This window comes from Paraburkholderia sp. BCC1876 (assembly GCF_902833695.1).
Taxonomy (GTDB): Bacteria; Pseudomonadota; Gammaproteobacteria; order Burkholderiales; family Burkholderiaceae; genus Paraburkholderia.
On sequence record NZ_CADFGI010000012.1, the window covers coordinates 57,672 to 114,355 of the forward strand.

At 63.5% G+C, this 56,684-nt stretch carries 57 protein-coding genes (2 of these 57 cut by a window edge); 43 read left to right on the forward strand and 14 right to left on the reverse strand.

Features of this window, described 5'->3' with window-relative positions; translation table 11 throughout:
* Positions 1-546 carry the start of a substrate-binding domain-containing protein gene (locus HWY05_RS31690; protein ID WP_176060811.1) on the reverse strand. The gene continues 762 nt to the left of window position 1, outside the view, so the window shows 546 of its 1,308 coding nt (coding positions 1-546); the start codon lies at positions 544-546; the stop codon falls past the left edge of the window.
* Positions 547-889: 343 nt separating this feature from the next.
* On the opposite strand from HWY05_RS31690, the gene gspF reads away from it, so the two are divergent.
* The 5 genes from gspF (at position 890) to HWY05_RS31715 (ending at position 5,145) form a co-directional block, all read left to right on the forward strand.
* Entirely contained in the window at positions 890-2,107 is a 1,218-nt protein-coding gene (gspF, locus tag HWY05_RS31695) for a type II secretion system inner membrane protein GspF (protein WP_176060812.1), read from the forward strand.
* 9 nt (positions 2,108-2,116) lie between these two features.
* Positions 2,117-2,647 carry a type II secretion system minor pseudopilin GspH gene (gspH, locus tag HWY05_RS31700; RefSeq protein ID WP_176060813.1) on the forward strand — a complete coding sequence of 177 codons (531 nt, stop codon included), beginning with the start codon at positions 2,117-2,119 and terminating at the stop codon, positions 2,645-2,647.
* Between the two features lie 174 nt (positions 2,648-2,821).
* A complete protein-coding gene (locus tag HWY05_RS31705; protein ID WP_035546026.1) occupies positions 2,822-3,577 on the forward strand; it encodes a secretin and TonB N-terminal domain-containing protein in 756 nt (251 codons plus the stop codon).
* 6 nt (positions 3,578-3,583) lie between these two features.
* Positions 3,584-4,132, forward strand: coding sequence for an RNA polymerase sigma factor (locus tag HWY05_RS31710; protein WP_035546023.1), 549 nt, complete (start codon positions 3,584-3,586; stop codon positions 4,130-4,132).
* An 11-nt stretch (positions 4,133-4,143) separates the two neighbouring features.
* Positions 4,144-5,145, forward strand: a complete 1,002-nt coding sequence (locus tag HWY05_RS31715; RefSeq protein ID WP_035546020.1) for a FecR domain-containing protein — start codon at positions 4,144-4,146, stop codon at positions 5,143-5,145.
* Positions 5,146-5,377: 232 nt separating this feature from the next.
* Here the strand turns inward: HWY05_RS31715 and HWY05_RS31720 are convergent, their stop codons facing one another.
* Entirely contained in the window at positions 5,378-6,217 is an 840-nt protein-coding gene (locus tag HWY05_RS31720) for a hypothetical protein (protein WP_176060814.1), read from the reverse strand.
* A 222-nt stretch (positions 6,218-6,439) separates the two neighbouring features.
* On the opposite strand from HWY05_RS31720, the gene HWY05_RS31725 reads away from it, so the two are divergent.
* The gene (locus HWY05_RS31725) at positions 6,440-8,095 is read left to right on the forward strand and encodes a type II toxin-antitoxin system Phd/YefM family antitoxin (protein ID WP_176060815.1); all 1,656 of its coding nucleotides are present in this window, start codon (positions 6,440-6,442) and stop codon (positions 8,093-8,095) included.
* A gap of 39 nt (positions 8,096-8,134) precedes the next feature.
* Here HWY05_RS31725 and gspK read toward each other — a convergent pair whose 3' ends face one another.
* Entirely contained in the window at positions 8,135-9,133 is a 999-nt protein-coding gene (gene gspK / locus HWY05_RS31730) for a type II secretion system minor pseudopilin GspK (protein WP_176060816.1), read from the reverse strand.
* Positions 9,134-9,219: 86 nt separating this feature from the next.
* Positions 9,220-9,804 (reverse strand): hypothetical protein, encoded by a 585-nt coding sequence (locus HWY05_RS31735; RefSeq protein ID WP_035546016.1) that lies wholly within the window; start codon positions 9,802-9,804, stop codon positions 9,220-9,222.
* Between the two features lie 410 nt (positions 9,805-10,214).
* Between HWY05_RS31735 and HWY05_RS31740 the strand changes: the two genes are divergently transcribed.
* The 17 genes from HWY05_RS31740 to HWY05_RS31820 all read left to right on the forward strand — a co-directional run bounded on the left by HWY05_RS31740 (position 10,215) and on the right by HWY05_RS31820 (position 25,152).
* On the forward strand, positions 10,215-11,378 hold the full coding sequence (locus HWY05_RS31740; protein ID WP_176060817.1) for a TIGR03032 family protein: 1,164 nt from the start codon (positions 10,215-10,217) through the stop codon (positions 11,376-11,378).
* Positions 11,379-11,755: 377 nt separating this feature from the next.
* Positions 11,756-13,342 carry a ShlB/FhaC/HecB family hemolysin secretion/activation protein gene (locus HWY05_RS31745; protein WP_244146749.1) on the forward strand — a complete coding sequence of 529 codons (1,587 nt, stop codon included), beginning with the start codon at positions 11,756-11,758 and terminating at the stop codon, positions 13,340-13,342.
* 60 nt (positions 13,343-13,402) lie between these two features.
* A complete protein-coding gene (locus HWY05_RS31750) occupies positions 13,403-15,199 on the forward strand; it encodes a MotA/TolQ/ExbB proton channel family protein (protein WP_176060819.1) in 1,797 nt (598 codons plus the stop codon).
* Between the two features lie 19 nt (positions 15,200-15,218).
* Positions 15,219-15,629: a biopolymer transporter ExbD gene (locus HWY05_RS31755; protein ID WP_035546011.1), complete on the forward strand. Its 411-nt coding sequence runs from the start codon at positions 15,219-15,221 to the stop codon at positions 15,627-15,629.
* A 9-nt stretch (positions 15,630-15,638) separates the two neighbouring features.
* A complete protein-coding gene (locus HWY05_RS31760) occupies positions 15,639-16,337 on the forward strand; it encodes a TonB C-terminal domain-containing protein (protein ID WP_176060820.1) in 699 nt (232 codons plus the stop codon).
* Between the two features lie 177 nt (positions 16,338-16,514).
* The gene (locus HWY05_RS31765) at positions 16,515-18,332 is read left to right on the forward strand and encodes a putative porin (RefSeq protein ID WP_244146750.1); all 1,818 of its coding nucleotides are present in this window, start codon (positions 16,515-16,517) and stop codon (positions 18,330-18,332) included.
* A gap of 11 nt (positions 18,333-18,343) precedes the next feature.
* Positions 18,344-19,042 (forward strand): hypothetical protein, encoded by a 699-nt coding sequence (locus tag HWY05_RS31770; RefSeq protein ID WP_176060822.1) that lies wholly within the window; start codon positions 18,344-18,346, stop codon positions 19,040-19,042.
* A gap of 77 nt (positions 19,043-19,119) precedes the next feature.
* On the forward strand, positions 19,120-19,716 hold the full coding sequence (locus HWY05_RS31775) for a YbjN domain-containing protein (protein ID WP_081935624.1): 597 nt from the start codon (positions 19,120-19,122) through the stop codon (positions 19,714-19,716).
* On the forward strand, positions 19,713-20,159 hold the full coding sequence (locus HWY05_RS31780) for a hypothetical protein (RefSeq protein WP_176060823.1): 447 nt from the start codon (positions 19,713-19,715) through the stop codon (positions 20,157-20,159). The genes HWY05_RS31775 and HWY05_RS31780 overlap by 4 nt, the downstream gene beginning before the upstream one ends.
* An 85-nt stretch (positions 20,160-20,244) precedes the next feature.
* Positions 20,245-21,123: a peptidylprolyl isomerase gene (locus HWY05_RS31785; RefSeq protein ID WP_035546007.1), complete on the forward strand. Its 879-nt coding sequence runs from the start codon at positions 20,245-20,247 to the stop codon at positions 21,121-21,123.
* Positions 21,124-21,235: 112 nt separating this feature from the next.
* Positions 21,236-21,619 carry a hypothetical protein gene (locus HWY05_RS31790; RefSeq protein WP_176060824.1) on the forward strand — a complete coding sequence of 128 codons (384 nt, stop codon included), beginning with the start codon at positions 21,236-21,238 and terminating at the stop codon, positions 21,617-21,619.
* Positions 21,616-21,810, forward strand: a complete 195-nt coding sequence (locus HWY05_RS31795) for a hypothetical protein (protein ID WP_176060825.1) — start codon at positions 21,616-21,618, stop codon at positions 21,808-21,810. Before HWY05_RS31790 ends, HWY05_RS31795 begins: the two co-directional genes overlap by 4 nt.
* A gap of 85 nt (positions 21,811-21,895) precedes the next feature.
* On the forward strand, positions 21,896-22,111 hold the full coding sequence (locus tag HWY05_RS31800; protein ID WP_244146751.1) for a hypothetical protein: 216 nt from the start codon (positions 21,896-21,898) through the stop codon (positions 22,109-22,111).
* A 51-nt stretch (positions 22,112-22,162) separates the two neighbouring features.
* Entirely contained in the window at positions 22,163-23,536 is a 1,374-nt protein-coding gene (locus tag HWY05_RS31805; protein WP_244146759.1) for a Do family serine endopeptidase, read from the forward strand.
* Between the two features lie 12 nt (positions 23,537-23,548).
* Positions 23,549-24,034, forward strand: a complete 486-nt coding sequence (locus HWY05_RS31810; protein WP_244146752.1) for a YbaB/EbfC family DNA-binding protein — start codon at positions 23,549-23,551, stop codon at positions 24,032-24,034.
* 84 nt (positions 24,035-24,118) lie between these two features.
* The gene (locus tag HWY05_RS31815; RefSeq protein ID WP_035545999.1) at positions 24,119-24,589 is read left to right on the forward strand and encodes a hypothetical protein; all 471 of its coding nucleotides are present in this window, start codon (positions 24,119-24,121) and stop codon (positions 24,587-24,589) included.
* Between the two features lie 11 nt (positions 24,590-24,600).
* Positions 24,601-25,152, forward strand: a complete 552-nt coding sequence (locus HWY05_RS31820; RefSeq protein ID WP_156126477.1) for a hypothetical protein — start codon at positions 24,601-24,603, stop codon at positions 25,150-25,152.
* A 51-nt stretch (positions 25,153-25,203) separates the two neighbouring features.
* On the opposite strand, the gene HWY05_RS31825 is transcribed toward HWY05_RS31820, so the two are convergent.
* Together HWY05_RS31825 and HWY05_RS31830 are read right to left on the reverse strand one after the other, a co-directional pair.
* Positions 25,204-26,685, reverse strand: a complete 1,482-nt coding sequence (locus HWY05_RS31825; protein ID WP_176060827.1) for a UdgX family uracil-DNA binding protein — start codon at positions 26,683-26,685, stop codon at positions 25,204-25,206.
* Between the two features lie 9 nt (positions 26,686-26,694).
* Positions 26,695-27,906 (reverse strand): putative DNA modification/repair radical SAM protein, encoded by a 1,212-nt coding sequence (locus tag HWY05_RS31830; RefSeq protein WP_176060828.1) that lies wholly within the window; start codon positions 27,904-27,906, stop codon positions 26,695-26,697.
* A gap of 173 nt (positions 27,907-28,079) precedes the next feature.
* Between HWY05_RS31830 and HWY05_RS31835 the strand changes: the two genes are divergently transcribed.
* The 11 genes from HWY05_RS31835 (at position 28,080) to HWY05_RS31885 (ending at position 37,945) form a co-directional block, all read left to right on the forward strand.
* Positions 28,080-28,682, forward strand: a complete 603-nt coding sequence (locus HWY05_RS31835) for a 2'-5' RNA ligase family protein (protein ID WP_176060829.1) — start codon at positions 28,080-28,082, stop codon at positions 28,680-28,682.
* A gap of 160 nt (positions 28,683-28,842) precedes the next feature.
* Entirely contained in the window at positions 28,843-29,244 is a 402-nt protein-coding gene (locus tag HWY05_RS31840; RefSeq protein ID WP_035545992.1) for a DnaJ family domain-containing protein, read from the forward strand.
* A 74-nt stretch (positions 29,245-29,318) separates the two neighbouring features.
* Positions 29,319-29,879 (forward strand): tRNA adenosine(34) deaminase TadA, encoded by a 561-nt coding sequence (gene tadA / locus HWY05_RS31845; RefSeq protein ID WP_279614190.1) that lies wholly within the window; start codon positions 29,319-29,321, stop codon positions 29,877-29,879.
* Positions 29,880-29,906: 27 nt separating this feature from the next.
* Positions 29,907-30,833: a muramoyltetrapeptide carboxypeptidase gene (gene ldcA, locus HWY05_RS31850; protein ID WP_035545989.1), complete on the forward strand. Its 927-nt coding sequence runs from the start codon at positions 29,907-29,909 to the stop codon at positions 30,831-30,833.
* A 319-nt stretch (positions 30,834-31,152) separates the two neighbouring features.
* The gene (locus tag HWY05_RS31855; RefSeq protein WP_176060830.1) at positions 31,153-31,905 is read left to right on the forward strand and encodes a GntR family transcriptional regulator; all 753 of its coding nucleotides are present in this window, start codon (positions 31,153-31,155) and stop codon (positions 31,903-31,905) included.
* Between the two features lie 336 nt (positions 31,906-32,241).
* Positions 32,242-33,723, forward strand: coding sequence for an NCS1 family nucleobase:cation symporter-1 (locus HWY05_RS31860; protein ID WP_176060831.1), 1,482 nt, complete (start codon positions 32,242-32,244; stop codon positions 33,721-33,723).
* A gap of 30 nt (positions 33,724-33,753) precedes the next feature.
* Complete coding sequence (locus tag HWY05_RS31865; protein WP_176060832.1) at positions 33,754-34,620, forward strand: aspartate/glutamate racemase family protein; 867 nt, start codon at positions 33,754-33,756, stop codon at positions 34,618-34,620.
* Between the two features lie 260 nt (positions 34,621-34,880).
* Positions 34,881-35,831 carry an allantoinase PuuE gene (gene puuE / locus HWY05_RS31870; RefSeq protein WP_035545981.1) on the forward strand — a complete coding sequence of 317 codons (951 nt, stop codon included), beginning with the start codon at positions 34,881-34,883 and terminating at the stop codon, positions 35,829-35,831.
* The gene (gene uraD / locus HWY05_RS31875; RefSeq protein ID WP_176060833.1) at positions 35,828-36,349 is read left to right on the forward strand and encodes a 2-oxo-4-hydroxy-4-carboxy-5-ureidoimidazoline decarboxylase; all 522 of its coding nucleotides are present in this window, start codon (positions 35,828-35,830) and stop codon (positions 36,347-36,349) included. The genes puuE and uraD overlap by 4 nt, the downstream gene beginning before the upstream one ends.
* Before the next feature lie 73 nt (positions 36,350-36,422).
* A complete protein-coding gene (alc, locus tag HWY05_RS31880) occupies positions 36,423-37,436 on the forward strand; it encodes an allantoicase (RefSeq protein ID WP_035545977.1) in 1,014 nt (337 codons plus the stop codon).
* Positions 37,433-37,945, forward strand: coding sequence for an ureidoglycolate lyase (locus tag HWY05_RS31885; protein ID WP_176060834.1), 513 nt, complete (start codon positions 37,433-37,435; stop codon positions 37,943-37,945). The genes alc and HWY05_RS31885 overlap by 4 nt, the downstream gene beginning before the upstream one ends.
* Before the next feature lie 111 nt (positions 37,946-38,056).
* Here the strand turns inward: HWY05_RS31885 and HWY05_RS31890 are convergent, their stop codons facing one another.
* From HWY05_RS31890 to uraH, 4 genes are all read right to left on the reverse strand, one after another.
* The gene (locus HWY05_RS31890; protein ID WP_176060835.1) at positions 38,057-39,403 is read right to left on the reverse strand and encodes a type II toxin-antitoxin system HipA family toxin; all 1,347 of its coding nucleotides are present in this window, start codon (positions 39,401-39,403) and stop codon (positions 38,057-38,059) included.
* The gene (locus tag HWY05_RS31895) at positions 39,400-39,666 is read right to left on the reverse strand and encodes a helix-turn-helix transcriptional regulator (RefSeq protein ID WP_035545971.1); all 267 of its coding nucleotides are present in this window, start codon (positions 39,664-39,666) and stop codon (positions 39,400-39,402) included. The genes HWY05_RS31890 and HWY05_RS31895 overlap by 4 nt, the downstream gene beginning before the upstream one ends.
* A gap of 274 nt (positions 39,667-39,940) precedes the next feature.
* On the reverse strand, positions 39,941-41,134 hold the full coding sequence (locus HWY05_RS31900) for a urate hydroxylase PuuD (RefSeq protein ID WP_035545969.1): 1,194 nt from the start codon (positions 41,132-41,134) through the stop codon (positions 39,941-39,943).
* A 332-nt stretch (positions 41,135-41,466) separates the two neighbouring features.
* A complete protein-coding gene (gene uraH, locus HWY05_RS31905; protein ID WP_176060836.1) occupies positions 41,467-41,820 on the reverse strand; it encodes a hydroxyisourate hydrolase in 354 nt (117 codons plus the stop codon).
* 527 nt (positions 41,821-42,347) lie between these two features.
* On the opposite strand from uraH, the gene HWY05_RS31910 reads away from it, so the two are divergent.
* Entirely contained in the window at positions 42,348-43,736 is a 1,389-nt protein-coding gene (locus tag HWY05_RS31910; protein ID WP_035545967.1) for an 8-oxoguanine deaminase, read from the forward strand.
* Between the two features lie 99 nt (positions 43,737-43,835).
* Here HWY05_RS31910 and HWY05_RS31915 read toward each other — a convergent pair whose 3' ends face one another.
* Positions 43,836-44,768, reverse strand: coding sequence for a LysR substrate-binding domain-containing protein (locus HWY05_RS31915; RefSeq protein WP_035545966.1), 933 nt, complete (start codon positions 44,766-44,768; stop codon positions 43,836-43,838).
* A 251-nt stretch (positions 44,769-45,019) separates the two neighbouring features.
* Between HWY05_RS31915 and HWY05_RS31920 the strand changes: the two genes are divergently transcribed.
* From HWY05_RS31920 to HWY05_RS31935, 4 genes are all read left to right on the forward strand, one after another.
* Entirely contained in the window at positions 45,020-46,621 is a 1,602-nt protein-coding gene (locus HWY05_RS31920) for an ABC transporter ATP-binding protein (protein WP_176060837.1), read from the forward strand.
* Positions 46,622-46,712: 91 nt separating this feature from the next.
* Complete coding sequence (locus HWY05_RS31925; RefSeq protein ID WP_035545961.1) at positions 46,713-47,819, forward strand: ABC transporter permease; 1,107 nt, start codon at positions 46,713-46,715, stop codon at positions 47,817-47,819.
* Positions 47,820-47,859: 40 nt separating this feature from the next.
* Entirely contained in the window at positions 47,860-48,789 is a 930-nt protein-coding gene (locus HWY05_RS31930) for an ABC transporter permease (RefSeq protein ID WP_035545959.1), read from the forward strand.
* A 58-nt stretch (positions 48,790-48,847) separates the two neighbouring features.
* A complete protein-coding gene (locus HWY05_RS31935) occupies positions 48,848-49,942 on the forward strand; it encodes a BMP family ABC transporter substrate-binding protein (RefSeq protein ID WP_035545957.1) in 1,095 nt (364 codons plus the stop codon).
* Positions 49,943-50,145: 203 nt separating this feature from the next.
* On the opposite strand, the gene HWY05_RS31940 is transcribed toward HWY05_RS31935, so the two are convergent.
* Complete coding sequence (locus HWY05_RS31940; RefSeq protein WP_035545955.1) at positions 50,146-50,352, reverse strand: dodecin; 207 nt, start codon at positions 50,350-50,352, stop codon at positions 50,146-50,148.
* A gap of 173 nt (positions 50,353-50,525) precedes the next feature.
* On the opposite strand from HWY05_RS31940, the gene HWY05_RS31945 reads away from it, so the two are divergent.
* The 4 genes from HWY05_RS31945 to HWY05_RS31960 all read left to right on the forward strand — a co-directional run bounded on the left by HWY05_RS31945 (position 50,526) and on the right by HWY05_RS31960 (position 55,327).
* Positions 50,526-51,512: an NAD(P)-dependent oxidoreductase gene (locus tag HWY05_RS31945; RefSeq protein WP_244146753.1), complete on the forward strand. Its 987-nt coding sequence runs from the start codon at positions 50,526-50,528 to the stop codon at positions 51,510-51,512.
* A gap of 83 nt (positions 51,513-51,595) precedes the next feature.
* On the forward strand, positions 51,596-53,188 hold the full coding sequence (locus HWY05_RS31950; RefSeq protein ID WP_176060839.1) for an ABC-F family ATPase: 1,593 nt from the start codon (positions 51,596-51,598) through the stop codon (positions 53,186-53,188).
* A 222-nt stretch (positions 53,189-53,410) separates the two neighbouring features.
* Positions 53,411-54,601: a nitronate monooxygenase family protein gene (locus HWY05_RS31955; RefSeq protein WP_035545947.1), complete on the forward strand. Its 1,191-nt coding sequence runs from the start codon at positions 53,411-53,413 to the stop codon at positions 54,599-54,601.
* A 69-nt stretch (positions 54,602-54,670) separates the two neighbouring features.
* Positions 54,671-55,327: an OmpW family outer membrane protein gene (locus HWY05_RS31960; RefSeq protein ID WP_035545945.1), complete on the forward strand. Its 657-nt coding sequence runs from the start codon at positions 54,671-54,673 to the stop codon at positions 55,325-55,327.
* Between the two features lie 89 nt (positions 55,328-55,416).
* Here HWY05_RS31960 and HWY05_RS31965 read toward each other — a convergent pair whose 3' ends face one another.
* Positions 55,417-55,620 (reverse strand): DUF1289 domain-containing protein, encoded by a 204-nt coding sequence (locus HWY05_RS31965; RefSeq protein WP_035545942.1) that lies wholly within the window; start codon positions 55,618-55,620, stop codon positions 55,417-55,419.
* Positions 55,621-55,766: 146 nt separating this feature from the next.
* Positions 55,767-56,684 carry the 3' portion of a phospholipase A gene (locus HWY05_RS31970; protein WP_244146754.1) on the reverse strand. It continues 345 nt past the right edge of the window, so 918 of the gene's 1,263 nt are visible here — the last part of the coding sequence; its start codon lies beyond the right edge, outside the window — the gene reads right to left on this strand; its stop codon occupies positions 55,767-55,769.

A 56,684-nucleotide genomic window follows, 5' to 3' on the forward strand; every position in this document is an offset into this window, starting at 1 on the left:
TTTCTCCGGATCCGTGACCTGGCTCCAGTCGGTGAAATTGCCCGAGAAGATACCGCACAAATCGTCGTCGTTCAGCGCGATGCTGTGTGCCTGGCCCGGCGTGGTTTGCGGCGTCGTCGTGCTCGTCACGGCCGGTGCGTTGACCAGCGGAATCGTGATCGGCGTGACGATGTACGGAATCTGGATCAGCGGACCGCTGGTCCTGGCCAGCCCGGCCTGATACGAAGTGATCTGGGTGGTGTTCAGCGCTGCGTCGCTGTTGGCGAAGTCGACCGTGCCCGTCACGCCCGTGCCCAGGAACGTCGGTTGATTGCCGAGGAACGCGTTCTGACCGGCGCCCGAGCCGACCGAGTAATACGTGAACGAACCTTCGCTGGTGCCGAACAGACCGATTTCGGTGGTGCTCAGGCCAATTGCACCGATCGTCGGTGCCACGAGCGACGAGCCGCCGCCTTGAACCACGGGAACCGCCATTGCAGCCGATGCACCCACGCCCGACAGGACGAGAGCCAGAATTTGACAGATCTTGCGCTTGCTGGATTTCATGAGATTTCCTTGCACGAAGAAAAAGAGAGGGGCTGCCGATACGGCCGGACTATGTCGTTGACCGCGCAGCTACTTTAGGATGAACGTCGTGCTTATCTCGTGAATTTTTAATAACGAATGGTACGGAACATTTCGGCCTCCTTTAGGGAAACCAATACCCGTATGGAGAGATGACGTATAGGCGTTTTATGTGCGAAAAATCTAAAAACACCCACACCGCCGCAATAGCAGAAACGCTAAAAATGTTAGCCCACCATTCGTCACAATTCTGATCCTGTTCGCTGCTTACTCTTTGCCGGACCATCGCTTGAAGAAGTGCTGCGCGTAACCGGAGGAGAGTGTCATGTCGGCATTTCGCTATGAAGCCATCAACCTGGCAGGCAAGACGCTGAAGGGTGTACTCGAAGCGGACAGCGCGCGCGCCGGGCGCACCCAGTTGCGCGGTCTCGGGCTCACGCCGCTGGTCGTCGAACTGGCCACGTCGCGGCTGCAAGGCGAGCGCAGCCGGCGGCTCGGCGCGGGGCGCAAGCTGTCGCAGCGCGAGCAGGCCATCCTCACGCGGCAACTGGCGAGTCTGCTGATTGCGGGTCTGCCGCTCAACGAAACGCTCTCGGTGCTCAGCGAACAGGCCGAACGCGATTACATCCGCGAACTGATGGCGTCGATTCGCGGTGAAGTCATCGGCGGGCATTCGTTTGCGAATGCGCTGGAGCAGCATCCGCGCGATTTTCCGGACATCTATCGCGCGCTGGTCGCGGCGGGTGAACATACCGGCAAGCTCGGCATCGTGCTGTCGCGTCTCGCGGACTACATCGAGCAAAGCAATGCGCTCAAGCAGAAGATCCTGCTCGCGTTTACCTATCCGGCCGTCGTCACGTTCATCGCGTTCGGCATCGTCACGTTCCTGCTGAGTTACGTGGTGCCGCAAGTGGCGAACGTGTTCACCAGCACGAAGCAGGCGCTGCCGTTTCTGACGGTGGCGATGCTCGCTTTGTCGAACTACGTGCGGCATTGGTGGTGGGCGACGCTCATCGCGGTCGGCGTGCTCGTGTGGATCGTGCGCGGTGTGCTTGCGCGGCCAGGACCGCGTCTGTCGTTCGACCGTTGGCTGCTCACCGCGCCGCTCGCAGGACGGATCGTGCGCGGCTACAACACGGTGCGTTTCGCCAGCACGCTGGGTATTCTCACCGCAGCCGGCGTGCCGATTCTGCGAGCGTTGCAGGCGGCCGGCGAAACGCTCAGCAATCGCGCGATGCTCGCCAATATCCAGGACGCGATCGTGCGCGTGAGGGAAGGCACGTCGCTGTCGCGCGCGCTCGGCAATACGAAGACGTTTCCGCCGGTGCTGGTGCATCTGATCCGCTCGGGCGAAGCGACCGGCGACGTGACCACGATGCTCGACCGCGCGTCCGACGGCGAGTCGCGCGAACTCGAACGGCGCACGATGTTTCTGACCAGCTTGCTCGAACCGCTGCTGATTCTCGCGATGGGCGGTGTCGTGCTGGTGATCGTGCTGGCGGTGATGATGCCGATCATCGAGTTGAACAACATGGTGCAGTGAGCGATGCGAATGCGACGGCGGATCGAATCTGGCCACATTGCGCGGCCTCTCGCTACACGGCTCACGCGCCCGGCTCGTCACACGCAGCGCGGCTTCACGTTGCTCGAAATGATGGTGGTGCTGTTGATCGTCGGCCTGCTGGTTGCGGTCGTTACGCTGGCGCCTTCGCGTAACCGCCGCACCGATCTCGCCGAAGAAGCGCAGCGCCTCGCGAGCCTGCTCGAATCCGCCGGCGACGAAGCGCAGGTCCGCTCGTCGCCGATGGCGTGGCAACCCATCGCGGGCGGCTACAGGTTCTATCGGCGCACCGAAGACGGCGCCTGGAAACCCGTCGCGGACGACCTGTTCGGCCCGCATCGCTGGTCGACCGAAGTGACCGGCGTGTCGGTCCGCTACACCGGCAGCAACGAGCCGGTATCGCGCGTCGTGTTCGGCGATGAAAGCATCGGCGTCCCGGTGACGATCACGCTCTCGTCGGAGGGCGTGCGATTACTCGTGGTCGGCACGGGCATCGGCAACTTCGTCGTGCGACGCCCCTGAAATCGCCGGGTCCGACTCCGGACCCGCACGCATGGCACGTCGATCCAAACCGCACCCTTATGCGGATTCACCTAAGTGTCACAGTGATTCCCTACGATGCGATGTTCGCTTGCTTCGGGGCGGCTCTGGGCCGCTGCGCCGAAGTCCTGTGCAAAACATTTCCGGCATTGATAGATGACACGTTCACGGGCGCCGACCGGTGTCCTGGCGTTGACTGCATGTCTGCTGTTGCTGGCGTTCGTCATGCGTTGCGCCAAGGCCCAGGACGCGGGAGAGGCCAGCCGTCCGTCCGGCCGTGCGGCGCATTTCGAGCTGCCCGCCCAGCCGCTCGCGCAGGCCTTGCAGGCTTTTGCGCGGACTACCGAGCTGATCGTGCTGGCGCCCGCGCCGCTGCTCGACGGTCATACGAGCGCGCCGGTTGAGGGCGATTATTCGCCGCGCGAAGCACTTGAGAGGGTGCTCGCGGGAACCGGATTGAAGGCCGAGTTCACCGGTACGGACGAGGCGATCATCGTCGCGCAGCCTGTTGCGCCCGAGGCGTCGCCGGTCGCGGCGGAGGCGCCGGCGAACCCGGCATTACCGGTCGACGGACTCGGTGACGACGCCGACGCGCAAGCGTACGCCGCGCAGTTGCAGGCGCGCATGACCCAGGTCCTGTGCGCGCTGCCTGCCGCCATGCCGGGTGGCTACCGGCTGGCGGCACAGTTGCGTATCGACGATAAGGGGGCAGTGGTGGCGGTGAATATGGTCGCTTCAAGTGGACAGGCTTCGCGTGACGCGGCCATCGTGCGCGCGCTGCGTTCGCTGAGACTCGATTCGCCGCCGCCGGGCAGCTTGCCCGAGCCCGTCACGATTCTGCTGCGGCCCACCGGCAACGGTGTGCATCTGCATTGCCCGACGACAACAGCAACAACAGACGGTCGGAACTAGGCGCTTATGCCAGACACGAGCCGCACCCAACTCAAACAGATCCTGGCCACGCGCTACGCGTACCTCGTCAGGCGGCTGGAGCGCATCACAGGATCGAAAGAAGGGGCGACCGACGCATTGCATGAAACCTGGCTGCGTCTGGACAAGGCGAATGTGTCCACCCAGGTCGCCAATGCCGACGCGTATATTCTCGGCATGGCGAGCAACGTCGCGATCGACCAGCATCGCCACGAGCGCCGTCATGCGCATGAGGACGACGTCGACGTGCTGCTCGGCGTGCCCGACGAACTGGCCGATCCCGAGCGGATCCTGACGGCGCGCCGCAAGATCGATAGCCTGAAAGACGTGTTGCGCGGCCTGACGCCCAGGCGTCGGGCCATCCTGCTGGCCGCGCGGGTGGATGGCCAGTTGAATCGCGAAATCGCCGAACGTTTCGGGATTTCCCTGAGGCTGGTAGAGAGTGAATTGAGTGCGGCAATGAAGTATTGTCTCCAGCGTATGCAGGAAGCTGGCGACCCGTACACGGATTCACGCAGTGGGCCACGTAAATTTTGAACATCCCGACGATGAGGAAAGCTGAGGCCGTTACCGCGGACCACGCCCTGGAGGAAGCCCAGGCGTGGCTCGTGCGCTTGCGTTCGGGCAGCATGAGCCGTGCCGAAACGGAGTCCTTCCAGCGCTGGAGCGCCGAGCATCCGCAGACTGCGGCATTGCTGCGCGATACGTGGAACCTGCTGCGTACGGCCGCCGCCGAGCTGGCCGATGAAAGCCCGGCGGCGGCCAACGATGAATGGCTAGCCGAAGCGCGCCGCGATAAAACGGTGCGCACGGGGCGTCGCGCGTTCGTCGGCTTTGCGGTGGCGGCGGGGGCCTCGTGGCTCGCGTTGCGTCCGCCGCTGGAACTGTGGCCGTCGCTCACCGACCTCGCCGCCGACTATCGCACCGGCACCGGCGAACAACGTAGCGTGGTGCTGTCGGATCGCGTCGTGGTCGAAATGAACACGCAGACGCGGCTCGACGTGCTGCCGGTCCAGGCCGCCACGCGCGGGATCGATCTGCTGGCGGGCGAAGCGGAGATCGACGCGAAGGCGTCGACGGCGCTGGGCGACGCGCTGTTGCGGCAGGTCACTGTCGTCGCCGGGAAAGGGCGCATGCAGGCCGTCACCGCGCGCTTCAATGTGCGTCGCGGCGGCGGCTCGGTCTGCGTGACCTGTCTGTCGGGTTCGCTCGCGCTCGACCATCCCAGCGCACGGCTTACGTTGCGCGCCAACGACCAGGTGGTCTACGACGACCGCAAGGTCGAGCCGGTTTCGCGCGTCGATCCGAGTGGCTTCGTGGCGTGGCGGCGCGGTGTGCTGGTGTTTAACGGCGTGCCGCTCGCCGAGGTCGTCGACGAAATCAATCGCTACCGCCCGGGCAAAATTATTCTCAGAAATCCGGCGTTGGGGCAGAACCGGATGCAGGCACAATTCCCGATTACGCGGCTCGACGATGTGATCGATCTGCTTGGGCGCCTGTACGGGGCGCGCATCACGCGCTTGCCGGGGAATCTGGTTCTGTTGAGCTGAGCTTGGGCTGAACCCGCGCCGTAGAACGTAGAAGCGGGCCATTGCGCCCGCTTTTTATGCGTTACAGATCTATTCATTTCTCATAGCCTGCGTAACCACGACACGCACGCGTCGGCACGCTCGTGCGCGCGACCGATCTTCATCGACGCTTAAAAAGAAAATCTGCGGGTTAGCGCGGCTCGCTTCGACCTAGTTTAAGAAGGCCGCATTTTTCGGCATCGAGCCGCGGCGCTCACGAGGCTGCCGCATCGCCGCCGCCGTCGGCGCGCGCGCTTGCTCGCGCGGCATCCCAACTGGCATCGAGGGGATCGGCAACGTGGCGATAAGGCTCAAGCAGAAACGGACAACGCTCGACGAACGAGGCGGATTTTTGCAAGGCCACGATATGGTTGACCATCCATTGCAACAGATCGCTACCCTGCCGAATCTGCTCGGCGCGCCACGGCGGCATCGCGGCGAACAGCGCGGCAAAACGATCCCAGCGGGAGTCGCGGTCGCTCGTTGCGGGGCGGATATAGGTGTTCAGGCCGATGTCGTTGCTGTCGTTCAACGCGCCGACGAACAGACCCGCGGCCGTCGGCACGCCGACCTGCCGCCAGTTTTCGGCCAGCGCGAGCGGACGGATCACGCGGGCCAGCACGAACGCGGCGCTGGTTTCCGCTTCGATCTCCGCGAGCGACGTAACGCCGTTGCGCTGCATGCAGCGTGCGACCGCATGCGGGCGGATCGTGCCCGACGCAAAACTGCGCAACACCAGATCCGGCACGCTCAATTGCAACTGGAATTCACGCAGCCCGTGTTCGGCGCTCATGGTCGAGAAGTTGACGAACAGGCCTTCGGTTTGTCCGAGCGCGCCGACGTAGGGTTCGAGTCCGAGCCGCGCGAGTTTCGGCGCGACCTGGCGTTCGAGCAGCCGGAGCAGATTGCGCCGGTTGCGCAGGCCCGTGAAGTTGTCGAGGCTGGTCGTGACGACGTCGCTAATCTCCCAGCGGCGTTCTTCGGCGAACAGGCGCGGGGATCGGTTCAGATCGTATCTGGCTCGGCCGTGCGCTACGCGCGGGTCGACAAACATGGCGGGTCCTTGTGGATGCCGTCGGGGGAGCTGACGCGACGTTGCGACAGCCTGCCCCTTTCTCGTCACATTCGATGGTCCAACGTCGGAAAAAGTTCGTCAAGCGGTTCGACAGGAGCGGCACGGATTGCGCGTGAACGGCGAAGACCGTGAGTCTCTTTCCGCAAGCGACGCAAACCTGAACGCTGGACACGGTCTGTCAAAACGATAACGAGGTGGCCTTTGATACGCACAGTCATGGAACGCTTTGTCGAGCATAGCCCGATGGCGGTAATGGCGCGGCTGGTAATGCAGTGGGCGCTGCACGCGGAGTCGCTGGACGATCCGCTCGGCAAAGACGAGCCGGACAGCGATGGCGAACCGCTGCGCGAATTGCTGCTTTCCATGACCGTACAGGCGATGACGCAGATCGCCGCGCGCCAGCACCGCACGCGCGAAACGTTCCCCGAAGCGCCCGAAGAAACCGCCGCGCAATTGACCGCGTTGCATGACCGCATGAGTCGCGTACGCCAGCAATGGGGCCGTTCTCTGGTGCGCGACAGCGCGGGACTATTGCTGCCGGTCGCGCATCGGCGCACGGAGAAACGGTCGCAATCGCCCGGCGATTTGCGGGTGCGCGTGCTGGATGGTGTTTCGATGTCGGCCGGAATGCGCTGCATGCCGGGACCGGCGGGCTGCGTCCACGTAATCGCTCCGGCCGATACTCAGCCGGGCGCGGTGGACGGTCCTTGCGTGCTGCCGGTCTATGACCCGGATCTTGCGCTGATCGTCGATCTGTTGCCCTACGAACGCGGCTTTGTCCACGAGCGGGCGTTTGCCGCGCAACTGGTGGAGTCGGTTCGGCCGGGTGAGTTGTGGATTCTCGACGGGCATTTCAATCCGGCCGCCATTCTGTCCGGCTGGCCCTGCGACGGCAGTCTGTTCGTCGTGCAGGAACACGGCTGTACGCCCGCGTATCGCGCGCTCGACGAGCCGCGCGAAGCGGGCTGGCTCGACGGCGCGTCGGTCTGTGAGCAACCGATCGGTATGCCCACGGAGTGCGGCGCGTCGCCGGTGTTCCGGCGTATCGAATGGCATCGGATCGACGCGGAAAGCGGTACGCCGCAACGCGTCGCGATCCTGACGAACGCACCCGCAACGACACTCGACGCGCTGCAGATCGTCCAGCTCGCCACCCGTGCGTGGCGCGACACGCTGCCGTTGCCGCTCGACGCCGTCTGCGACGGCGCCGCGTTCGGCGTCATCGCGTCGCGGGCGACGCCGCTCGCGGCGGGCATCGTCGCGTTGGCGTACAACGTGTTCAGCGCGATGATCGGCGTCGTGAAAAATGCGCTCGATCTCGACGAGCGCGATAGCGAGCGTTTGCCGCTGCACATGGCGAGCGGCATAGAGGGCGCGTACGGCGGCATGATGATCGCGCTGCCGCCCGACAACTGGCGGCGCTACGACCGGCTTCCGGATGCGGCGCTGCGCGATATCGCCCGTCATCTTGCGGTGCATGTCGATCCGCGCAGCATGCGCAGAAAGCGCCGCGATCACAAGGTATCGGCGAAATCGCAGGCACGTTTGCTCGCGACGACACTCGAGCATCTGTTGCGCGAAGACGCGGAGCTGGCGGCGGCGGGATTTTCAAGGCTACGCACCATCGCGATGGCGACGCGCGACTTCAGCAGCAATCCGTCGCGCGCGCTACGTCATGCCAGCGATGCTCTCGTGATGGTGACGAAATACAACCGTCCGGTCGCGTTGCTGGTATCCATCGACGATTGGAACCGGTTAATCGGCCAGGTGCGCGAAACGAATTTCGACCGATTGTCGATCGACTATGCGTCGCTGGTGCCGATGAACGGCGAGACCGTGGTCAGCGATCTGCATTGAATTGAAACCGCTAGCCAGGTTAGGCCAGGTTAGCCCTGGTTAGCCGGTGATCCGATGCACCCAGATTACCGATGTCCAGCTGAAATTGCCGACTCCATAGCGTGCCACCAGCGTATCGATCCGGCTATTGATCCGGCCGGAATGAATCCGGCAATGAACAATGAAATACCCGCTGTTGACGCCGACCATCGCGCCATCGGGCAGGGTCGCGCTGCTTTGGGTCGGGGCCAGCACCTCGGCGATATCGCCGGTACTGACGAAGTACGCCGTGTTGCGTCGTTCGACGAGCCGGTGCGCGAGCACGCGCGTTAGCGTCGGAATCGCGGCGACCAGCACCGGCTCCGACGCGGTGTTCGCATTGACCGTGGTCAGATCGGGCAGGATCGTGACGTACGGCGCGAGCGCCGCGCTCGTGCTGTCGTCGTAGCCGGCCGCGCGCGACAGATCCGCCACCGTCACGAGTTGCAAGGGCCAGCCGTCTGGGCCATTGGTTTCGCGCAGCGATTTCAGCAGGTACGCGGCGGTTTGCTTCGCGAGCGCCGGATCGAGCGACAGTTCACCGAGCAGGCGGCGATAGGCGAGCAAGCCTTCGGCGTTGGTTTGCCAGGGCTGGCCGGGCGCGGCGCGCGACACCAGGTTCATCAGGTTGAAGCGGGCCTGCGCGTCTTCCACGCTACCCGAGATCGAGGCACGCGACAGCTCGCCATTGAGGGAGGCCGCGCTCGATCCCGGCGCGAGGAAGCTGACCAGTTGTACCTCGCTCACCGGCGCGGACCACGGCTGGCCCACGTAAGCCACGTTCGATATCGCAGCCTGAGCACGCAACGTGGCACGCGCCCATTCGACGGCGGCGCGCTCGGCCCACATCGTTTCCACCGCAAGGCGCTGGTTCTCCACGTCGCGCAGGGCAACCTGCTGACGCCACAACACGCTGGCCGCGAGCGTGGCCGCCAGCGCAACCACCAGCAGCACCATCACGATGGCAATGCCGCGTTGCCGCGAGGCGCCCGTGCGGCGGCCTGGTTTTCGAAGGCGCATAGAGTCGGTCCCGCGCGGAGCGTGAAGAGGGTTCAATGAAGAGGGTTCAATGAAGAGGGTTCAATGAAGAGGGTTCAAGCCAGGGTTCAGGCCAGGAAGGCAAGCCACACGTGCAGGATGCTCGCATGCAGAGATGACGATATGCCGAACGCGGCGACGAGGCCGGTCATCCACAGCGCGAGCGCGGCGGGGTGCGAGCCTGGCGTGGCGATGGCGAGCGGCGCGACGAGGTCGTCGATGGCATGCGTGCTCCACAGTAGAAGCAGCACGAGCAGGCAGCTCAACGCCATGCTGCGCTGAAAATAATAGAGCGCCGCGGCGCGATGACTGCGGAACGGCGCGCGGTAATGCTGCTGATTGGTCAGCACGATGGTGACGCCGCCGGCCAGCGGCACGATCGCCATCAGCGCATTCCAGAAGAACGGCTGGTCGCTGTGCGGATTGATTATCTGCAGGGCGCCGATCGCCCAGAACGGCGGCGCGAGCAGCGTCAGCGAAACCCACGACAGCGCTTGCCACGCGAGCCACGGCATGCGCCAGCGCAAACGCCGCGAGCCTGCGGTGTCGCTCCCGGCCTGCGGATCGCCCGGCGGACTGCGCTCCGCCGTCTCGCCGCGCGCGCCGGTCAGCCTGGCGACGAGCCGTCGCAGAAGCATGGTGGTGATCAACATGGATCTCCTCGCTGATGTCGTCCCTGTATTTGATAGGACGTTGCGACGCGGTCTATCCCGCACGTTGCGTCGTGTTTCTCGGGGCGTCGAGGATTCCTTCACACGAATGTTCTGCGTATGTCACAAAAAATTACGCATCCACGAGCGACGATGGACTGTGTTCAAGCATTAATATGCAGGCCGCATTTTTCTGCTGAACCCCGCTTGAATCCCGCTTGAATCCCACGTGCAAAAAATAGTTTGCGGGATTGGCCGGTTGTTTCCGTCTAGGAATAAGGAACGCTCGAATGGACCTGGACGCCGCTATCGACAGGTCACATGAAGCGATGAATCCGTGCGGGGCGCGATGCCTGCGCGCCTATCGCGACGGGTCTTTATAAAAAGCAGCGCGAGAGCTTGGGATAAATAACGTGGAACGCCTCGGGGAATATCAGTCGGAAGGTGAGCCGGATCCGGCGAGCGATCAATCGCCGCCCGCCGTGGCGACGGACGCCGACTCGCCATTCATCAATTTGCGCGACACGGGGCGCTTTCTCGATGTGCTCGCGTCGCTGCAATGTTCTCTCGCGATCAGCCGCCGGCCCTCGGGTGTTGCGTTGCTCGGCGTGGAAAACGGCGTGCCCACGTTGTCCGCGTGTCGGTTGCCGCGTTCGATGGGCATGACGGTGAGCGGCAACCGCCTCGCCGTGGCCACCATGCACGAGTTAATGGTGTTCGCCAATCTGCCGTCGCTCGCGCCGCTTTATCCGGCTCGTCCCGATTACTACGACGCGATCTTCGTGCCGCGCATGACGTATTACACGGGCGACCTCGACCTGCACGACATGGTGTTCGACAAGCAGATCGTGCTCGCGGTCAATACGCGCTACTCGTGCATTAGCGTGATCGACGGTTACTTCAATTTCACGCCGATCTGGCAGCCGCCGTTCGTCAAGGAGTTCCGCCCCGACGATCGCTGCCATCTGAACGGTATGGCCTATCACGACGGCAAGGTGCGCTATGCGACGGCGCTCGGCCACACCAGCACGCCGTTCGGTTGGCGCGCGGGCATGGCGAGCGGCGGCATCGTGATGGAAGTGCCGTCGGGGCGAATCGTCGCGTCGGGACTGTCCATGCCGCACTCGCCGCGTTTGATCGACGGTCGCCTTTATGTGCTCGAAGGCGGCCGGGGTCAAGTGCTTGAAATCGATGTGCACAACGGCGCGCGACGCGTCGTGGCGAGCTTGCCCGGCTTCGTGCACGGTCTGGCCGAATACCGCGGCGTGATGTTCGTGGGTCTGTCGAAACTGCGCGATAAGCGCGGGCCGCAGGGCTTGCCGATCGAGAGTGGGACGGATGAACTGGTGGCCGGTGTGGCGGCACTGGATAGCCGCAGCGGCGAAGTGTTGGGGATCGTGGAGTTCTACAACGGCGTGGACGAAGTATTCGATGTCCAGGTGCTGCCCAATATTCTGCGCGCCGAAATTCTGAGTCCACGGGAGTGGGCGGAAACGCCGTCCATCGCGACGATGAAGGGCGGCTTCTGGCAGACACGGCCACGCGAGGAAGACGAATCGCAGGCCCGGGAAGGCTAAATCGCAAAATTTTTAAATATGCCCTGCGGGTTAGGCGTGCTCGTTTCGTCTTGATGATAGGGACGCGCGATAAGGATTGATTTGCTGGATTGAAGAATCATCGCGACGGAGACCAGTAGTACCCGCCGTACGATTAGGATGGCCAACTAAAAGTAACATTTCTGAAATGAAACTGTGCTAGCGGGCTCGAAGAATTGGGGCTCGCCGATGCGGCAACGATCCGAATGAATAAAGGGGAATGGCGCATGCCGCCAAGAGTGAACGGGATAGGGATATCACCCGAGGGTTCGAGCGGGGAGTCCAACGGGGAATGGGCTCAACGCAGACGCGCCACGCGGCGGCGCTGCGTATCTGGCGCGATCGGCACGATGGGCGCGATGAGCGTGGTATTCGTCGGTGGCCTGGGTTTCGCGGCCGGTGCGCATGCGCAGAGCGCGGCGGTGGCAACGTCCGCGGTGGCTGCGCCGCAAACATTCGACCTGAACGAATTTATCGTGCGCGGAAATACGACCTTGCCGAGCCTCGACATTGAAAAAGCGGTCTATCCGTTCGAAGGACCCGGCAAGACACTGGCGGACGTCAACGCGGCGCGCGATGCGTTGCAGAAGGTCTATCAGGATCGCGGCTATCAATCGGTGGTCGTCGAGTTGCCGCAGCAGCAGGTCAAAAACGGCGTGATCGTGTTGCAGGTCGTGGAAGCGAAAGTGGGCCGGCTGCGCGTGGAAGGCGCGCAGTACTCCTCGCCGCAGAACATTCGCGACGCGGTGCCGGCGCTCGCGGAAGGCAGCGTGCCCGACTTCGGCGTCGCGCAGCAGCAGCTCACCGATCTGAACCGCACGGCCGACCGCCAGGTGATTCCGGTGCTGAAACCGGGCGCCATGCCGCAGACCGTGGACGTCGATCTGAAAGTGGACGATCACAGTCCGCTGCACGGCACGCTCGACCTGAACAACGACAACAGCCCGGGCACCTCGCTGCTGCGCACCAGCGCCACGCTGAGCTATTCGAACCTGTGGCAACTGGGCCACGTGGTGTCGGGCACCTACGTGATCGCGCCGCAGCATCCGGACGACGCGCGCGTGTACTCGTTTTCGTATCTGGCGCCGCTGAAGAATTCGAACTGGAGCCTGCTGGCCACGGTGGTTCATTCGGATAGCAACGTGGCGTCGATCGGCGGCACCAACGTGCTCGGCAAGGGAACAACCTACGGCTTCACGGCAATCTACGCATTGCCGGCGTCGGACACCTACGCGCAGTCGGTGAGCATCGAGATCGATCGCAAGCATTACGACGAGAACGTCAGCCTGGGCGGACAGATGTCCATGTCGCCGCTGACCTACGTGCCGGTCACGCTCTCATACACCGGCCAGCTCAGCCTGAAGAACTCGCAAACGGCGTTTTCCGCGTCGCTGACCACGAATATTCGCGGTATCGGCAGCGACGCCGGCGCGTGGGACAACAAGCGCTACAACGCGACGCCCGATTTTCTCTACGCCAAATTCGACGTCAATCACACGCAGCATTTTGCCAACGACATGCAGGCCAACGCGCACGTGACCGCGCAACTGGCGAACTCGCCGCTGGTGTCGAGCGAGCAGTTCGCGGCCGGCGGCATGAACAGCGTGCGCGGCTACATGCAGGCGGAAGACACGGCGGACAGCGGCGTGATCGGCTCACTCGAATTGCGCAGCCCGTCGCTGACGAAATACCTCGGCGGCGCGGCCGGCAGCCGCATCAACGAATGGCGTTTTCATGCGTTCGTCGACGCGGCGCACCTGTGGCTGCTCAGCCCGCTGCCGGAGCAGACGGCGAGCTTCAACCGGCTGAGCGTCGGCGTGGGGACACGCGTGCAACTGTTCAAGTACGCAAGCGCGGATTTCGAAGCGGGCTGGCCGCTGAAAGCCGGTATCTACACGAAGCAGTACAGCCCGCGCTTTGATTTCTATGTGCGCCTCGGTTTCTGAAGGATCTTTTCTGTTCGTGCCTTGCCGCGTTGCCGGCACGGTTCATTTGGGGAGTGGATTGTGAAGCGAGCCTTGTTTCTCCTGTTACTGACGCTGCTGGGCGTGATCCCCGGCGTCGCCAACGCGTGGTGGCAAAACGACTGGTCGTACCGCAAGGCGATCACGATCGACGCCGGTCCGAAAGGGGCCAACCTGACGGAGTCGGCCGGTCGCGTGCCGTTGCTGATCCGGCTGCACTCGGGCAATTTCCAGTTCGATGGACTGGCCGATAACGGCGCCGACATCCGTTTCGTCGCGGCCGACGACAAGACGCCGTTGAACTTCGACATCGAACAGTACGACGCGGTGCTGGGCGTCGCGCTCATCTGGGTCGATATCACGAAGATGCCGGCCGGCTCGGCGGAATCGATCTGGATGTACTACGGCAACAAGAAGGCGCCCGACGGCAGCAAGCCGTCGCAAACTTTCGATCCGGATTACACGCTGGTGTATCACTTCGACAGTCCGTCCGGCTCGCCGCCGAAAGACGCGACCGCGTACGCGAACCATGCGCAGAACGCGCCGCTGCGAACCGTCGAAGACGGCATCGTCGGCAAGGGCGCGCAGTTCGACGGCAGCACGGCGTTGAATCTGCCGGCCACGCCGTCGCTGAACGTGAGCGCGGGCGGCAGCTTCACGTTCAGCGTGTGGCTCAAGCCGTCGGCACTGGCGGCCAATACGCTGCTGTATAGCCGCCGCGACGGCGCGAACGCTTTGCTGATCGGCCTCGACAACGGCGTGCCGTTCGCCGAGATCGACGGCGCCGCGGCGCCGGTTCGCACATCCGCCGCCGCTGCATTGACGGTCAATCAATGGGCTCATCTCGCCGTCACCGCCGACGGCAAGAACCTCACCGTGTACGTGAACGGCAAACAGGCCGCGCAGATCGCCGCGGCATTGCCCGCACTGACCAGCGCGGCCGCGGTGGCCGGCGACGTGACCGGCGCGCCCGCCGGCTTCGCCAACTTAAAGGGTTCGCTCGACGAATTGCGTCTGTCGAAGATTGCCCGCTCACCGGAGCTGATCGCGCTCGACGCGCTGGCGCAAGGCTCGGAATCGAAGCTGATCAACTACGGCGCGGATGAAAAGCAGTCGGGTTTCGGCTTCGGCTACTTCGGCGTGATCGTCCAGTCGGTGACGGTCGATGCGTGGGTGGTGATCGGCATCCTGCTGGCCATGGCCGTCGTCTCGTGGGTCGTGATGTGGAACAAGGGGCGCTACGTCGGCCTTGTCGACCGTGCCAACAACTACTTCGTCGAACGCTTTCGCGAAGTGGCGGGCCGTCACCTGGTCGGCCTCGCGCACGTGAAGGAAACCAGCGAAGAGGGTCAACGCCTGCGCCAGTCGTCGCTGTACCGGCTGTACCGCGCGGGCGTCGCCGAGATTCATAGCCGCGTCGACGACAACGGCCGCACGGTGATCACCAGCGAGTCGATCGAGGCGATCCGCGCGTCGATGGACGCCACGCTCGTGCGCGAAAACCAGCGTCTGTCGAAGTCGATGGTGCTGCTGACCATCGCCATTTCCGGCGGGCCGTTTCTCGGTCTGCTCGGCACGGTGGTCGGCGTGATGATCACCTTCGCCGCGATCGCGGCCGCCGGCGACGTCAACGTCAACGCGATCGCACCGGGTATCGCCGCCGCGCTGCTGGCCACGGTCACCGGTCTGTTCGTCGCGATTCCGGCGCTGTTTGGCTACAACTACCTGCTGATCCGCAACAAGAACGTGACCGCGAACATGCAGGTGTTCGTCGACGAATTCGTCACGCGGCTGGCCGAAGCGCATCGCAGCCCGGACCACGCGCTGCTGGCCGACTGAACGCACACGGGAGATCACCATGCAGGTTCAGGACGACGACAAGCCGTACGACGACATCAACATCACGCCGATGCTCGATCTGGCGTACGTGCTGTTGATCATCTTCATCATCATGACGACCGCTTCGGTGCAGGGCATCAAGGTGGATCTGCCCAAGGCGAGTTCGTCGGCGAGTCTCGCCAAGCCGAAGACCAAGGCGATCACCGTGTCCGATTCGGGGCAGATCTTTCTGGATGCGTACCCCGTCACGATGGACGAACTCGAGAGCCGGCTGCGCACCGAGAAGGCGAGCAATCCGGATGTGCCGATCGTCCTCAAGGGCGATTCCGCCGTGGCGTATCAGCGGGTCATGGATGTACTCGATCTGCTCCGGCGCCTCGATCTGTCGCAGGTCGGTCTGGTGACCGGCAAAGCGAAGCAGGGCGGCTAGGGCGACGCGATGGAAATGACCTATAACGGCGGCCCTTCCGGCAAGGGTCCGGGCCGCTTCATCAAGCCGGTCGCGATCGTGCTGGCGCTGGTGGCGCTCGGTGCGCTGATCTGGCATTTCGCCGGCGATACGACGGGCGTGAAACGTGTCAGCGCGCCGCAGGTGACGACGGTGATTCCGTTGCCGCCGCCACCTCCGCCGCCGCAGAAACCGCCGCCGGAGAAAGTGAAGGACGAGGTCAAGACGCCGGTGGATAAGCCGACAGTCGCGCCCAAACCGTCGGAAGCGCCCAGGCCGTCGGACAACCAGCCGAAGCAGATGACGATGAACGCACCGGCTCAGGCGGGCACCGACAGTTTCAACATCGGCGCGGGCGACGGCTCGGGGAACGTGGGCAGCGGCGGCAACGTTGGACGCTTCGGCAACGCGAGCTACGCGCAGTACATGGTCTACACGCTGCAGCGCGCGGTCGAGCAGGACAAGGGCGTGCAGGACGTCGGCGGTGTGCGCTTCACCGGCAGCCTGAATCTGTGGATGGAGCCGTCGGGCCGCATCACGAAGGTGACGATCGCGCAGACCACCGGCGATCCGAAGATCGACGCCGCCGTCGTCGCGGCGGTCGAGGCGCTCGGCAAGGTCGACGAGCCGCCGCCGCCCGCTACGGCGTATCCGGTGCTGGTGAAGCTGCAGGGGCGCAAGCCGGGATAACGGGCGCATAGCGGGGCTATGAGCGGGCTACAAGCGGCACGGTTAAAGGCAAGAACAAAGATCAGGCACACGCACGCATCCACGCGGCGCAAGCACAGCAAACACGTGGCAGGTCCGCACACGGACGATGCCGGCAAAAGAACAGCGGTTACGCGGAGAGCATTGATGATTCGGAAAATGAAGCTACGGGGTCGCGGCTACGGCGGCGGAGGATCGACGACGACCGGCACGCGCCTGAGCGTGGCGCTGGTCACGCTGGGCCTGTCGTGCGCGACGGGTGCGCACGCGCAGTCGCTCGAAACGCAGGCCGCGACGGGCGCAGCAGCGCCGACCGAGAGCACGGTGATCAACCTGATCAACCTGCTCGTCAAGCGCGGCGTGCTGACGCAGCAGAACGCCAACGACCTGATCCGCGAAGCACGCGCGGAAACGGCGCAGGCCAAGGCGGCATCCGGGCGCACGGTGGCGGGGGCGGGCGTGGCGGGTGCGGCAGGCATGGCGGTCGTCAATGCGCCGACGCAACCGGGCGACGTCGCGGTGCCGTACGTGCCGCAGGTCGTGCGCGACCAGATTCGCGATCAGGTGAAGCAGGAAGTGGTCGCGCAAGCGAAGGCGGAGAACTGGGCGCAACCCAACACGTTCCCCGACTGGGTGTCGCGCATCAAACTGGACGGCGATCTGCGCGTGCGTGACGAATTCCACTTCTATGGCAGCCGCAACGCGAACAACGTAACGAACTTCGCGGCGATCAATCAGGGCGGCGGTTTCGATATCAACGGCAATACCAACACGACGCAATTGCCGACGCAGAACACCACGCAGAACCGCAACAACCTCGAACGCTATCGCGCGCGTCTCGGCGTGACCGCGCTGCTGTCGGATGAATTCAGCGCGGGCATCCAGCTCGCGAGCGGCAACGACAACGGTCCCGTGTCGACCACCGCCACCGCGGGCGGCGGCTTCGCGAAGAAGAACATCTGGCTGAACAAGGCGTTTTTCCGCTATCAGCCGAACTCGTGGCTGAACGTCGTGGCGGGTCGCTTCGACAATCCGTTCTTCACGTCGGACCTGCTGTTCTCCAATGACCTCGAAATGGACGGTCTGGCCGCGAGCTTCCGTCACGCATTGCCGATCAATCCGGACGTGACGCTGTTCGGCACCTTCGGCGTGTTCCCGATTCAGTACACGTCGGAGAACTTCCCGTCGAACAGCACCAGCAAGGTGGGCAGCGACACCAGGTGGATGTTCGGCGCGCAGGTCGGCGCGGAATGGAAGATCAACCAGCAGAACCGCTTGAAGGGCGCGCTGGCCTACTACGACTACCAGAACATGCGCGGCACGCTGTCGTCGCCTTGCGCGCTGTACCTCGGCGCGACGAACTGCAGCACCGACAACGAAGCGCCCGCGTTCCTGCAGGGCGGCAACACGCTGGTGGCGTTGCGCAACATCGTGCAGAACCCGAATCTCGCGCCGGGCATGACGCCCGAGCCACAACTCTTCGGGCTCGCGTACAACTATCGTCTGCTCGACATCAAGGCGCAATGGGACACGGTCTTGGCCGATCGCGTCAAGGTGAGACTGGACGGCGAGTTCGTCCGCAATCTGGCCTACAACACCAACAAGGCGTTCGGCGCGGCGTCGCTGCCGGTGAACAACTACGAGGCGACCACGGTCAATGCGAGCCAGTCCGACTATCGCAGCGGCCCGAACGGCTACCTCGCGAAAGTGACGTTCGGTGAGCCGGACCCGAGCACCAAGGGTCAGTGGAATTTCTCGGTCGCCTACAAGTATCTGCAGCCGGACGCCACGCTCGACGCGTTCAACGATCCGGACTTCCATCTGGGCGGCACCAATGCGCGCGGCTACATTCTCGGCGCGTCGTATGCGGTGGCGCGCGATACGTGGCTGTCGGCACGCTATCTCAGCGCGAAGGAAGTCTACGGGCCGCCGGTTTCGATCGACGTGCTGCAGATCGAGCTCAACGCGCGCTTCTGACGGGAGTCGGGATGAAAACAGTTCGTTATGGCCTGATTGCCGCGGCGCTTGCCGGCGCTTTCATGTTCGTGGGCGGCAGTGCCAACGCGCAGAGCATGGAAGACAAGTTGCGCACGCAATTACGTTCCACGGTGCAAACGCTGCGTCAGCTTCAGGACAATCAGGCGCAGCTTCAGGCCGACAAAACCGCCGCCGAGCAGCAGCGCGATGCGGCGCAGGCACAGTTGAAGGACGCGCAGGCGCAGGTTGCGGCCGCGAGTGGCAAATCGAGCGGCGAGGCAGCGGCCGAGCGGGCGCTGTCGGTGGAGAAGAGCAGTCATGCGCAGGACGCCCAGCAGCTCGCGAAATACAAGTCGTCTTATGAGGACCTGCTGACGGTCTCGCGAGCACGCGACGCGCAACGCGCGCAACTGCAGAACGACGCGAAGCTGCGCGATACGCGCCTGCAGATGTGTCAGGCGAAGAACGCGGATCTGTATCGCGTGGGGCATGACATTCTGGACGCTTATGAGCATGTCGGTTTCGGCTCGTTCTTCGCGTCGCGTCAGCCGTTCGCACAAGGCTCGCGTGTGAAATACGACGAGATCGAACAGCGTTACGGCGACGCGCTTTACAGCGGCAAATACGATCCGGCGGCGCGGTCGGTAGCGGCATCGGCAGCGGTGTCTGCATCTCAGGACGCGGCTTCGGGATCTGCCGCCGCGCAATGACACAGGCAGCGCGAGAACACAAAAAAACACTGCCCGGAACGGGCCGTTAGCAACCTAATCGACGTAGGAGCATCGACATGAGCGACAAACAGACCAAGGCCGTGGCCGAGCAATTGCCGGGCGGCGAATTGATCGAAGCGGTGAGCATCGATCGACTGGCGGAAATCCTGAAGGCGGCCGGCTATCGCGTGACCGTGGCCGAACAGAACGGCGCGGTGCAACTGATGAGCGCGAGCCAGGGCGTCGGCTTTTCGGTGCGCTTCGGCAACGCCGCGCAGGACGCCACTGCGGCGACCGATCCGGCCGCGGTCCGCTATCTGGATTACACCCATAGCTGCGTGCTGCAGGTGCAAGGTGACTTGCCGATGGAACTGGTGGCGAGCTGGAACCGCACGAAGCGTTTTGCGCGTCTCGCCGACCACGGGCCTTTTCTGGCGCTGGAGATGGACGTGATCGTCGCGGGCGGCGTGACCGGGCGCTATCTGCGCTCGACGATCGAACTCTGGGACCGTCTGATTCAGGAGCTTCTGCTGCATCTGCGTAACCGTCCGGCGTTGGCGGAGCAGCAGACGGATGCGCGGACGACGGCAACCGCAGGCGCCGCATCCGTTGGCGATGGCACGGACTCGGCAGTGCGCGAAAACGGCACGCGTGAGAGCGCGCTCGCGCAATGAACCTCGCGGGTCGCATGAAGGCGTTCGGCGTGGCGCTGCTGTCGGTTCTCGGCGGCAACCTGCGCGTGAAACCGGATGCGGTGGCGGTCGGCGACGCGCCGGTCGCGTGGGTGCATTACGCGGAACGGGTCGCGCGGCGGCTGCATTCGGCGCTCGACGGCGCGGATGGCGCCGCCTGCCGGCTTCGCGCGTCGCTCGAACAACAGGCAAGCGCGGTGGCGGACAACGGGCCATGGGTCTTGCGGCTGAAGACCTGGCTCGACGCACGCGGGCGCATCGAGCGGATCGAATGCGCGCCGCGTTGCCTGCCGGAAATCGAAGCCGATCTTCACCTGGTGGTGGTCGGCAAAGGCATCGGCAAAGCACCGCCGCGCGACATGATTCAGCCGGTCGTCGTGCAGTTGGGCGGGCATGCAGCAATGAACCGGTCGGCTGAATCGTAGGTCGAGATTCTGGCCGCCGTGCAGAGGGCACGTCCCAACCGGGGCGCGTGCCGGTGATGACAGCATTCAGGTAACCGCAGGAGTCATGGTGAAGAAATTCGTACTGGCAGGTTGGCTTGTGTCGATGATGCCGCTCGTCGCGATGGCGCAAAGCGATGTGATCGCGAATGCGCCTCAGGCGTCGGTCACGCAGGCCGATATTGAAGCGCTGCTGAAGTCGCTGAATCCCGACGGGCGCACGCGGCTCGCGGCGGACCCCGGCGCGATGGACCAACTCGTGCGCTCGACGCTGGCGCAGAAAGCGGTGCTCGCCGAAGCCAAGGCGAAGGGCTGGGACAAGCAGCCGCAAGTGCGCACGGCGCTCGAGCAGGCGCAGCGCGATGTGGTGGTTCGCAGCTATCTGGCTTCGGTGAATGCGCCGCCGGCGGATTATCCGTCCGACGCGGAAATCCAGTCGGCGTACGACCAGAATCAGTCGGCGTTCACCGCGCCGCGCGCGCTGCATCTCGCGCAGATCTACCTCGATGCACCGGCTAATTCGGACGCGGCGACGCTCGAGAAAATCCGCAAGCAGGCGGCCGATCTCGCCGGCCGCGCGCGTAGCGGCGATTTTGCCGCGCTCGCCAAAGCGAATTCGCAGGACAAGACCAGCGCGGCGAACGGCGGCGACATGGGTGTCGTGCCCGAGACGATGCTGTTGCCCGCGATCCGTCAGGCCGCCGACGCGCTCAAACCCGGTCAGGTGTCCGCGCCGGTCCAGACGCCGACCGGGTTTCACGTCGTCAAACTGATCGAGGTGAAGGCCGCGACGCTGCGTCCGCTGGCCGACGTCAAGGAGTCGATCCGCACGACGTTGCGCGCGCAACGTTTGCAGCAGAACGTTCAGGCTTATGTCGCGAAGCTGGCCGGCAATACGCCGATCAACGAGGACGTGTTGAAGAAGGCGCTGGCCGCGGCGCAGTGATCGACGCGGCCGGCAGAGCAGGTTTGTGTTGAAGCGCACGTCGCGCGGGTATTTCGCGCGAAGCGGCGCAGCGGTGCGCGAACGCGCAGGGTGTCGCCGACTGGAGAGAGCAATGAATCTGCGTCGATTGATCGTGGTGGTGCTCGTTGCGTTGGCATCGGTATCGGTATCGGCCGGCGCAGTCTATGCGCAAGGCGGCGCGCCGCGTGCGAGTTCCTCCGGCGCAGCGGCGTCGGCGACGAAGCCGGTGTGCGTGGATGCCGAAGTGGACGGCCAGCGTGCGCTGTCGTACGACTGCCTGAGTTCACAGCTGAAGCCGAAGCCGACGGTGCAGGCCGGTGCGTCGCAGACGACGGCGGAAGCCGCGGCTAACGCGCCGTCGAACCGGCTCGGCACGTTCAATCTGTCCACCGAACGTAACCGGTTCGGCACGAACTGGGGCAATTCGGTGACGCCGCAACGTCCCGCCGCACCGGTCGCGGTGCCGCCGAAATGATGCATGACCCGATGCGCGAGTTCGGCGCGGACGAGCGGCAGGACGACGCTTCGTCGAGTGAGGACGCCGTGCGTGACGGCGTCGATGAGTCTGGCGGCGACGCGCTTTTCAGCAAGGTCGAGCGCAAGCGTCGCGGTGCAACGAGGAGATCACGCAGCCGCGTCAAAGTGCTGTTGTGGGACGAGACGTAGAGGTCAATGCCGCGCTCGGCCCGGGCCGGCGGCGATGGTGGCGACCGGTCCGGAATAACGCGGCAAAACAGCAGGGAGAATACGCATGATGGCGTGGGACAAGATGGACGACGTGGTCGAAATCGACGCGAAGGTGATCGAATCGACCGCGCATCGGATTTTGCGCAGCCGGGGCGGCTGGGTCGCGTGGGATGCGTTGCGCGACTGTCCTGACTGGCAGATGGGCACCATCGCGCTGGACGGCCGTTTCTCGATGGATGAACTGCGCGCGCTGATTCTCTTCGCTCGTCGACGTGGCTGACGTATGGGGGCTGCGGTGAAGACGCGGATAGCGCGGGGCGGTGTCGTGCTGATGTCGATGTGCGTGGGCACCGCGGTCTGGGCCGCCAATCCGGGCGCGGCGGATAAGGGCGCATCGAACGGCACATCAAACAGCGCCTCGCTGACGGTGCCGAATTTCGCCGCGCTCGTCAAACGCTATGGTCAGGCGGTGGTCAACATCAGCGTCACGCGCGAAGTCACGCAGATGGGCATTCAACTGCCGCCCGGCATCGCGCCAGGCAATCCGCTTGCCCCGTTCCTCGCGCGGCGCGTGATCGGCAATCGCGAAGAGGTGAGTCTCGGCTCGGGATTTATCGTGAGTCCGGATGGCGTGATTCTGACCAACCGGCACGTGGTCGGCGACGCGACGACCGTCGACGTGAAGCTGACCGACAAGCGCCAGTTCAAAGGCACGGTGATCGGCAGCGACGCGCTGTCGGACGTCGCGGTGATCCGTATCGACGCCCGCAATCTGCCGGCCGTCGTCACCGGTAATCCGGCGCGCACCGAGGTCGGCGATTGGGTGATGGCGATCGGTTCGCCGTACGGATTCGCGAATACGGTGACGCAAGGTATCGTCAGCGCGAAGTCGCGGTCGCTGCCGGGCGAGAGCTATATCCCGTTCATTCAGACCGACGTGCCGATCAATCCGGGCAACTCGGGCGGCCCGCTGTTCGACCTGAACGGCCGCGTGATCGCGATCAACTCGATGATCTATTCGAAGACGGGCGGGTATCAGGGATTGTCGTTCGCGATTCCGATCGACGTGGCGCTCGACGTGAAGGAGCAACTGCTCAAGACCGGCAAGGTCACGCGCGGACGGCTCGGGGTCGCGTTGCAGGAAGTCAGCCAGGCGCTCGCGCGTTCGTTCGGACTGGCGCAACCGGATGGCGCGCTGATCAGTATGGTGGAACCCGGCGGACCCGGCGCGCAGGCGGGACTGCTCGCCGGCGATGTCGTGCTCGGCGTGGACGGCGACGCGGTGGCCGATCCCGTCGATCTGCTCGGCACCATCGCCAGAATGAATCCGGGGCAGACGGCCGATCTACTCGTCTGGCGCGCGGGGGCCAGGACGCATATTCAGGTTGCGGTGGGCGCGCTCGACAGCGGTGTTGCATCGAGCGCGAATCCCAAGGGGCCGGCGCGTATCGGCTTGAGCTTGCGGCCGCTGAATGGACCGGAACAGCAGCAGTTCGGCGTCGACCGTGGCTTGCTGGTCGAACAGGCGAGCGGTCAGGCGGCGCGTGTCGGCCTGAAACCGGGCGATATCGTGCTGTCGGTCAACGGCACGCCGGTCGCGACGATCGACGCGCTGATCGCCGAAATCGGCGCGGCGCATGGCACGGTCGCGCTGCTTGTGCAGCGCGGCGGTTCGCGTCTCTACCTTCCCATGGATCCGGACTAACCGGGAATCGTCATGAAGCGCAATATTGGCTGCAATACCCGCTGCAAGTTGTCTGGATGGACGCGCAGGGTCGCTGTTATATGCACACTGTTCTGGAACGCGCTGGCCGCGGCGCAGACGCTCGATGTGCCGCAGCCGTGGATCGATTACGCGCAACGCGTGGGCCAGCAGTTTCAGGCATCGCTCGAAGCGAACGACGACGCGGCCAACCAGTTCCATCAGTTTCTCGAAGACCGGGTGCTGAACGCGAAGGCCGATGCGCCGCCGCCCGCGCTGGTGGTCCGCGCATGGATCGGCGCGGATGGGGCGGTCACGCAGGTGCAGTTCGACTCGCTTGGCGATCCGAAGGCCGATGCGACCTTGCAGCAGTTGTTGACCGTGCATCCGATTTCAGGCGCGCCGCCGGCGGATATGCGTCAGCCGTTGAGGGTGAGGTTGCGGCTGACGGCGAATCCGGATGCGGGAACTGTGCGGGGTATCACAAACCCGTACCGATGAGCCTTGACAGACTTCGATATGCCGCCTACGTTCTCGGGATAGCTAAAGAAACATCACGTTCCAACGGGGACAAGACTGTCCGGTGTGCTCACCGACGCCATGGTCGTGGACGCACTCGTCATTGAATGGCAATTCATTGCTGACAAGCACCTGAAGGTTATCGATCTACGCTCGACAAATCCCGTTCGGGAGGGCACCACGATGAAGCCAGGAGGCACGTTCGATGAGGAAGTTCTGGCGGAGGCCGTCGCAGTCTTGATAAATGCGTTGAAGACACGTGCGCTGGCCGTCGATTTTGACAGTTTGGAGCAGGGCGAGACGCCGGCGCAACTGGAGGAACGGCTGACTGCCTCAGTGACGCACGCGCTGCAAGTGGAGTTCGCCAACCTGGGATTTATCGGCATCGGCAACCCCATATTGCTGACGTGCGATATGCCGAATAATACGCATCAATTCAAACCGAATTCGAAGTCCAGGCATTGCGCGGGGTGCGGCGCGGATTACTGCCAAAGCCATCCATTGAATCGTTGCGTCAAGTGTAATCACGTCTTATAAGAAGAGGCGTTATGAGCAAGGCTTCGCCGCCACTTGACAGGAAATTTCCAAATAAGGACGACGCGGTAGAAGATGGAATGCCGCTGCTGTGTTCGATTCTTTTTGGCTTCTCGGGTCTGTACTTTGCCGCTGTTTGTATTGTCAAAGAGGATGAACTCGGGTCGAGGAGCTTCTCGCACATACCGCGCGTTGGCGTAATGATCGGTGGCATGTTGGACTTTCATGTGAAGTCCGCGATCATGGCATTGAGTGCGCTCTGCTGCGCGTGCTTTTATTTATGTGTAATGGGTGCGCTCTACGCGAAGATGTTCAACACGCGCGACTTCAGGCCGCCAGCTAGTGTGACCGCGGAGGAGGCGAAAAATAACGAACTCGCGCTCACGCGTGCGAAAAAAAAGCGGGACTTTTATATCAAATGGAGTTTGATCGCCTTCAATATTGGGATTTTCATTCTTCCCATCTCGCTCCTTATTTTTCTGCCTGATTTGCCGATGTCGATTTCCACGGTGGTGTATGTTGCCGGTGCTCTTTTGTTTTGGCTGCGCGGACTGATCTGGCAATGAACGCATGCCGGAAGATAACGGCCCATGCGGAGTTCTGTTTGACTTTGACGCTTAATTTTCTGGATATTCGTGTCGCGTTCGCGCGCTGGAGGCGACGGATTCCTCTGCTAGCCGACGCGCGCCCATGAGTGCGGTGCTGATCTCCTCCAGCAGCTTGTCGCGAGCCGCGTCGCTCTGTTGCCTTAGCGCGAACGACGGATGCCAGGTCGCGATGGCCCACGCGCCCGCCACTTCAAAAGGTGCGCCGGTATAGTCCCTCAGGCTGACTTTTCGTTGCAGCAACGCGTTAAGCGCCGTGGCGCCGAGCGCGACGATCACGACTGGGCGCACCGCCAGCAATTCCCGCTCGAGCCAATACCCGCAGGCGGCGATTTCTTGCTGCCCGGGCGTTTTGTGCAATCTGCGTTTGCCGCGCGGTTCCCACTTGAAATGTTTGACCGCGTTAGTCAGATAAAGCTGCGTGCGCGACAAACCCGCGCGCGCGATCGCGACTTCGAGTAGCTGACCCGCCGGCCCGACGAACGGCTGGCCGGCCAGATCTTCCTGATCGCCGGGCTGCTCGCCGATCAGCACGATTCGGGCGTCGCGTGGCCCTGAGCTGCCAACTGCCTGGGTCGCGTGGCGCCATAGTTCGCAACGCCGGCAAGACTCGAGCGATGAGGGTGGATCCCGAGCCGGTTGCGCGAATTCCGCTTCAATCGGAATCGATTTGCCGCTGAGCGCGCCGACGCCGCCCGCTTGCGCCACGCGACGCGCGCCACTTTTCGCCTCGCTGATCATGGCGGGTATCAGTTGACCCTCCGGCAAGCCCTTCCAGAAACGCACCGGCATGTGCTGTTCGAGTGCGGCTTCGTTCAGCCGCGCCGGATTGAACGTGCTGCGGTAGTAGGCAAGCCAAAGCGCTTCGGCGTCGTCCACCGCTTTGCCGTGCTGCTCGCCCGGCAGCGCGCGCCGCTGTTCCAGATGAAGTTGACTGCCGTCCCAGAACGCGGCGCCGTGCGGCGTCGCGATCATCCATGTCGAGCGCCCCATTCGTTGGGCAAAATGTTCGGCGGCCCAGCCGAGCACGTCGTGCTCCGGTTCGTACCACGCGATGTATTCGGGGGCGTGCGCCGCGGCCGCTGTCTGCCTGCGAAACCGTACATAGGCGATCATGTCGTGCTGCGCGCGACGCACGCTTTTTGCCATGCGATTGAGCCGCGCGCCATCCGCGTCGGCCGGCGACGCGACCGTGCGGTCGTCTTGTTGCCAGCGCCACAGCACTTTGTATAAAAACGCCCAGCGCTGCGGATCGCGAAACAGCGCGGCGTCTCGCAAAAGTGCCGCCAATTCCTTCGACACCTGCACGCCGCGAGTGGGCGACGGCGCGACGTCGCTAACCTCGCTGTAATCGAACAACGCCTGAGTTTGCGGCGACTCGGGCGTCTGCTTGACGCGCCATTCGATCGCCTCCGGAGTCAGGCCTTGATTCAACGCTTTGAGGGACGCTGCGCGCCAGGCGGCGAAGTGGTCGTCGATCAGAACGGTATGCATGATGCTGAATCAAAGCAGCGCCAGTTGTACCGGCGGCGCTGTCAAAGCCCGGCGCAATTGCGCGGACGACGCATCGTGCATTGCCGCACGATAGTCCTGCGTCACGACGAATGGCTTGATCTTCTGTAGCGGACAATGCAGGCGCACGAGGTCTTCATAGCGCACACGCCGCGAACGCCGCAATTCGACCAGCCGTTTTGCGTTGCGTAGCCCGATGCCCGGCACGCGCGCGATCATGCGGAGCGGCGCACGGTTTAGATCGACCGGAAATTGTTCGCGATGGGCGAGCGCCCACGCGAGCTTAGGATCGATGTCGAGCGACAGATTACCTGGTTTTTCGAACAGTTCCTCGACGCTGAAACCATAGACGCGCAACAGAAAATCGGCCTGATAAAGCCGATGTTCGCGCAGCAACGGCGGTGCCTGGGCGGGTAACGCGGAAGGGCTGTCCGGAATCGGACTGAAAGCCGAGTAGTACACCCGCTTCAGCTTGTAGGCGCTGTAAAGCGTGCCGGCGGTTTGGAGAATCGTGCTGTCGTTCGTCTGATCGGCGCCGACGATCATCTGCGTGCTTTGCCCGGCAGGCGCAAAGCTGGGCGCGCCGGTTTCACTGTGGGCCGCTTCCTGCGCGAGACGGATCGTCCCCATGGCAAGCTTGATGGTGCGGACGTTCTTTTCCGGCGCAAGGCGCGCGAGGCCAGCGTCGGTCGGTAACTCGATGTTCACGCTCAAACGGTCGGCGTAACGCCCGGCGTGCGCAATCAACTGCGGATCGGCGTCTGGAATCGTCTTCAAATGAATATAGCCGCGAAACTGATGGTCCTCACGCAGCGATTGCGCGACGCGTACAAGCTGCTCCATGGTGTAGTTCGCCGACCGGATGATGCCGGAGCTGAGAAACAGACCATCGATGTAATTGCGCCGATAAAAATCTAGCGTAAGGGTGACGACCTGCTCCGGCATGAAGCGCGCGCGAGGTACATTGCTCGAACGCCGGTTGACGCAGTATTGGCAGTCGTACAGACAGAAGTTGGTGAGGAGGATTTTCAGCAGCGAGACGCAGCGCCCGTCTGGCGTAAAACTATGACAAATGCCGGCGCCGGTACTGGCGCCCAGACCGTCTACCGCACGAGATCCGCGTTTAGGCGCGCCGCTGCTCGCGCACGAGGCGTCGTATTTCGCTGCGTCGGCCAATATCTCCAGCTTCTTAAGCAATTCCACGTTGCCGCCAATACTGTATGGATGTACAGTATTGTACGTAAGCCGCTGACTTGCGCAAGCGGTTTTTGGCCGTCTCAAGTGCGCGCTCAGCGGCTTGATCGGCGGCTCGCATCCAGACACACTCAATCAACGGAGATTTACCGTCATGCCGGCTTTACCGGGTCAGGACCACCATGCCTGAACAATTCTGGCTGCCTGGGCTCGAGGCGCCGCCCACGCCGACAGACGGCCTGTTTTTCGCTGTTTTCCCCGATCCCAATACGGCAACCGGCATCGCGAAGTTCGCGCAACAGCTTTGCGTTGAAGCGCGCGTGCGCAGCAAGCCGCTTGCGGCGGGTCGTTTGCACGTCACGTTGCAGCACCTCGGCAATTTCGCGGGCGGTCTGCCGCAGGCGCACGTCGACGCGGCGATGCAGGCGGCGGCATCCGTTCGCATGGAGCCGTTTACCGTCGAGTTCGATTCGGTGGTCAGCTTCGCGACGCGGCCCCGGCCGGGACCCTTGGTGCTGGGAGGCGGCGAGGGCGTGGCCGGTTTGCATGCGCTTCACGATGCACTCGTGGCGGCGCTGCCAAACGCGCGTGTGGGGGATGCTACGGTATCTCCGGCGATGCCCTATACGCCGCACGTCACGCTCGCCTACGGCATGCCTTGGGCGGCGACACGTCCCATCGAACCCGTCAGTTGGAACGTGCGTGAATTTGCACTGATGCACAGTTTGCTCGGGCGTACGCGGCATGTCGTGCTCGCGCGCTGGCGTCTGGCCGGCGTGGTTTGACGGCGCGTGCGGCGTCTCCGCGATCGCTGCCGTCTCGACCACACCGCTATGCCCCTGAAATACATGGAATCTGAAAACCAGGGGGGTTCGTCGGTCCGCGAGCCGAAACCGTCGCCGGCTCCCTGATAGAATGCTCGGGCCGCAACGTAGTGGATTGCAGATGAAATTGCTTGACGCGCTAGTCGAACAGCGTATTGCCGCCGCAGCCGCGCGTGGCGAGTTCGATGCTTTGCCGGGCGCAGGTGCGCCGCTGCCGCTCGGGGACGATGCACTGGTCCCGGAGGAGGTGCGCGTCGCCAACCGGATTCTGAAAAACGCGGGTTTCGTGCCGCCCGCTGTCGAGCAGTTGCGCGCGTTGCGCGACCTGCAAGCGGAGCTGAATGCCGTGAGCGACCCCACCACCCGTTGCCGTTTGCAGGCGCGCATGCTGGCGCTCGACATGGCGCTCGAGTCGCTGCGCGGCGGGCCGCTGGTGCTGCCACGGGAATACTGCCGGCGTATTGCCGAGCGCCTGTCTGAGCGCGCCGGTAATCTCAATGCGGCTGATGCGGGTTCGCGGTGAGCGGGCCGCTGACTGGCTGTGCCTCGGCCACACCTTCGGCCAATAGCGTCCCCGAGCTTGACGACGCCTTGGCCGTGTCGACTCCACCCATCTCCGAACGCGATCGCCGCTTCATGGCGCTCGCCCAGGCCGCCGCCGAACAGGCGCGCGCAGCCGGCGAAGTGCCGGTCGGCGCCGTGCTCGTGCGCGGCGACGACGTCATCGCCACCGGTTTCAATCATCCGATCGGCGCGCACGATCCGTCGGCGCATGCCGAAATGGTCGCGTTGCGCGCCGCTGCGCAGACTGTCGAGAACTACCGCCTGCCGGGTTGCGAGCTCTACGTCACGCTCGAACCGTGTCTGATGTGCGCGGGCGCGATCATGCACGCGCGCATTGCCCGCGTCGTGTTCGGCGCGCGTGATCCGAAAACCGGCGCGTGCGGCAGTGTCGTCGATGCGTTTGGGAATCCGCAATTGAATCATCACACGTCGGTGACTGGCGGCGTGCTCGAAACCGAATGCGGTGACGCGCTCAAATCGTTCTTCGCCGAACGCCGGCGCGCAAGCCGGGAAGCGCGTGCGGCGGCGCGGGCCGAGGCCGAAGCCAGCACAACTAGCACAAGCAGCACACCAGGCTCGGCTGAGTCGCTCTAACACAACAACATCGAACGGACTTCGCCCATGACCGTCCATCGCACCATCGAACTGATCGCGCCGTCCGGCTATCCCCATGATCCGGAAGCGGTGCATCGCGCGTTGCAGCGCTTTCATGCGCAAGGGCATCGCGTCGAGGGCGCGGAGGTGACGAAGCGTCGCTATCAGCGGTTCGCCGGCACCGACGGCGAGCGCGCGGCCGATCTGAACCGGCTCGCCGATCCGGCGCGTGCGCTGCCTGACATTGTGCTGGCGGTGCGTGGTGGCTACGGCGCGGCGCGGATACTGCACGGTCTCGACTACGAAGGGCTGCAACGGCGGCTGACCGATCAGCCGGTCGCGCTGGTGGGACATAGCGATTTCACCGCGATCCAGCTTGCGCTGCTGGCGCGCGCCGGTGTGAAGACCTTCGGTGGCCCGATGATCACGAGCGATTTCGGCGCCGAAGAACTCAGCGAATTCACCATGCAGCACTTCTGGTCGGCGCTGACGAAGCCGACCATGACCGTGACCGGCACTACGCCGCAAGCGCACGCGGTCAACGTCTCAGGCATGTTGTGGGGCGGCAATCTGGCGGTGTTGACGTCGCTGATCGGCACGCCTTACATGCCGCCGGTGCAAGGCGGCATCCTGTTTCTGGAAGATGTGAACGAGCAGCCGTTCCGGGTCGAGCGGATGATCTATCAACTGCATCTGTCCGGCATTCTCGCGCAGCAACAGGCGCTCGTGCTGGGCGACTTCTCCGGCGGCAAAGCCTACGACTACGACAACGGTTACGACCTGCACGCGATGATCGAGCAAGTGCGCTCGGTGATCGGCATTCCGGTCGTCACCGGGCTGCAATTCGGGCATGTCCACAACATGCTGACGTTGCCGGTGGGGGCGGACGCCCACCTCGTCGCGGATGCGCACGGCTTCAAACTGAACTTGTCGGGGTATCCGATGCTGGCCTGAAGGTGAGGCCGCGTGGAGTAGGGAAGCGGGCGTTTGGCCCGCTTTTTTTAGGTTGGCAACGCAACTAACTGTCAGGTTTTTAAGCGCCCAGCGCTGCAGCCAGACCGTGAATGTCCCGCGATTTTGTTGACAAAAACAGCCGCCAATAGACAGCCATCCAGCCGCCTATTTAAACTGATACTGAAGCCGAACAGGCCTTACCGCCATACGCATTACCCTGCAGCCCCGCACCTTCCTCACGATTGTCGATATTCAAGATAAAAATTGTTGACAATCTTTATGTCCATCCTATGATGACCAACATACCGAGACGCACATCATGTCAGACACAGATCCCGCGGCCGTCAACAGTTCGAAGCCTGAAGCGATCGCCGAGCGCATCCGCGCCGCGATCCTCGAGCATCGGCTCGCGCCGGGCGCCAAGCTGACCGAAGCCCAGTTGTGCGAAGTATTCAACGTGAAGCGCGGCCCGATCCGGCAAGCGCTCGCGCAGTTGGCGACCGACCACCTCGTCGATCTCGAACCGAATCGCGGTGCGTTCGTCGCGAGTCCGTCGCTGCAGGAAGTGCATGAAGTGTTCGAGATGCGCCGCATCATCGAACTGGCGGTGGTGGAAAAGATTTGCAACGGTCACGGCATGCGGCGTCTGAAGAACATCGGCAGCATGATCGGTCGTGAACGCAAAGCGTTCGAAACCCGTGATTTTCCGGCGTGGATCCGCCTGTCGGGCGAGTTTCATACCGAGTTGGCCGGCCTCACCGGCAACGCCGTACTATGCGATTGTTTGAACGGACTGGTGGCGCGCTCCACGCTGATTTCGGCGTTGTACGAGTCGCTCGGACGCAGCCCGTGTTCGTTCGAAGACCACGAAGCAATTCTCGCCGCGCTCGACGCCGGCGATGCCAAAGAGGCGGCGGCCCTGATGTCGCGCCATTTGCAAAGCGTCGAGTTGAAGATGCTGGAGCGCCCCGCACGCGGCGCGGCCGATCTGCATGAAGTGTTCGGCGCGCTCGATAGCGCGTCGAAAGAGTCGTCCAACGGCAAGTCCAGAAGCAAGTCCGCGCCAGGCTGAGGCAGGCGGCCGGTGCGCGCCCATTCGTGGTGCGCGCCGCACTGAATTGAACTGAACCGAATCAGGTGTTGCAAGGCGGCTCGTCGTGAGCGCTGCCGGCTTGCGCACGCGTGTCCGTCGCCGGGAGGCGGAACTCGAGCAGCGACGCAGCGCCGGCCATCCGCGGTGGCAGGCGAGGCGATAACCCTAGGTACGTCAGTACGGAGACACCCGCGGCGCGGCCAGACAGACAGTGCCGGCTTCCTCGCTCCCGAGTGAGCGGGGAGCGCGCGGTTGGCATGGCCGATGCAACGTCCTTCGATTCGCTATCGACGGTCCCTATCCCAAGGAGGAATCATGGCTCAGTTCAGTGCAGCGCCCGGCGCTCCAGCAGTTCACGCATTCGGAGAAGACGGCGCGTCCGGCGATCCGTCGATACCGGCAGGCTACAGCGAGCGGCTCTACAACGAAGACCTCGCGCCGTTGCGCCACCAGACCTGGGGCGCGTACAACATCTTCGCGTTCTGGATGTCGGACGTGCACAGCGTCGGCGGTTATGTGTTCGCGGGCAGTCTGTTCGCGCTCGGCCTGACGAGCTGGCAAGTGCTGATCGCGCTGCTGGTGGGCATTACGATCGTCAACGTGTTGTGCAACCTGATCGCGAGGCCGAGCCAGGCGAGCGGCGTGCCGTATCCGGTGGCGTGCCGCGCGACCTTCGGCGTGCTCGGCGCGAATATTCCCGCGGTGATTCGCGGCCTGATCGCGGTCGCGTGGTACGGCATTCAGACCTACCTCGCGTCGAGCGCACTGGTGATCGTGGTGCTGAAATTCGTCCCACAACTGCTGCCGTATGCGGACGTTCATCACCACGGTTTCATGGGACTGTCGACGCTTGGCTGGAGCGGTTTCATGCTGCTGTGGGTGTTGCAGGCGCTGGTGTTCTGGCACGGCATGGAGACCATCAAGAAGTTCATCGACTTCGCCGGTCCCGCCGTCTACATCGTGATGTTCATGCTCGCGGGCTACATGGTGTATCGCGCGGGATGGCGCAACATCGGCATCAACCTGGGCGGCGTGAAGTATCACGGCATGGCGGTGGTACCGGTGATGATCACGGCGATCTCGCTGGTGGTGTCGTACTTCTCCGGGCCGATGCTGAATTTCGGCGACTTCTCGCGCTATGGCAAAAGCTTTCGCAGCGTGCAGCGCGGCAACTTCTGGGGACTGCCGGTCAATTTTCTGGCCTTCTCGCTGGTAACGGTGATCACGACCGCGGCCACGCTGCCGGTGTTCGGCGAGCTGATCACGGATCCGGTCGAAACCGTCGGCCGGATCGACTATCCGACCGCGGTGATTCTCGGCGCGTTGACGTTCACGATCGCGACGATCGGCATCAACATCGTCGCGAACTTTGTCTCGCCGGCGTTCGACTTTTCGAACGTCGCGCCGCGGCTGATCAGCTGGCGCATGGGCGGCATGCTGGCGGCGGTGGCGTCGATTTTCATCACGCCGTGGAATCTGTTCAACAACCCGGCCGTGATCCACTACACGCTCGACGTCCTCGGCAGTTTCATCGGACCTTTGTACGGCGTCCTGATCGTCGATTACTACCTCGTGAAGCGCCAGAAGATCGTGCTCGACGATCTCTACACGGTCGCGCCCACCGGTTCGTACTGGTATCGCAATGGCGTCAATTACCGCGCCGTGGCCGCGTTGCTGCCGGCCGCGCTGATCGCCGTGCTCTGCGTGATGGTGCCGGCGCTCGACGGTATGGCGAATTTCTCGTGGTTCATCGGCGCGGGGCTGGCTGCGCTGTTCTATCGCGTGCTCGCACGCTGAGTCTTGACGCTGCAGGCAACAGGAGTCGATATGCGTATCAAACTGATCAACCCGAACACGACCCAGCGCATGACCGACGCGATGGGTCGCTGCGCGCGCGACGTCGCCGCGCCGGGCACCGAAGTGATCGCGGTGAATCCCACCATGGGACCGCCGTCGATCGAAGGCTATTACGACGAAGCGCTCGCAACGCCGGGCTTGCTGGCCGAAGTCATGGCCGGCGAACGTGAAGGTTGCGACGGCTACGTGATCGCCTGCTTTGGCGATCCCGGTCTGTACGCCGCGCGCGAGGTGGCGCGCGGTCCGGTGATCGGCATCGCGGAAGCGGCGATGCACGCGGCGAGCGTGCTGGCGCCGGGCTTTTCGGTGGTGACGACACTGGCGCGCACTTGCGGAATGGCGTGGCATCTCGCCGAGCGTTACGGCATGAAGCGTTTTTGCCGCAACGTCCGGGCCACCGACGTCGCCGTGCTCGATCTCGACAAGCCGGGTTCGGCGGCGCGCCGCATCATCCTCGACGAATGCCGGCGCGCGCTCGCCGAGGACGGTTCGGACGCGATCGTGCTGGGCTGCGCCGGCATGGCCGAATTGTGCGCGGAGATCGAAGACGCGCTGGGCGCACCGGTTATCGAAGGCGTAACGGCGGCCGTGAAGTGGACGGAGGCGCTGATTGCGCTGCGCCTGTCGACGGCCAAGCGTGGCGACTACGCGCGGCCGCTCGCCAAGCGTTATGACGGCGCGCTGGAATCCTTCAGTCCGACCGATGTCGACCCGAATCCGCGCGTGCCGCGCGGGTCTGGCGGAAGTTCTGCCGCGAACCCGCAAGAAAATGCGCAAAGCGTTGATTTGCTGCGGGTAAACGCTACAAAACCGGGCTCGCACATACATTCAGTCTGACACGCACTATCTGCCCGGGTGTATGGGCGCACCCGGGTGTTTTCGCTACACTGGTCCCACTCCGCGCTGGGGTCGCGACAAGCTTTCTGCCGCTGCTGCCGGCGCTGCTTTGAGTGGGTTTCCGCCCGTGCCGCCGTGCATTGCAGCTATGACCTGCAGGCAAAAGTTGCAGCCACAACCTGTCGGCCGAAGCGCGCGCCAACCCACGCCAAACAACCCCACGCGAATTTTACGTACCGTCACCACGCATTCGTCAAACCATGCCACTCGACCCGAACTACCCACGCGATCTGATCGGCTACGGCCGCCACCCGGTGCAGGCCAACTGGCCGGGTCAGGCGCGTGTCGCGGTGCAATTCGTTCTGAATTACGAAGAAGGCGGTGAAAACTGCGTCTTGCACGGAGACCCCGGATCGGAGCAGTTTCTGTCGGAGATCGTCGGCGCCGCGGCATACCCGGCGCGTCACATGAGCATGGAGTCGATCTACGAATACGGCTCGCGCGCGGGCGTCTGGCGGATTCTGCGCGAATTCGAAAAGCGCGGCCTGCCGCTCACGGTGTTCGGCGTCGGCATGGCGATCGAACGCAATCCGGAAGTGGCGCGCGCGTTCGTCGAACTCGGCCATGAGATCGCCTGCCACGGCTATCGCTGGATTCACTATCAGGACATGGCGCCGGAGAAAGAGGCGGAGCACATGCGCCTCGGCATGGAAGCGATCGAACGCGTGACCGGCGAGCGTCCGCTCGGCTGGTACACCGGGCGCGACAGCCCGAACACGCATCGTCTGGTGGCCGAACACGGCGGCTTCCTGTACGACTCGGACAATTACGGCGACGACCTGCCGTTCTGGATGGACGTCGAAGTCACGGGCGGCGCGAAGGTGCCGCAACTGATCCTGCCGTACACGCTCGACACTAACGACATGCGCTTCGCGAGCCCGCAAGGCTTCAACACGGCGGACCACTTCTTCACCTATCTGCGCGACGCATTCGACGTGCTGTACGAAGAGGGCGACGAAGCGCCGAAGATGCTGTCGATCGGCATGCACTGCCGTCTGCTCGGACGCCCTGGGCGGTTCCGCGCACTGCAAAAGTTTCTCGATCACATTGAACAGCACGATCGCGTGTGGGTGACGCGGCGCGTCGATATTGCGCGCCACTGGCGCGAACATCACCCTTACCAACAAAACAACCGCGGGGCTGCGGCATGAAGGCGATGCAATACACTCTGGACCAACTCAACAGCACCTCGACCGACGCGTTCGTCGCAGCGCTGTCCGGTATTTTCGAGCACTCGCCGTGGGTCGCGGAACTCGCCGCGCAGCAACGGCCGTTCGCCAGCATCGACGAGTTGCACCGCAAGATGTCGTCGCTCGTCGAGAACGCGGGCGAAGAGAAACAACTGGCGCTGATCAACGCCCACCCGGAGCTCGCCGGCAAAGCCGCGGTACGCGGTGAGCTGACCGCCGAATCCACGCGTGAGCAGAGCGGCGCGGGCCTCGCGCAGTGCACCCAGGAAGAGTTCGACAAACTGGTCGCACTGAACGGCGCCTATCGCGAGAAGTTCGGTTTTCCGTTCATCCTCGCGGTGCGTGGCTTCGACCGCCACGGCATCATCGCGAACTTCGAGGCGCGCGTGAACAACAGCCGCGCCGACGAATTGCGCGCGAGCCTCGATCAGATCTACCGCATCGCACGTTTCCGGCTCGACGACCTGATCGACGTGTGACGCTTCATTCACGCGTCGCGGACCCCGATCCCAAGCGTTTTTTCAGCACTAACAAACATTAAGGAAGACAAAGATGGCACTCCCGATTCTCGACCCCAATGCACCGGAATTCACGCGCCGTTATGTGAATCTGGCGGACCCGCGTCTGGGCGCACAGGCGCTCGAGACCAGCGACGATTTCTTCGCGCCGAAGGAACGCATGCTGAATCCGGAGCCGGCCGTTTTCATTCCGGGCAAGTACGACGACCACGGCAAGTGGATGGACGGCTGGGAAACCCGCCGCAAGCGCGCGAACGGCTACGACTGGTGCGTCGTGAAGCTGGCGCGTCCGGGCGTGATCAAGGGCCTCGACCTCGACACCAGCCACTTCACCGGCAACTTCCCGCCGGCCGCTTCGGTGGAAGCCGCGCGCGTGGTGGACGGCGTGCCGAACCAGTCGACCCAATGGACCGAGATCGTTCCGTCGACCTCGTTGCAAGGCAACAGCCACCACTATCACGAAGTCAGCGATACGAACGCGTACACGCATTTGCGCGTCAACATCTATCCGGACGGCGGGATTGCGCGTCTGCGGGTGTACGGTCAGCCGCAAGTGGATTGGGCCGGCGCGAGCCGCACCGATCAGTTCGACCTGGCCGCGATGGAAAACGGCGCGTACCTGGTCGCGGCGAATAACCAGCACTTCGGCGCTGCATCGACGATCCTGATGCCGGGCCGTGGCGTGAACATGGGCGACGGTTGGGAAACGCGCCGCCGTCGCGAGCCGGGCAACGACTGGGCGATCGTCGCGCTGGCGCAACCGGGCGTCATCAGGAAGATCGAAGTCGACACGGCGCACTTCAAGGGTAACTATCCGGATCGCTGCTCGATCCAGGCTGCGTACGTGACGGGCGGCACCGACAGCTCGCTGATCACGCAAGCCATGTTCTGGCCGGTGCTGCTGGGCGAACAGAAGCTGAAGATGGACAACCAGCATTACTTCGAAAGCGAAATCGCGGCGCTGGGTCCGGTGACGCACGTGCGCTTCAACATCATTCCGGACGGCGGCGTTTCGCGTCTGCGTCTGTGGGGCACGCTCGCATCATGAAAACACTCGCGATCGAACCGTTGACGAAAGAAGCGTTCGCCGCGTTCGGCGACGTGATCGAACTCGAAGGCGCGAAGCAGATTCCGATCAACCTCGGTACGACGATCCGCTTTCACGATCTCGCGAAAGTAGACGTGACCGACGAGAACGGCCGCACGCTCGTGAACCTGTTTCGCGGCCAGCCGCGCACTTTGCCGTTCGAAGTGAAGATGCTCGAACGTCATCCGCTGGGTAGCCAGGCCTTCGTGCCGCTCAACGACAAGCCGTATCTGGTCGTGGTGGCGCCGGCGGGCGAGCTGGCCGAGTCGGCGATTCGCGCGTTCGTGACGAGCGGCTGGCAGGGTGTCAACTACGCGAAGGGCGTATGGCACCATCCGCTGATCGCTTTGGGCGACGTGAGTGACTTTATCGTGGTCGATCGCGGTGGGGATGGGCTCAACCTCAATGAGCAGGATCTGGCCGAATCGTTGTGGCTCACGGAAGATGCGTTGAGCGCGGTGGCGGTTTGAGGTTGATGGCTGCCTGAATGTTGCCTGAGTGTTGCGACAGGCAACTCGATGTGCAAAAAGCCCACGGTGTACGCCGTGGGCTTTTTGCATTGGCGGCAGCCTTTCAGCCGCCTAATGACGCTCGCCGAGAAGCGGTGAACGTCCGATCACTTCACGCGCCCGTTGCGCCGGCTCCGGTGCGGAAAACCCCGCTGCGTCGATCGCGGGTTTGAGCCCTTTGAATTGCAGGCTCTTCTTCGGCGAGCGCAAGGAGGACATCCCGTCGTCCCACGCATGCAGCATCTGTTTCGCCACGTTATGCCACTGCGTTTCGTTACGCGCCGCGTCGATCAATTCATAGCCGACGCTCACCGCCGAGTCGCACAACGCTTCGACCATTTGCGCGTATTGCCGCGGCGCGATGCCCATGCGCGTGTTGAAAAAACGCTCCAGCGTTTTGCCGGCCGCCCAGGTCTTGCGACCGTCGATCGGCAAGCCCGGCGGATTGGCTGCGAAGCGCGGATAAGCCTGCGTGGTGACGATGTCGTAGACCGGCGTGAAGGCAACGTCGTCGACCGAGGTATAGAAGAGCGCGATGTTCTTGGTATGGCAGTCGGCGTTGCGCACCACGTAGTTCGTCAACAGATGCCAGCCTAGATGTTCGAGTTGCTGTCGCGAGGTGTCGCGATCGAGCAGATACGCTCGCGCGGCGTTGAGCAGTTTTTCGCTGGTCGAGTTGTATTTCTCATGCGGCGGCAGGCCCAACAGTCCACACAGATCTTCGACCCCATAGGCGGGCAGTCCCTGCGCGTCGACGTCGAAGCGCTCGACGATCAGCGCGCGGCCATCGTCCGACATCTGCGTGCGTGCAACGGGCGCGACGCCGAGTCGTTCCAGCACGCGCATCGAGTAGAACTCGTTGAAGCCGAGAAACGGCGTGCTGTCGTCCGAACCTTTGACGATGTGGCGGCTCGTGCGGATAGTCGGTTTGCCGAGCGTCATTGGCGTGGACACGCTGACGGCGTCCTGAGGAGCGATGAACTTCGGCACGGCACCCGAGATGGCCGCGCGCGCATAGTCGCGTACGAGTCGCGCGAAATGCCCGGCGGTGTTGTCGCCGTGGAGAATGTCCTCGACGTCGAGCGCTTGCAGATCGGTGCCCGGCGCGACACCTTCGGGTGTCACGGTGACGCGGCCAATGCCCATGGCGCCGACCACGGCCAGCAGCGACAGATCGGTGCCGTCGAGCAGCGGACCGAATTGCTCGCGGATCAGATTCAGCAGATAGCCCTCGGGCAGGTTCTGTCGGAAGAACGGATGCAGATCGCGCGGCCAGCGCCAGGCTTCTTCGCGCACCGGCATGGTCAGGCTGACGAAGTCGGTCGCGTTCGCGTCGCGGTCGTACTTGAGGACGTAGTCGTCGCGCTCGCGATAGAGCGTGGCGACGTGCTTGCCCAATACCTGAACGTCGAGCTTCATGGATTCGCGTCCGGCGAGCGTTGCTCGGCGAGGATGTCTTCAAGCGTGCGCCCATGCCCATGCGCCACGAACTTGAGGTCGTAGCCCGCCGCTTCGAGCAGGCGCACGAGCACGGAGACGCTCATATCGTTTTTGGCGAGCGTTTCCATACGGGCGACCGTGGTGCGTGCAACGCCCGCGCGGTGTGCCAGTTCCTTCTGCGAGAGACTGCTTTCATGGCGCACGGCCTTGAGCATGTCGGATACGTCGGCGAGATTAGTCATTTGTAGCCTTGGGGCGTCACTTTCTCCAGATTTAGCATTTATTGTAGCTCATGGGACACAACGTGTTTGATATGGCTTGTCGCCTTTGGGCTACAAATTGTTGGAATATCTATATTTTGTAGCCTGTGGGACACGTTTTCAGGCGCGCTGTCGAAGCTTCAACAATTTCCTGCCTGCCGGAAACGAAAAAAAGCGGGCTTTCCGCTCACGCGAAAAGCCCGCTTCCTGTCCAGCCAACCAGTTGCACACCGGGCGCGAAGCCCGGCCAAACGCATTACTTCGCAGCGCCGCCTTCGAACCACGCGGCGATCTTCATCCGCTCGTCGTCGGTCATGTGCGTCACGTTGCCGAGCGGCATTGCCTTCAACGTCACCGCCTGCTGATAAATCCGCTGTGCGTTCTGCGAGATTTCATCCGGCGTATCCAGCAGCACGCCGGCCGGCGCGCTGCCCATCATCGTCGGATGCGCGGAGTGGCACGCCACGCAGCGTTGCTGCAACACCGGCGCGATGTCGGCGATCTTCACGGTCGGTGCGTTCGCGGCTTGCGCTTGCGGCACGACCGGCTTCGGCATGGTCCAGAAGAGGGCGCAGAACATCAGCACGATGCCGACCAGCGGCAGATACCACAGCACCTGGCCACGGTGACGCATCACGAAGAACTGGCGAATCAGCGCACCGGCCAGCATGATGATCAGCAGCACGGCCCAGTTGTACGGATGCGTGTACGTCATCGCGTAGTGGTTCGACAGCATCGCGAACACCACCGGCAGCGTGAAATACGTGTTGTGCACCGAACGCTGCTTGCCGCGCTTGCCGTAGATCGGGTTCGGCGTGTCGCCCTTGAGCATCGCGTCGACCATCTTGCGCTGACCCGGAATGATCACGAAGAACACGTTCGCCGACATGATCGTCGCCAGCATCGCACCCATGATCAGGTACGCCGCGCGGCCCGCGAAGATGTGGCAGGCGAGCCATGCCGCGATCAGCACGTACACGCCGACGCAGATGCCCAGCACCTTGTCTTTATTGCCCAGAATGCGGCACAGCGAGTCGTAGACGATCCAGCCGGCGGCGAGGAAGCCGAGTGCCGACGCCACGGCGACCACCGGGCCCATGTCCATCACGTTCTTGTCGATCAGATACGTGGACGGCGAGAACAGATACAGCACGGTGAACAGACCGAAGCCCGACAGCCACGTCGTGTACGACGGCCACTTCGACCAGTGCAGATCTTCCGGCATTTCCGGCGGCGCGACGGTGTACTTCTGCATGTTGTAGAAGCCGCCGCCATGCACGTGCCACAGCTCGCCGAACACACCGCGCTTGCGCTGGTTCGGGTCGGTTGGCGGTTTCAGACTGTTGTCGAGTGCGACGAAATAGAACGACTCGCCGATCCAGGCGATCGCGGCGATGACGTGAAACCAGCGAATCGCCAGATTCAACCAGTCGGTGATAAATCCTTCCATGAACTCCTCCACTTCTGATTCGTTGTACGCGCAACGACGACGGGCGCCTTCGGGGACCCGGCTATCGGGTCGTCGGCGGAAATGACGTCACTGCGCAGACTGCGGGGTGAAAGACGCGATGCGCTCAGTTCGCACAGCGTCGTTTTTAATGTGTCTTCGTGTCGGATCGGATCAGGCCGGTCGAGCCGTCAGCGTTCTTCGATTGCGTTTCGCGGGTGCTTGCGGTGAGATCCGTTCCGGCATCCCGGCAGGCATCTGCGCAATGCAATCGAGCGTGAACGTCAGGGCGCGAACTCGACCGGGTCTCCTCCGGGTCTCGTGGCAGACGTTCCTTAGCTGCCCCGATACGTGCTGTACGACCACGGCGACACCAGCAACGGCACGTGATAGTGCGCGCCGGCATCGGCCACGCCGAAGCGCAACACGACACGATCGACGAAACGCGGCTCCGGCACCTTCGTGCCGATCGACGCGAAGTAATCGCCGGCGCCGAACACGAGTTCGTATTGGCCCGGGACTAGCGCGTCGCCCTCGAGCAGCGGCTGGTCGCAGCGGCCGTCGTCATTGGTGGTGGTGGTTTTGAGCGCGCGGCGGGTGTCGCCTGAGAGCGCGAAGAGTTCGACCTTGATGCCCGCGCCGGGACGGCCGTTCGCGGTGTCGAGCACATGGGTAGTGAGCTTTCCCATTCGCAATTTTCCTTATGTGAATGCGAGGTTTCGGCGGCAGCCCGATCCAGATACGTTTGCGGCGGATCGAGGCTCCACGTCAGTGGCTACATACCCGTCGGCGAATTGAAGCGAGCGCCGTGGCAGCCATTGTAAAAAGGTTGTTCCGCTCAGCGCGCCCGAGATAGGAAAGATAATACCTGGCGCATGACAGACAGCCTGCTGAAAGCCACGGCGAGTCGATTCGGTCGATTGTTGCCGGTCGTTTCGATCGTACCGGGGCCAAAAAAGGCCCACTATATCGACAGCCTGAACTTGGGTATCGCTTTGGCGTGAGTTGTCAGCATTATTTTGGCCGTCGAAGGTTACACCCGTGCGCTGCAACAGACCCGGGCCGAAGGCGGCTCGAGCGCGGCACACAACCCGAAGACGGCGTAATACGCTGGGTAACCGGGCCAACGGCGTTCGACGGGACGCGACGGCACGGTAACGTGCCGTCACATCGCGTTCGGACGACTTTGCACGGAAGCATTAAAGCGGAGAAACGAATGACGATGGAACAGACGGCTGGCAAGCCGAAGAAAACGATGCTGGTGAAGCACGCGGACGTGCTGGTCACGATGGACGGCGCCCGGCGCGAACTGCGCGACGGCGGCCTGTATATCGAGGACAACCGCATCGTCGCGGTCGGACCGACGGCGGAGTTGCCGCAAACGGCCGACGAAGTGCTGGACATGCGTGGGCACCTGGTGATCCCGGGGCTCGTGAACACGCACCATCACATGTATCAGAGTTTGACGCGGGCGATTCCCGCCGCGCAGAACGCCGAGCTGTTCGGCTGGCTGACGAACCTCTACAAGGTGTGGGCGAACCTCACGCCGGAGATGATCGAAGTCTCGACGCTGACGGCCATGGCCGAGCTGTTGCTGTCCGGTTGCACGACCTCGAGCGACCATTTGTATATCTACCCGAACGGCAGCCGTCTCGACGACAGTATCGTCGCGGCGCGCCGGATCGGTATGCGTTTTCACGCGGCGCGCGGCAGCATGAGCGTGGGGCAGAAGGACGGCGGTCTGCCGCCGGATTCGGTGGTCGAACGTGAAGCGGACATTCTGAAGGACACGCAGCGCCTGATCGAGACGTATCACGACGAAGGGCGTTACGCGATGCTGCGCGTGGTGGTCGCGCCGTGTTCGCCGTTCTCGGTGAGCCGCGATCTGATGCGCGAGTCGGCGGTGATGGCGCGCCACTACGGCGTGTCGATGCATACGCACCTGGCGGAGAACGTCAACGACATCGCGTATAGCCGCGAGAAGTTCGGCATGACGCCGGCGGAGTATGCCGAAGACCTCGGCTGGGTCGGTCACGACGTGTGGCATGCGCACTGCGTGCAACTCGACGATGCGGGCATCGAACTGTTCGCGCGGACTGGCACCGGCGTCGCGCATTGCCCGTGCTCGAACATGCGGCTCGCGTCGGGCATCGCGCCGATCAAGCGGATGCGTCTCGCGGGCGTGCCGGTGGGTCTCGGCGTCGACGGTTCGGCGTCGAACGACGGCGCGCAGATGATCGCGGAGGTGCGTCAGGCGTTGCTGTTGCAGCGGGTCGGCTTCGGACCGGATGCGATGACCGCGCGCGAAGCGCTTGAAATCGCCACGCTGGGCGGCGCGAAGGTGCTCAATCGCGACGACATCGGCGCGTTGGCGCCGGGCATGGCGGCGGACTTCGTGTCGTTCGATCTGAAACAGCCGCTGTTTGCCGGTGCGTTGCATGACCCGGTTGCGGCGCTGGTGTTCTGCGCGCCGTCGCAGGTGAGCTATAGCGTGATCGGCGGCAAGGTGGTGGTGAAGGACGGCCAGTTGGCGACGCTGGAACTCGGGCCGGTCATCGAGCAGCACAACCGGCTGGCGAAGACCCTGTACGAGGCAGCGGCGTAATAGAAGGGAAAAGAGAAGGGAAAAGAGAAGGGAAAAGAGAAAAGCGGAGTTGCCGGCGGCCGCCATCAAACGGCTGCCGATAACCCGCAAGACAACGCTTTACGGCTTGTCGATCAAGGTCCTGGTCGCTTCGGCGACCAGACTGCGCAACCAGCGCACTTCGTCGGAATAATGCACGCGCTCGTGCCATAGCTGGTAGTACTGCATCGGCGGGAAATCGAGCGGCGCGGGCACCACGGTGAGCGGCAGGAACTTGGCGTAGTAGTCGGCAAACAGGCGCGTCGTCGTGAAGATCAGATCGGACTTGATCAGCACGTACGGCGCCAGATTGAAGTACGGCAGGGTCACGACCACATGACGCTTGAGCCGTTCGCGTGCGAGGTGCACGTCGATCGCGCCGCGTTGGCCCACCGAATACGGAGTCGGCGCAAGATGCGGTGCATTCAGGTACTGGTCGAGCGTCAACCCGCCGCGTTTGGCGAACGGATGCGTGTTGCTCATCAGGCAGACGATCTGATCGACGAACAGGTTCGACAGGTGCAGTTGCTCCGGCGGTTCCGGCCAGTTGCCGACCACGGTGTCGAGCTTGCCGTCTTCGAGCGCAAGTTCGTAGTCGAAAGCGGGCCCGAGCGAATGAAACTCCAGCGTCGCGTTCGGCGCGGCCTGACGGAAGCGTTCCACCACCGTCGGCACGAACAGCACGTTCAGGTAGTCCGGGCAGCCGATCCGGTAACAACGGATCGAGGTCGCGGGGTCGAAGTTGTGCTGCTGGAACTTGATGCGTTCGATTTCGCGCAGCGCGTTCTGCACCGGTTCGAGCAGGCGCAGACCGTATTCGGTCGGCACCATGCCGGACTTGCCGCGCACCAGCAGCGGGTCGCCGGTGATGTCGCGCAAACGGCGCAGCGCCGCGCTGATGGCGGGTTGCGATTGATTCAGTTTGACGGCCGCGCGCGTGACGCTGCGTTCCATCAACAGGGTGTGCAAGACGCGTAATAGATACGTATCGATCGCCTCGCGTTGCTGACTCATGACTTCTCCGAAATATATGTTCTGGCTGATCAGGCGGGCATGGGGGTATATGCGTTTTAATATGAACTCGGGTTCACGTCAAGGGAGGGATACCCGCAGATCGCGCAGTGGCGTGGGTTTGCGGGGAATTTTGATGGCTCGACTGAGTGGGTCGAATTAGGTATTGTCATCCGGTTAAGGTGACGGATCGTCTGCCGGCAAGGCGGCCGGCCGCGCTGTAACCGGCAGTCACTGACGTACTACGGAATCACATGAGCGACTCTTTTCATAGCGACGGCGCCGCCGCGCAGCCGGCAACCAGGCCGGAACAGGCGGCGCCCCGGTTGATGCTTCAGGGCATCACCAAACAGTATCCGGCCGTGCGAGCCAATGACGACGTCACGTTGATCGTCGCGCCGGGTGAAATCCATGCCGTGCTCGGCGAAAACGGCGCCGGCAAAAGCACGCTGATGAAAATCATCTACGGCGCGGTGCGACCCGACGCGGGTGAGATTCGCTGGGAAGGTCAGGCGGTCGAGATCGCCAGTCCGGCGGCGGCGCGCAAGCTCGGCATCGGCATGGTGTTCCAGCATTTTTCGCTGTTCGAGACGCTCACGGTCGGCGAAAACATTGCGCTCGCGTTAGACGAACCCTTCGATCTGAAGACGCTCTCAAAACGGATTCGCGAAGTCTCGGCCGACTACGGCCTCGACATCGACCCGCAGCGTCACGTGCATAGCCTGACGGTGGGTGAGCGGCAACGCGTCGAGATCGTGCGGTGTCTGCTGCAGAACCCGCGTCTGCTGATCATGGACGAACCGACTTCGGTGCTCACGCCGCAAGCGGTCCGCAAGCTGTTCGCGACGCTCAGGCGTCTCGCGGCCGAAGGTTGCAGCATCCTCTACATCAGCCACAAGCTCGACGAAATCCAGGAACTGTGCGACACCGCCACGGTAATGCGCGGCGGTCGCGTGACGGGACATGTGAAGCCGAAGGGCGAAACGCACGCGTCGCTCGCGCAGTTGATGGTGGGTCATTCGCTGCCCGATTACACGCGCCGTGAACACAATCCGGGGCCGGTGCTGCTCGACGTGAAAACGCTGTCGGTGGAGAGCGACGACCCGTTCGGTACCTCGCTCGACAACGTGTCGTTCGGCGTGCATGCCGGCGAGATTTTCGGTATCGCGGGAGTGTCGGGCAATGGTCAGGCGGAACTGCTGTCGGCGCTGTCGGGCGAAAAGCGGGGCGTGCGCGCCGACGCGGTGACGATTTGCGGCAAGGCGGCCGGGCGTCTCGGCGCGGGCGGCCGGCGCGCGCTCGGTTTCGGTTTCGTGCCGGAAGAGCGGCTGGGCCGCGGCGCGGTGCCGGCCATGACGCTATCGGAAAATGCGCTGCTCACCGCGCATCGGCAGCAGATGGTGAAGTCGGGCTGGATCAACGCGGGCGCGATGCGTGCGTTCGCCAAACGCTGCATCGACGCGTTCGACGTGCGTTGCGGCGGTGCCGAAGCGCTCGCGCAAAGTCTGTCGGGCGGCAATCTGCAGAAGTACATCATGGGCCGCGAGATTCTGCAGGCGCCCAAGGTACTGGTGGTCGCGCAGCCCACCTGGGGCGTCGACGTCGGCGCGGCGGCGTTCATTCGTCAGCAGTTGCTCGATCTGTCGGCGCGCGGCGTGGCGATTCTGGTGATCTCGGAGGAACTGGAGGAGTTGTTCGATATCTGCGACCGCATCGCGGTGCTCGCGGGCGGGCGGCTCTCGCCGGTGCGCGCCACCGGCGCGACCAATGCCGAGGAAATCGGCCGCTGGATGGCGGGCCTGTTCGGCGGCCGCGAAGGCGCGGCGCCGTCGGCGGAACAGCCGGCGCATGCCTGAGCGCGAGCGCGATGCCTACGCTAGCGCCAAAGCCAACGCCAGAAAGTTCGCTCCATAAAACCAGAACCTGAACGACCACGACACGCACCCCATGATTCTTCCGTACCGACTCGAAGCTCGCACGACACCCTCGCGGACGATGCAGCTCGCCGTACCGCTGATCGCCGCGTTGCTCACGCTCGCGATCGGCTTTCTGATCTTCAGCCTCGTCGGCCGTGATCCGCTCGAAGCCATGCACGCGTTTTTCATCGAGCCGCTGTCCAGCGTGAACGGCTGGTCGGAGCTGCTGCTGAAGGCGTCGCCGTTGTGCCTGATCGGCCTTGGTCTCGCGATCGGCTATCGCGCCAATGTGTGGAACATCGGCGCCGAAGGGCAGATGCTGCTCGGCGGTATTGCCGCGAGCGGCGTCGCGATCTATTTCGATCAGGCCACCGGCTGGTGGATTCTGCCGACCATGATGATTGCTGGCGTGCTCGGCGGCATGGCGTGGGCGGCGATTCCCGCGCTGCTGAAAAGCCGCTTCAACACTAACGAAATTCTCGTCAGCCTGATGCTCACGTATGTCGCCACGCAACTGCTGATCTATCTCGTGAGCGGTCCGTGGCGCGATCCGCAGGGGATGAATTTCCCGCTGTCGGAAATGTTCAGCGGCGACGCGCTGTTCCCCACGTTCTCCGGCGACTGGCACTGGAAATGGTTTCGCGGCACACGGCTGAACGCGTCGGTATTCGTCACGCTGGTCGCGATTCCGCTCGTGTGGCTGTTCATGCGCAAGAGCTTCGCGGGCTACCGGATGAACGTCGGCGGTCTCGCGCCGCTCGCCGCGCGCTACGCCGGTTTCTCCGACAAGAAAACCATCTGGACCTCGCTGCTGATCAGCGGCGGCCTCGCGGGTCTGGCCGGCATGGGCGAGATCGCCGGTCCGATCGGCCAGCTTCAGGCGACGTGGTCGCCGGGCTACGGCTTCACCGCGATCATCGTGGTGTTCGTCGGAAGGCTGCATCCGGTCGGCATCGTGCTCGCGAGTCTGTTGATGGCCTTGCTGTATCTCGGCGGGGAGGCCGTGCAGACCTCGATGCAATTGCCGCAGGCGCTCTCCGGCGTATTCCAGGGGCTGTTGCTGTTCTGCCTGCTGGGCGCCGACCTGTTCGTGAACTACCGTGTGCGCCGCCGATCTCTCGCCGCGCAAGCTCACTAAATCAGCTCACGACCTAGATACTGACTCCCGCCGGATTGCCATGGATATCAACCAAGCCAGCGCGCTCACCTCGAGCGCCGTCACCGCCGCGATTCCGCTGATGTTTGCGGGCGCGGGCGAACTCGTCGCCGAGAAGTCGGGCGTTCTCAACCTCGGTGTGGAAGGCATGATGCTGATGGGCGCCGTGAGCGGCTACGCCGTCACCGCGATCACCGGCAACCCGTGGCTCGGCGTGCTCGCCGCGATCGGCGCCGGGCTCGCGATGTCGCTGCTGTTCGCCTTCCTCACGCTCACCATGCTCGCCAACCAGGTCGCGACCGGCCTGTCGCTGACGATCTTCGGCATCGGCCTGTCGGCGTATGTCGGCAAGCCATACACGTCGGCGGCGGTGCGCGCGACCATCGACACGTGGACCATTCCCGGTCTCTCGAAGATTCCGGTGCTCGGCCCCGCGCTGTTCAGCCTCACGCCGCTCGATTACCTCGCGTTCCTGATGTTCGCGGTGATCGGCTGGTTCCTGTACCGCACGCGTGCGGGCCTCGTGCTGCGCTCGGTCGGCGAATCGCCGCAGGTCGCGCATTCGGTCGGCTTTCCGGTGGTCGGCGTGCGCTACGGCGCGGTGGCGTTCGGCGGCGGCATGGCCGGGCTCGCGGGCGGTTATTACTCGATCGTCAACCTGCACCTGTGGCAGGAAAACCTGACCTCCGGACGCGGCTGGATCGCGCTCGCGCTGGTCGTGTTCGCGACGTGGCGCCCGGGCCGTCTGCTGATCGGCGCGCTACTGTTCGGCGCCGTCACGGGGCTGCAGTTTTACGCGCAGGCGATCGGCGTGCCGGTGCCCACGCAATTTCTCGCGATGCTGCCGTACGTCGCGACCGTCGTCGTGCTGGTGCTGATTTCGCGCAATCCGAACACGATCCGGCTGAACGCACCCGCGTCGCTGGGCAAACCGTTTTTCTCGGCAGGCTGACCGACCAGGTTTCGACCATCCGTTTCCAGATCATTCGATAAACACGACAGGAGAAAACATGAAGAGAAGAAATCTGCTGACCGCATTCGCGTGGGGCGCGGCCTCGCTGGCGCTCGCCGCACCGCTCGCGCAAACCGCGCAGGCCGCCGATGTACCGGGCGTCGCGTTCGTCTACCTCGGCAATCCGGGCGACGCCGGCTGGACCTACGCGCACGACCAGGGCTCGAAGGAAGCGGAAGCGAAGTTCGGCAACAAGATCAAGATCACCCGCATCGAGAACGTGCCCGAATCGGCCGACTCCGAGCGTGTGTTCCGCGATCTGGCGAACAAGGGCAACAAGATCATCATCGGCTCGAGCTTCGGCTATCAGGATTTCGAACTGAAGGTCGCGAAGGATTTCCCGGACACGGTGTTCCTGCACGCGACCGGCTACAAGAAGGCGCCGAACTTCGGCACCTACGACGTGCGCATGTACCAGGGCGCGTATCTGGCGGGCGTCGCCGCCGGTTATGTGACGAAGACCAACACGCTGGGCTTCGTCGCGTCGGTGCCGATTCCGGAAGTGATCCGCAACATCAACGCGTACACGCTCGGCGCGCGTTCGGTGAATCCGAAGGTGCATACCAAGGTTATCTGGATCAACAGCTGGTTCGATCCGGGCAAGGAAAAGCAGGCGGCTGAAACGCTGATTGGCCAAGGCGCCGACGTGCTGCTGCAGAACACCGATTCGAGCGCGACGCTCGCGACCGCATCGGAAAAGCACGTGCATGCGTTCGGCTGGGATTCGGACATGAAGAAGTTCGGTCCCGACGCGCATCTCGGCTCGGTGGTTGCGCACTGGGGCGTGTACTACAACGCGGCGATCCAGCAGGTGCTGGACGGCAAGTGGAAGAACGATCCGGTGTGGTGGGGCATTCCGCAGAAAGCCGTCAACCTGGAGGATCTGAACACCGGCGTGATTTCGGCTGACGCGCAGAAGCAGGTCGCGGCGAAGCGCGACGAACTAGCGGGCGGCAAGTGGGACGTGTTCACGGGTCCGATCAAGGATCAGTCCGGCGCGGTGAAGGTGCCGGCCGGCAAGACGCTCGCCGATCCGGAACTGCAACGTCTGAACTGGTATGTGGAAGGCGTGGACGGGACGCTGCCGAAGTAAGCCGCGTTTCAACGTGAGTTTCAACGCGCGCTTCATGGCACGTCTCAACTCGCGTTTCAGCGTATTTCGATCGACCAGGCGGCGGTCTCAGCAACCGCTGCTTTAAGGCGCTGCGTCCAGTACGGACGCAGCTTTTTTTTTTGCCCTGTGATATCGGCTTCAGCCTTGACGCCGGGGTTACATCAACACACCGTGCACGCGTCTCAATCGATGCGCAAGCCCACCTTGATGGTCACCTGCCAGTAAGCGACCTTGTCGTTCTCGATCTGGCCCCGCGTTTCCGTGACTTCGAACCAGTGCAGATGGCGCAGCGTCTTCGACGCTTTGGCGATGGCGGTGCTGATGGCGTCGTCGATCGATTTGGTCGATGAGCCGGTCAGCTCGATCTGCTTGTAGACGTGTTCGGACATGGACTGCCTCCTTTCTCTCTTCGTTGGTGTTCAAAAAGTATAGGCAACGGGTCATGCGTGTATCGACCCGCATGAGCGAGTCATATCGCACATCGCGTGCCCGATATCCGGCGGCTTCGCGCGGCCGTTATCATGTCCGCGCAACTCAATCTGACAGCCGACGAGGTTCGAACGTGGAAATTGGTTTTTGCGGTCCCGGCCTGATGGGCGCGCCGATGATCCGGCATCTGCTGCGCGCGGGGCATACCGTGCATGTCTGGAATCGCACGCGGGCCAAGGCCGAAGCATTGATCGCGGACGGCGCGAACGTGGTCGATACGCCGCGCGAACTGGCGGCGCGCTGTGAGACGGTGCTGCTGTGTGTCGCGGATGCAGCGGCGGTGGAAGAGACCGTGTTCGGCGCAGACGGATTGTTGAGCGCCGTTCAGACGTCCGGGCCGAGTCGCGTGCGCTGGATCGTCGATCACTCCAGCATTCCGCCGGCCGCGACGCGCGCTTTCGCGCAGCGTGCGGCGGGTGCGGCGACTCGCGAGAGCGCGGTGGCGGCCGCGTCATCAGGCGCGGCCGGCGACGCCCCGGTGGCGCTCGCGTCGACTCAGGCGCTCCACGAACGCATCGGCTGGATCGACGCCCCCGTTTCCGGCGGTGTGGCCGGCGCGAACGCCGGCACGCTGGCCATCATGGCCGGCGGCGCCGAGGCCGACGTAGAAGCGGTCAAACCGCTGCTCAGCGCGTACGCGGCGCGCGTCACCCACATGGGCGACGTCGGCGCGGGCCAGACCACCAAGCTGTGCAACCAGACCATCGTCACCGCCACGCTCGCGGCGATCGCCGAAGCCGTGAGCCTTGCGCAACGCAGCGGCATCGACGCCGCCAAGCTCACCGAAGGCCTCGCCGGCGGCTGGGCCGACTCCGTGCTGCTGCAGATTTTCGTGCCGCGCATGACGCAAGGCGGGCTCGCGCCGATCGGCGCGTTCCGGACCTTTCAGAAAGATATCGACACGGTGGCCGCGACCGCGTACGAGACCGGCACGCCGATGCCGGTGTCGTCGACGGTCCAGCAATTGCTGCGGCTGGGTGCGGCGATGGGGCTCGGCGAGGCCGATCTGTCGGCCTTCATCGACGTGTTGCAAACGCCGCGCGGCGTCCAGCGACAGTAACGCGGCGCGCGTGCGGGTTGAATTCGCGATAACCTGCTAAAATATTGGGTTTTTCGCCGATATCACATTCAAAGGGACGCGCCGTGCTGTCTACCGCCAATATCACCATGCAATTCGGGCCAAAGCCCCTCTTCGAGAATATCTCGGTCAAATTCGGGGGAGGGAACCGCTATGGCCTGATTGGTGCGAACGGCTGCGGTAAATCGACCTTCATGAAGATTCTGGGTTCCGACCTGGAACCGAGCTCCGGCAACGTAATGCTCGAGCCGAACATCCGCCTCGGTAAATTGCGCCAGGACCAGTTCGCGTACGAAGACGTGCGCGTGCTCGACGTCGTGATGATGGGCCACGCCGAAATGTGGGCCGCCATGACCGAGCGCGACGCGATCTACGCGAACCCGGATGCGACCGACGACGACTACATGCACGCGGCCGAACTCGAAGCGAAGTTCTCCGAGTACGACGGCTACACCGCCGAAGCGCGCGCGGGTGAACTGCTGCTCGGCATCGGCATCGCGATCGAGGACCACAACGGTCCGATGAGCAAGGTGGCGCCGGGCTGGAAGCTGCGCGTGCTGCTCGCGCAGGCGCTGTTCTCGAAGCCCGACGTGCTCCTGCTGGACGAGCCGACCAACAACCTGGACATCAACTCGATCCGTTGGCTGGAAGACGTGCTCAACCAGTACAACTCGACGATGATCATCATCTCGCACGATCGTCACTTTCTGAACCAGGTCTGCACGCACATGGCCGACATGGACTTCGGCACGCTGAAGGTCTATCCGGGCAATTACGACGATTACATGCTGGCCAGCACGCAGGCGCGCGAGCGTCAGCAGAACGCCAACACGAAGGCGAAGGAACGCGTGGCCGACCTGCAGGACTTCGTGCGCCGCTTCTCGGCGAACAAGTCGAAGGCGCGTCAGGCGACCAGCCGGATGAAGATGATCGACAAGATCAAGATCGAGGAATTCAAGCCGTCGTCGCGTCAGAATCCGTTTATCCGCTTCGAGTACGAAAAGAAGCTGCATAACATCGCGGTGGTGGCGGAGAAGATCTCGAAGAAATACGAGCGCACCATTTTCAACGACTTCAGCGTCAGCGTGCAGCCGGGCGAGCGGATCGCGATCATCGGCGAGAACGGCGCGGGCAAGACCACTCTGCTGCGCTCGCTGCTCGGCAAACTGACGCTCGATCACGGCACGGTGAAGTGGGCCGAAAACGCGAATGTCGGCTACATGCCGCAAGATACGTACGAAGAGTTTCCGGACGACCTGACGCTGATGGACTGGATCGACGGCTATCGTCAGGAAGGCGATGACGAGCAGATGGTGCGCGGCACGCTCGGCCGGCTGCTGTTCAATGCCGACGACATCCGCAAGTCGGTGAAGGTGCTCTCGGGTGGCGAGAAGGGCCGCATGATCTGGGGCAAGCTGATGCTGGGCCGCCACAACGTGCTGCTGATGGACGAGCCGACCAACCACATGGACATGGAGTCGATCGAGTCGCTGCAGATCGCGCTCGATAAGTTCGAAGGCACGCTGATTTTCGTGTCGCACGACCGTGAGTTCGTGAGCGGGTTGGCGAACCGGATCATCGAAGTGAAGACGAATGGCACCTTGAATGACTTCGGTGGCAACTATGAAGACTTCCTGGTGAGCCAGGGCGTGCAGTAAGCCTTATCGGCGCCGCCTCGCACTGCCAGACAAAACCCGCTTCCTCTTCGAAGAAGCGGGTTTTTTTATGGGCGCTTGCCACGCAATAACGCTCACACCTGACCCGCATCAACAAACCCCGCCACCATCCCACGCCATCCCGTCACGCCTTGACCTGAAACAACGCCTCCCGGCCCGCACCGACGATGATCGCCAGTTCGACCATCCGCCATCGGGCCCGTCATGTTCACCTCTCACGCATTCCCTCCGCTCACTCTCCGTGGCCGCTCGTTACTGCCGATCGTGCAGGGCGGCATGGGCGTCGGCATCTCCGCTCACCGGCTGGCCGGCAGCGTCGCCCGTGAAGGCGCGCTAGGCACCATCGCCAGTATCGACCTGCGGCATCATCATCGCGATCTGGTCGAACAATGCCGCCAGTCGCCCGACCGCGCCACGCTCGAACAGGCCAACCTCACCGCGCTGGCCCGCGAAATCCACGCCGCCAAAGCGCTCAGCAAAGGCCGCGGCATGATCGCCGTGAACGTGATGAAAGCGGTCAGCGCGCAAGCCGACTACGTGCGCACCGCCTGCGAGAACGGCGCCGACGCGATCGTGATGGGCGCGGGCCTGCCGCTCGATCTGCCCGACATGACGCAAGGCCACGACATCGCGCTGATCCCGATCCTGTCGGACAGCCGCGGCGTCGCGCTGATCCTGAAAAAATGGATGAAAAAAGGCCGCTTGCCCGACGCCGTGGTGATCGAACATCCGGCGCATGCGGGCGGCCATCTCGGCGTCAACAACGTGGCCGACATGCAGGACCCGCGCTTCGACTTTCACCGGATTCTCGACGAACTCGACACGGTCTTCACGACGCTCGGCTTGCAACGTCGCGAGGTGCCGCTGATTCTCGCGGGCGGCATCAATAGTCACGAGGCCGTGCGCGACCTGCTGAACGCGGGCGCGAGCGGCGTGCAGCTCGGCACACCGTTCGCCGTCACCGAGGAAGGCGACGCGCATCCGAATTTCAAGCGCGTACTCGCCGAAGCGACGCCCGACGACATCGTCGAATTCGTGAGCGTGACGGGGCTGCCCGCGCGCGCGGTGAAAACCCCTTGGCTGATGCGCTATCTGCGCCATGAAAACAAGATCCGCGAGCGGGTCGGCGCGCTCAAACACGCGTGTCCGACCGCGCTCGAATGCCTCAGCGCGTGCGGCTGGCGCGACGGTATCGAGAAGTTCGGCCACTTCTGCATCGACACGCGACTCGCGGCGGCATTGCGTGGCGACGTGGCCAACGGCCTGTTCTTTCGCGGCCGCGAAGCGTTGCCGTTCGGCACCGCGATTCGCAGCGTTCACGATCTGATCGAGCTTTTGCTGACGGGCGCAACGCGACCAGCTGTCGCAGGGCGATGGGCGTTTTCGCTCGGTTGATGCGTATCAACGTGTTTTGTGGCGAGAACTTCGACAATCCCCGCACGCAAACAACATTCGGGGAAGCAGATGAAGCTCTCACACAGAAACAGAATCCGGGCCTTCGCGATCGCGGCGAGCCTGCTTGGCGCAAGCGTCATGACCACGCAGGCGCATGCCGCCGGCGACGACGAGATGAGCGGCATTCACGCCGGCGACGTGCTGGTGCGTCTGCGCGCCATCAGCATCATGCCGAACGTGGGCACGAACCAGTCGCTGAAGGCGCTCAACGTGGGCGTCAACAACGCAATCGTGCCGGAACTGGATTTCACCTACATGATCCGCGACTACCTGGGCGTCGAGCTGATTCTCGGCACGTCGCGGCATCAGTTGACGTCGAGCCTCGGCAACCTGGGCGGCGTGAACGTGTTGCCGCCCACGCTGCTGCTGCAATATCACTTCAACCACGCGGGCAAGATCCGTCCGTATGTCGGCGCGGGTATCAACTACACGCTGTTCTATAACGACGGTTTGCATGCCGGCGCAGCGCCGATTTCGGTCACCAATCACAGCTTCGGCCCGGCGCTGCAGGCCGGCGTGGACGTGCAGGTGACCAGGTCGCTGTTCGTCAATGCCGACATCAAGAAGATCTGGATGCACACGGACGCGTCGCTCGGCGGTCAGTCGCTCGGACGCTTGAATATCGATCCGGTGGTAGTGGGACTGGGCGTCGGGATGCGCTTCTGATTTTTGCCGCGAAGTTCGCTGCGGACTTTTGCTGCGGACTTTTGCCGCGAACGCGTGACGGCAGGTTGCCGTCACGCCGACGCGGCAGCCTACAGCTTGTCGTTCCTGAACCGCATGGCGGTTCCTTCCTGCTCGATACGCACCCACACCGCGCGTTTTTCCTCGTCGCTCAGGAACACCCAGTTGGAGACTTCAGTAGCGGTGCGGCCGCAGCCTTTGCAGACGTCGTCGAACAGTGTGGAACAGACGCCGATGCAAGGGCTGTCGGGAAGATCGTGGAGATTCGAAGCCATCGGAAACCTTGAGCGGAAAAGCGAAGTGCCGCTATGTTAACCGATGCGCGGCCCGCGACTCGCCGAACCAGGCCGCGTGGCCGCGGTTCGCGTACGGTTGGCAGCATCCGCGGGACCGCCGCAATACACGGCGGCGCGGCTGAACCTCAACGCGCGATGCTGTAGCCGATCCGCGCCATCCAGTGCTGGCGATTGTTGTAGTCCAGCAAGTCCTCGCCGTAGCCGTTGAAATACCCCACCCACAGATAGCCGCCCCACGCGCTGCCCAGCAGTTTCGCGAGCGGGTAGGTCAATTGCGAATCGACGCTGCCGTACCAGTGTTTGGTGCCTTTGCGCAGCGTGGTGGCCAGTTGCCAGCCGTCCGGGCTGCCGTATTTGATCAGCAGGTCCACGTAGCCGCGATAGTCGGCGATATCGGGGTTGTTGCTGGTGCCGATGTAGTAGTAGAAGCGCGGCGACACCGTCAGATGGTTGGCCGTCAGATCGCCGAATTCCCATGTCGGCCGGATGAAGGGCAGGTTGATGCTGCGCGAGTCGGCGCCGGCCTTGCCGTTCGATTCATGCGCGAAGCCCGCCGCGAACCCCATGCGGGTGAACCAGGAACTGCGCCAGCCGGTGTCCGGCACGTAGTAGAACAGTTGCGGCGAATAGGTGGTGTCGCGGAACGGCCGCGAATCGGCAGAGAGATCCCAGATCGAAGTCTGCGTGTACGCGAAATACAGGTTGTCGGTGAAAGCCTTCGAGCGCAGATCGTCGGGGATGCGAAGCCGGTATTTGAAGCTCAGTTGCAGCCGGGCGTTGGTGTCGCCGTTATGGCCGGCGGCGAAGTACATCGGCTCGTAGTAGGACACGTGCGAAAGCACGCTGCGGCCGGTCGTGGCCAGCGAGTCGCCCGGTGGCGACATGGCGTCGCCCGTTGGACCGTCCACCAACGCAGCGGTCGCGGCGGCCTGCGCCGGGGTGCTGGCGTGGCTTTCTGAGCGCTCCGCCTGGGCGATCGCGTCCTGCTGCGGCCCGCGATTGATGGCCACGAGCGCCGGCGACGCATCGAAGCCCACCGGGTC

Bases quoted from the DNA above. Each gene is read 5' to 3' on its own strand.
- gspF (WP_176060812.1), top strand. From the start codon at position 890: ATGTCGGCATTTCGCTATGAAGCCATCAACCTGGCAGGCAAGACGCTG.
- gspH (WP_176060813.1), top strand. From the start codon at position 2,117: ATGCGACGGCGGATCGAATCTGGCCACATTGCGCGGCCTCTCGCTACA.
- HWY05_RS31705 (WP_035546026.1), top strand. From the start codon at position 2,822: ATGACACGTTCACGGGCGCCGACCGGTGTCCTGGCGTTGACTGCATGT.
- HWY05_RS31710 (WP_035546023.1), top strand. From the start codon at position 3,584: ATGCCAGACACGAGCCGCACCCAACTCAAACAGATCCTGGCCACGCGC.
- HWY05_RS31715 (WP_035546020.1), top strand. From the start codon at position 4,144: ATGAGGAAAGCTGAGGCCGTTACCGCGGACCACGCCCTGGAGGAAGCC.
- HWY05_RS31720 (WP_176060814.1), bottom strand. From the start codon at position 6,217: ATGTTTGTCGACCCGCGCGTAGCGCACGGCCGAGCCAGATACGATCTG.
- gspK (WP_176060816.1), bottom strand. From the start codon at position 9,133: ATGCGCCTTCGAAAACCAGGCCGCCGCACGGGCGCCTCGCGGCAACGC.
- HWY05_RS31735 (WP_035546016.1), bottom strand. From the start codon at position 9,804: ATGTTGATCACCACCATGCTTCTGCGACGGCTCGTCGCCAGGCTGACC.
- HWY05_RS31745 (WP_244146749.1), top strand. From the start codon at position 11,756: ATGAGCGTGGTATTCGTCGGTGGCCTGGGTTTCGCGGCCGGTGCGCAT.
- HWY05_RS31755 (WP_035546011.1), top strand. From the start codon at position 15,219: ATGCAGGTTCAGGACGACGACAAGCCGTACGACGACATCAACATCACG.
- HWY05_RS31760 (WP_176060820.1), top strand. From the start codon at position 15,639: ATGGAAATGACCTATAACGGCGGCCCTTCCGGCAAGGGTCCGGGCCGC.
- HWY05_RS31765 (WP_244146750.1), top strand. From the start codon at position 16,515: ATGAAGCTACGGGGTCGCGGCTACGGCGGCGGAGGATCGACGACGACC.
- HWY05_RS31770 (WP_176060822.1), top strand. From the start codon at position 18,344: ATGAAAACAGTTCGTTATGGCCTGATTGCCGCGGCGCTTGCCGGCGCT.
- HWY05_RS31775 (WP_081935624.1), top strand. From the start codon at position 19,120: ATGAGCGACAAACAGACCAAGGCCGTGGCCGAGCAATTGCCGGGCGGC.
- HWY05_RS31780 (WP_176060823.1), top strand. From the start codon at position 19,713: ATGAACCTCGCGGGTCGCATGAAGGCGTTCGGCGTGGCGCTGCTGTCG.
- HWY05_RS31785 (WP_035546007.1), top strand. From the start codon at position 20,245: ATGGTGAAGAAATTCGTACTGGCAGGTTGGCTTGTGTCGATGATGCCG.
- HWY05_RS31790 (WP_176060824.1), top strand. From the start codon at position 21,236: ATGAATCTGCGTCGATTGATCGTGGTGGTGCTCGTTGCGTTGGCATCG.
- HWY05_RS31795 (WP_176060825.1), top strand. From the start codon at position 21,616: ATGATGCATGACCCGATGCGCGAGTTCGGCGCGGACGAGCGGCAGGAC.
- HWY05_RS31800 (WP_244146751.1), top strand. From the start codon at position 21,896: ATGATGGCGTGGGACAAGATGGACGACGTGGTCGAAATCGACGCGAAG.
- HWY05_RS31805 (WP_244146759.1), top strand. From the start codon at position 22,163: ATGTCGATGTGCGTGGGCACCGCGGTCTGGGCCGCCAATCCGGGCGCG.
- HWY05_RS31810 (WP_244146752.1), top strand. From the start codon at position 23,549: ATGAAGCGCAATATTGGCTGCAATACCCGCTGCAAGTTGTCTGGATGG.
- HWY05_RS31820 (WP_156126477.1), top strand. From the start codon at position 24,601: ATGAGCAAGGCTTCGCCGCCACTTGACAGGAAATTTCCAAATAAGGAC.
- HWY05_RS31825 (WP_176060827.1), bottom strand. From the start codon at position 26,685: ATGCATACCGTTCTGATCGACGACCACTTCGCCGCCTGGCGCGCAGCG.
- HWY05_RS31835 (WP_176060829.1), top strand. From the start codon at position 28,080: ATGCCTGAACAATTCTGGCTGCCTGGGCTCGAGGCGCCGCCCACGCCG.
- HWY05_RS31840 (WP_035545992.1), top strand. From the start codon at position 28,843: ATGAAATTGCTTGACGCGCTAGTCGAACAGCGTATTGCCGCCGCAGCC.
- ldcA (WP_035545989.1), top strand. From the start codon at position 29,907: ATGACCGTCCATCGCACCATCGAACTGATCGCGCCGTCCGGCTATCCC.
- HWY05_RS31855 (WP_176060830.1), top strand. From the start codon at position 31,153: ATGTCAGACACAGATCCCGCGGCCGTCAACAGTTCGAAGCCTGAAGCG.
- HWY05_RS31860 (WP_176060831.1), top strand. From the start codon at position 32,242: ATGGCTCAGTTCAGTGCAGCGCCCGGCGCTCCAGCAGTTCACGCATTC.
- HWY05_RS31865 (WP_176060832.1), top strand. From the start codon at position 33,754: ATGCGTATCAAACTGATCAACCCGAACACGACCCAGCGCATGACCGAC.
- puuE (WP_035545981.1), top strand. From the start codon at position 34,881: ATGCCACTCGACCCGAACTACCCACGCGATCTGATCGGCTACGGCCGC.
- uraD (WP_176060833.1), top strand. From the start codon at position 35,828: ATGAAGGCGATGCAATACACTCTGGACCAACTCAACAGCACCTCGACC.
- alc (WP_035545977.1), top strand. From the start codon at position 36,423: ATGGCACTCCCGATTCTCGACCCCAATGCACCGGAATTCACGCGCCGT.
- HWY05_RS31885 (WP_176060834.1), top strand. From the start codon at position 37,433: ATGAAAACACTCGCGATCGAACCGTTGACGAAAGAAGCGTTCGCCGCG.
- HWY05_RS31890 (WP_176060835.1), bottom strand. From the start codon at position 39,403: ATGAAGCTCGACGTTCAGGTATTGGGCAAGCACGTCGCCACGCTCTAT.
- HWY05_RS31895 (WP_035545971.1), bottom strand. From the start codon at position 39,666: ATGACTAATCTCGCCGACGTATCCGACATGCTCAAGGCCGTGCGCCAT.
- HWY05_RS31900 (WP_035545969.1), bottom strand. From the start codon at position 41,134: ATGGAAGGATTTATCACCGACTGGTTGAATCTGGCGATTCGCTGGTTT.
- uraH (WP_176060836.1), bottom strand. From the start codon at position 41,820: ATGGGAAAGCTCACTACCCATGTGCTCGACACCGCGAACGGCCGTCCC.
- HWY05_RS31910 (WP_035545967.1), top strand. From the start codon at position 42,348: ATGACGATGGAACAGACGGCTGGCAAGCCGAAGAAAACGATGCTGGTG.
- HWY05_RS31915 (WP_035545966.1), bottom strand. From the start codon at position 44,768: ATGAGTCAGCAACGCGAGGCGATCGATACGTATCTATTACGCGTCTTG.
- HWY05_RS31920 (WP_176060837.1), top strand. From the start codon at position 45,020: ATGAGCGACTCTTTTCATAGCGACGGCGCCGCCGCGCAGCCGGCAACC.
- HWY05_RS31925 (WP_035545961.1), top strand. From the start codon at position 46,713: ATGATTCTTCCGTACCGACTCGAAGCTCGCACGACACCCTCGCGGACG.
- HWY05_RS31930 (WP_035545959.1), top strand. From the start codon at position 47,860: ATGGATATCAACCAAGCCAGCGCGCTCACCTCGAGCGCCGTCACCGCC.
- HWY05_RS31935 (WP_035545957.1), top strand. From the start codon at position 48,848: ATGAAGAGAAGAAATCTGCTGACCGCATTCGCGTGGGGCGCGGCCTCG.
- HWY05_RS31940 (WP_035545955.1), bottom strand. From the start codon at position 50,352: ATGTCCGAACACGTCTACAAGCAGATCGAGCTGACCGGCTCATCGACC.
- HWY05_RS31955 (WP_035545947.1), top strand. From the start codon at position 53,411: ATGTTCACCTCTCACGCATTCCCTCCGCTCACTCTCCGTGGCCGCTCG.
- HWY05_RS31960 (WP_035545945.1), top strand. From the start codon at position 54,671: ATGAAGCTCTCACACAGAAACAGAATCCGGGCCTTCGCGATCGCGGCG.
- HWY05_RS31965 (WP_035545942.1), bottom strand. From the start codon at position 55,620: ATGGCTTCGAATCTCCACGATCTTCCCGACAGCCCTTGCATCGGCGTC.